Source organism: Salinisphaera sp. RV14 (assembly GCF_052044135.1).
Taxonomy (GTDB): Bacteria; Pseudomonadota; Gammaproteobacteria; order Nevskiales; family Salinisphaeraceae; genus Salinisphaera.
This window is the reverse complement of record NZ_JBQDYF010000004.1, coordinates 114268-171938: the sequence shown is the minus strand read 5'-3', so window position 1 is coordinate 171938 and position 57671 is coordinate 114268. Positions and strand designations below refer to the sequence as shown.

Annotated in this window: 50 protein-coding genes (2 of these 50 only partly in view); 39 read left to right on the top strand and 11 right to left on the bottom strand. The window is 65.2% G+C overall.

All coding sequences use genetic code 11. The annotated features are described in order from the left end of the window. The 8 genes from ACS8Y6_RS06525 to ACS8Y6_RS06490 form a co-directional block, all read left to right on the top strand. Positions 1-132 carry the end of a type II secretion system protein gene (locus tag ACS8Y6_RS06525; protein WP_440851417.1) on the top strand. The gene continues 372 nt to the left of window position 1, outside the view, so the window shows 132 of its 504 coding nt (coding positions 373-504); the start codon falls outside the window, past its left edge; the stop codon is at positions 130-132. Between the two features lie 23 nt (positions 133-155). Then, positions 156-731 carry a prepilin-type N-terminal cleavage/methylation domain-containing protein gene (locus ACS8Y6_RS06520; RefSeq protein WP_440851418.1) on the top strand — a complete coding sequence of 192 codons (576 nt, stop codon included), beginning with the start codon at positions 156-158 and terminating at the stop codon, positions 729-731. A 38-nt stretch (positions 732-769) separates the two neighbouring features. Then, entirely contained in the window at positions 770-1729 is a 960-nt protein-coding gene (locus ACS8Y6_RS06515) for a general secretion pathway protein GspK (protein WP_440851424.1), read from the top strand. Positions 1730-1775: 46 nt separating this feature from the next. Then, positions 1776-2702: a hypothetical protein gene (locus ACS8Y6_RS06510; RefSeq protein ID WP_440855221.1), complete on the top strand. Its 927-nt coding sequence runs from the start codon at positions 1776-1778 to the stop codon at positions 2700-2702. Then, positions 2699-3355 carry a type II secretion system protein GspM gene (gene gspM, locus ACS8Y6_RS06505; RefSeq protein ID WP_440851420.1) on the top strand — a complete coding sequence of 219 codons (657 nt, stop codon included), beginning with the start codon at positions 2699-2701 and terminating at the stop codon, positions 3353-3355. The genes ACS8Y6_RS06510 and gspM overlap by 4 nt, the downstream gene beginning before the upstream one ends. Beyond that, positions 3348-3989, top strand: a complete 642-nt coding sequence (locus tag ACS8Y6_RS06500; RefSeq protein ID WP_440851421.1) for a hypothetical protein — start codon at positions 3348-3350, stop codon at positions 3987-3989. Before gspM ends, ACS8Y6_RS06500 begins: the two co-directional genes overlap by 8 nt. Before the next feature lie 232 nt (positions 3990-4221). After that, the gene (gene gspD / locus ACS8Y6_RS06495) at positions 4222-6597 is read left to right on the top strand and encodes a type II secretion system secretin GspD (protein WP_440855220.1); all 2376 of its coding nucleotides are present in this window, start codon (positions 4222-4224) and stop codon (positions 6595-6597) included. A gap of 180 nt (positions 6598-6777) precedes the next feature. Continuing rightward, entirely contained in the window at positions 6778-8346 is a 1569-nt protein-coding gene (locus ACS8Y6_RS06490) for a hypothetical protein (RefSeq protein WP_440855219.1), read from the top strand. A gap of 393 nt (positions 8347-8739) precedes the next feature. On the opposite strand, the gene ACS8Y6_RS06485 is transcribed toward ACS8Y6_RS06490, so the two are convergent. Then, positions 8740-9051, bottom strand: coding sequence for a hypothetical protein (locus ACS8Y6_RS06485; protein ID WP_440855218.1), 312 nt, complete (start codon positions 9049-9051; stop codon positions 8740-8742). A 1689-nt stretch (positions 9052-10740) separates the two neighbouring features. Between ACS8Y6_RS06485 and trpE the strand changes: the two genes are divergently transcribed. From trpE to coaD, 19 genes are all read left to right on the top strand, one after another. Beyond that, positions 10741-12300, top strand: a complete 1560-nt coding sequence (trpE, locus tag ACS8Y6_RS06480) for an anthranilate synthase component I (RefSeq protein ID WP_440855217.1) — start codon at positions 10741-10743, stop codon at positions 12298-12300. Continuing rightward, a complete protein-coding gene (locus ACS8Y6_RS06475) occupies positions 12297-12902 on the top strand; it encodes an anthranilate synthase component II (protein ID WP_440851268.1) in 606 nt (201 codons plus the stop codon). The genes trpE and ACS8Y6_RS06475 overlap by 4 nt, the downstream gene beginning before the upstream one ends. Further along, on the top strand, positions 12899-13936 hold the full coding sequence (gene trpD / locus ACS8Y6_RS06470; protein WP_440855216.1) for an anthranilate phosphoribosyltransferase: 1038 nt from the start codon (positions 12899-12901) through the stop codon (positions 13934-13936). The genes ACS8Y6_RS06475 and trpD overlap by 4 nt, the downstream gene beginning before the upstream one ends. 83 nt (positions 13937-14019) lie before the next feature. Continuing rightward, on the top strand, positions 14020-14817 hold the full coding sequence (gene trpC, locus ACS8Y6_RS06465) for an indole-3-glycerol phosphate synthase TrpC (RefSeq protein ID WP_440855215.1): 798 nt from the start codon (positions 14020-14022) through the stop codon (positions 14815-14817). A 129-nt stretch (positions 14818-14946) separates the two neighbouring features. After that, positions 14947-15366, top strand: coding sequence for an OsmC family protein (locus tag ACS8Y6_RS06460; protein ID WP_440851265.1), 420 nt, complete (start codon positions 14947-14949; stop codon positions 15364-15366). A gap of 75 nt (positions 15367-15441) precedes the next feature. Beyond that, positions 15442-16203, top strand: a complete 762-nt coding sequence (gene speD, locus ACS8Y6_RS06455) for an adenosylmethionine decarboxylase (protein WP_440855214.1) — start codon at positions 15442-15444, stop codon at positions 16201-16203. Further along, positions 16203-17258: a DNA polymerase III subunit delta gene (holA, locus tag ACS8Y6_RS06450; protein WP_440855213.1), complete on the top strand. Its 1056-nt coding sequence runs from the start codon at positions 16203-16205 to the stop codon at positions 17256-17258. The genes speD and holA overlap by 1 nt, the downstream gene beginning before the upstream one ends. Continuing rightward, positions 17255-18550, top strand: a complete 1296-nt coding sequence (locus ACS8Y6_RS06445; protein WP_440855212.1) for a glutamate-5-semialdehyde dehydrogenase — start codon at positions 17255-17257, stop codon at positions 18548-18550. Before holA ends, ACS8Y6_RS06445 begins: the two co-directional genes overlap by 4 nt. Beyond that, positions 18540-19229: a nicotinate-nucleotide adenylyltransferase gene (gene nadD / locus ACS8Y6_RS06440; protein ID WP_440851262.1), complete on the top strand. Its 690-nt coding sequence runs from the start codon at positions 18540-18542 to the stop codon at positions 19227-19229. The genes ACS8Y6_RS06445 and nadD overlap by 11 nt, the downstream gene beginning before the upstream one ends. Continuing rightward, on the top strand, positions 19229-19630 hold the full coding sequence (rsfS, locus tag ACS8Y6_RS06435) for a ribosome silencing factor (protein ID WP_440851261.1): 402 nt from the start codon (positions 19229-19231) through the stop codon (positions 19628-19630). Before nadD ends, rsfS begins: the two co-directional genes overlap by 1 nt. A 105-nt stretch (positions 19631-19735) precedes the next feature. Beyond that, positions 19736-20206, top strand: coding sequence for a 23S rRNA (pseudouridine(1915)-N(3))-methyltransferase RlmH (rlmH, locus tag ACS8Y6_RS06430; protein WP_440851260.1), 471 nt, complete (start codon positions 19736-19738; stop codon positions 20204-20206). A 183-nt stretch (positions 20207-20389) separates the two neighbouring features. Further along, the gene (locus ACS8Y6_RS06425; protein ID WP_440851273.1) at positions 20390-21856 is read left to right on the top strand and encodes an Rne/Rng family ribonuclease; all 1467 of its coding nucleotides are present in this window, start codon (positions 20390-20392) and stop codon (positions 21854-21856) included. A 137-nt stretch (positions 21857-21993) separates the two neighbouring features. Then, positions 21994-25932 carry a YhdP family phospholipid transporter gene (locus ACS8Y6_RS06420; RefSeq protein WP_440855211.1) on the top strand — a complete coding sequence of 1313 codons (3939 nt, stop codon included), beginning with the start codon at positions 21994-21996 and terminating at the stop codon, positions 25930-25932. Between the two features lie 63 nt (positions 25933-25995). Then, positions 25996-26841, top strand: coding sequence for a carbon-nitrogen hydrolase family protein (locus ACS8Y6_RS06415; protein ID WP_440851258.1), 846 nt, complete (start codon positions 25996-25998; stop codon positions 26839-26841). A gap of 85 nt (positions 26842-26926) precedes the next feature. Further along, entirely contained in the window at positions 26927-27901 is a 975-nt protein-coding gene (locus tag ACS8Y6_RS06410; RefSeq protein WP_440855210.1) for a quinone oxidoreductase family protein, read from the top strand. A 25-nt stretch (positions 27902-27926) separates the two neighbouring features. Next, a complete protein-coding gene (locus tag ACS8Y6_RS06405) occupies positions 27927-28382 on the top strand; it encodes a GNAT family N-acetyltransferase (protein WP_440855209.1) in 456 nt (151 codons plus the stop codon). 29 nt (positions 28383-28411) lie between these two features. Further along, the gene (gene tldD / locus ACS8Y6_RS06400; protein WP_440855208.1) at positions 28412-29869 is read left to right on the top strand and encodes a metalloprotease TldD; all 1458 of its coding nucleotides are present in this window, start codon (positions 28412-28414) and stop codon (positions 29867-29869) included. A 16-nt stretch (positions 29870-29885) separates the two neighbouring features. Beyond that, the gene (gene rsmD / locus ACS8Y6_RS06395; protein ID WP_440855207.1) at positions 29886-30521 is read left to right on the top strand and encodes a 16S rRNA (guanine(966)-N(2))-methyltransferase RsmD; all 636 of its coding nucleotides are present in this window, start codon (positions 29886-29888) and stop codon (positions 30519-30521) included. Then, positions 30518-31021, top strand: a complete 504-nt coding sequence (gene coaD, locus ACS8Y6_RS06390) for a pantetheine-phosphate adenylyltransferase (RefSeq protein WP_440855206.1) — start codon at positions 30518-30520, stop codon at positions 31019-31021. Before rsmD ends, coaD begins: the two co-directional genes overlap by 4 nt. 56 nt (positions 31022-31077) lie before the next feature. Here coaD and ACS8Y6_RS06385 read toward each other — a convergent pair whose 3' ends face one another. Next, positions 31078-31677, bottom strand: coding sequence for a hypothetical protein (locus ACS8Y6_RS06385; protein ID WP_440855205.1), 600 nt, complete (start codon positions 31675-31677; stop codon positions 31078-31080). Positions 31678-32078: 401 nt separating this feature from the next. Between ACS8Y6_RS06385 and ACS8Y6_RS06380 the strand changes: the two genes are divergently transcribed. Then, positions 32079-32324, top strand: a complete 246-nt coding sequence (locus tag ACS8Y6_RS06380; RefSeq protein ID WP_440851021.1) for a type II toxin-antitoxin system CcdA family antitoxin — start codon at positions 32079-32081, stop codon at positions 32322-32324. Beyond that, positions 32324-32623 (top strand): CcdB family protein, encoded by a 300-nt coding sequence (locus tag ACS8Y6_RS06375; RefSeq protein WP_440851022.1) that lies wholly within the window; start codon positions 32324-32326, stop codon positions 32621-32623. The genes ACS8Y6_RS06380 and ACS8Y6_RS06375 overlap by 1 nt, the downstream gene beginning before the upstream one ends. A gap of 647 nt (positions 32624-33270) precedes the next feature. Here the strand turns inward: ACS8Y6_RS06375 and htpG are convergent. Beyond that, a complete protein-coding gene (gene htpG, locus ACS8Y6_RS06370) occupies positions 33271-35220 on the bottom strand; it encodes a molecular chaperone HtpG (protein ID WP_440851023.1) in 1950 nt (649 codons plus the stop codon). Between the two features lie 176 nt (positions 35221-35396). Here htpG and ddlA point away from each other — a divergent pair, with 176 nt between their 5' ends. From ddlA to ACS8Y6_RS06345, 5 genes are all read left to right on the top strand, one after another. Further along, positions 35397-36488 carry a D-alanine--D-alanine ligase gene (gene ddlA / locus ACS8Y6_RS06365; RefSeq protein ID WP_440851024.1) on the top strand — a complete coding sequence of 364 codons (1092 nt, stop codon included), beginning with the start codon at positions 35397-35399 and terminating at the stop codon, positions 36486-36488. Positions 36489-36552: 64 nt separating this feature from the next. Next, a complete protein-coding gene (locus ACS8Y6_RS06360) occupies positions 36553-36969 on the top strand; it encodes a hypothetical protein (RefSeq protein WP_440851025.1) in 417 nt (138 codons plus the stop codon). A 123-nt stretch (positions 36970-37092) separates the two neighbouring features. Further along, complete coding sequence (locus ACS8Y6_RS06355; RefSeq protein ID WP_440855204.1) at positions 37093-38505, top strand: TolC family protein; 1413 nt, start codon at positions 37093-37095, stop codon at positions 38503-38505. Positions 38506-38508: 3 nt separating this feature from the next. Beyond that, positions 38509-39537, top strand: coding sequence for an efflux RND transporter periplasmic adaptor subunit (locus ACS8Y6_RS06350; RefSeq protein ID WP_440851027.1), 1029 nt, complete (start codon positions 38509-38511; stop codon positions 39535-39537). After that, positions 39534-42587, top strand: coding sequence for an efflux RND transporter permease subunit (locus ACS8Y6_RS06345; RefSeq protein ID WP_440855203.1), 3054 nt, complete (start codon positions 39534-39536; stop codon positions 42585-42587). Before ACS8Y6_RS06350 ends, ACS8Y6_RS06345 begins: the two co-directional genes overlap by 4 nt. A 185-nt stretch (positions 42588-42772) precedes the next feature. Here the strand turns inward: ACS8Y6_RS06345 and ACS8Y6_RS06340 are convergent, their stop codons facing one another. Beyond that, positions 42773-43789, bottom strand: a complete 1017-nt coding sequence (locus tag ACS8Y6_RS06340) for an alcohol dehydrogenase (protein ID WP_440851029.1) — start codon at positions 43787-43789, stop codon at positions 42773-42775. 514 nt (positions 43790-44303) lie between these two features. Here ACS8Y6_RS06340 and ACS8Y6_RS06335 point away from each other — a divergent pair. From ACS8Y6_RS06335 to ACS8Y6_RS06315, 5 genes are all read left to right on the top strand, one after another. After that, positions 44304-45098, top strand: coding sequence for a COG4705 family protein (locus ACS8Y6_RS06335; RefSeq protein ID WP_440851030.1), 795 nt, complete (start codon positions 44304-44306; stop codon positions 45096-45098). A gap of 262 nt (positions 45099-45360) precedes the next feature. Continuing rightward, on the top strand, positions 45361-46818 hold the full coding sequence (locus ACS8Y6_RS06330; RefSeq protein WP_440851031.1) for an NAD-dependent succinate-semialdehyde dehydrogenase: 1458 nt from the start codon (positions 45361-45363) through the stop codon (positions 46816-46818). 23 nt (positions 46819-46841) lie between these two features. Further along, positions 46842-48095, top strand: a complete 1254-nt coding sequence (gene ectB, locus ACS8Y6_RS06325) for a diaminobutyrate--2-oxoglutarate transaminase (RefSeq protein ID WP_440855253.1) — start codon at positions 46842-46844, stop codon at positions 48093-48095. Between the two features lie 61 nt (positions 48096-48156). Next, complete coding sequence (locus ACS8Y6_RS06320) at positions 48157-48900, top strand: DUF429 domain-containing protein (RefSeq protein ID WP_440851032.1); 744 nt, start codon at positions 48157-48159, stop codon at positions 48898-48900. A 200-nt stretch (positions 48901-49100) separates the two neighbouring features. Then, the gene (locus ACS8Y6_RS06315) at positions 49101-50006 is read left to right on the top strand and encodes a ribokinase (RefSeq protein WP_440855202.1); all 906 of its coding nucleotides are present in this window, start codon (positions 49101-49103) and stop codon (positions 50004-50006) included. 413 nt (positions 50007-50419) lie between these two features. Here the strand turns inward: ACS8Y6_RS06315 and ACS8Y6_RS06310 are convergent, their stop codons facing one another. The 7 genes from ACS8Y6_RS06310 to ACS8Y6_RS06280 form a co-directional block, all read right to left on the bottom strand. Continuing rightward, on the bottom strand, positions 50420-51169 hold the full coding sequence (locus tag ACS8Y6_RS06310) for a triose-phosphate isomerase family protein (RefSeq protein WP_440855201.1): 750 nt from the start codon (positions 51167-51169) through the stop codon (positions 50420-50422). A 39-nt stretch (positions 51170-51208) separates the two neighbouring features. Beyond that, positions 51209-51691 (bottom strand): ribose-5-phosphate isomerase, encoded by a 483-nt coding sequence (locus ACS8Y6_RS06305; RefSeq protein WP_440851035.1) that lies wholly within the window; start codon positions 51689-51691, stop codon positions 51209-51211. Then, the gene (locus ACS8Y6_RS06300) at positions 51688-53421 is read right to left on the bottom strand and encodes a dihydroxyacetone kinase family protein (RefSeq protein ID WP_440855200.1); all 1734 of its coding nucleotides are present in this window, start codon (positions 53419-53421) and stop codon (positions 51688-51690) included. Before ACS8Y6_RS06300 ends, ACS8Y6_RS06305 begins: the two co-directional genes overlap by 4 nt. 75 nt (positions 53422-53496) lie before the next feature. Beyond that, the gene (locus ACS8Y6_RS06295) at positions 53497-54465 is read right to left on the bottom strand and encodes a D-ribose ABC transporter substrate-binding protein (RefSeq protein ID WP_440851056.1); all 969 of its coding nucleotides are present in this window, start codon (positions 54463-54465) and stop codon (positions 53497-53499) included. A gap of 76 nt (positions 54466-54541) precedes the next feature. Continuing rightward, positions 54542-55690: an ABC transporter permease gene (locus ACS8Y6_RS06290; protein ID WP_440851037.1), complete on the bottom strand. Its 1149-nt coding sequence runs from the start codon at positions 55688-55690 to the stop codon at positions 54542-54544. A 26-nt stretch (positions 55691-55716) separates the two neighbouring features. Next, positions 55717-57255 (bottom strand): sugar ABC transporter ATP-binding protein, encoded by a 1539-nt coding sequence (locus ACS8Y6_RS06285; protein WP_440851038.1) that lies wholly within the window; start codon positions 57253-57255, stop codon positions 55717-55719. Next, positions 57252-57671, bottom strand: partial view of a DUF2291 family protein gene (locus ACS8Y6_RS06280; protein WP_440851039.1) — the 3' portion only. The gene runs 234 nt beyond the window's last position; the window shows 420 of its 654 coding nt (coding positions 235-654); its start codon lies off the right edge, out of view — the gene reads right to left on this strand; the stop codon is at positions 57252-57254. The genes ACS8Y6_RS06285 and ACS8Y6_RS06280 overlap by 4 nt, the downstream gene beginning before the upstream one ends.

Below are 57671 nucleotides of genomic sequence, written 5' to 3'. Positions count from 1 at the left end.
GGCCTGTACCAGGTCGCGCTCTACCGCGTGAGCGTCGCGGTATCACGCCCCCAGCAGGGCCACTGGTTCAGCATGTCCTGGACCCAGATCGGCTACAAACAGGTCCGCAAGGCACGCGGGCCGCTGTCCTGAAGATGGCAGCCGGAGGCACCGCCATGCGTGGCTTCACCCTGATAGAAATGCTGGTCGCCCTCGTGCTGACGACATTGATCACAACCCTGATCATGCAGGGCATGAGCTATCTCTGGCGCATGCAGTCTCACTACGACCAGGTCATGATCAACGCCTCCCAGCGCGACATGCACGCCGCCTGGTGGCGCCAGAGCGTGCACGACATCATCGCCACTCGCAGCGACAACCCCCACCGCTTTACCGGCAACGCCCACCAGTTCTCCGGCCTGAGCCTTGACGTACCGGGCCAGATCCCCGGCATGCCCGGCGCCGTGCACTGGAAGATCGCGCCTCAGCACGGCCACGACGAACTGCTCGGCAATGGCCTACACATCCTGCAGCTGCCGTCGGGCAGTCGCTTCGTGTATCTGGACAGTGCGCGCAAGGCCCATGCGCAGTGGTCGCCGCAGGCCTCGGCCCCGCCGCTGCCCCACGTCATCGTCATCAAGAAAGACGATGCCGTGGTCTGGGCCGCCTCGGTGCAACAGCCCCAGCGCCGACCGCTGCCGATATCCGCCGGGCCAAACGGCAACAACAACGGCGGCGGGTTCGTGCCATGAACACGGCACGCAGCCAGCAGGAAGGCTATGTGCTGCTGATGACCCTGGTGTTTCTTAGCGTCATCACGCTCACCGTCGGCTATTTCCAGCACAAGGTCGGCGAAGCCCGCCACCTTGTCGCCAACGCCCGCGACAAGACCGAACACCACATGGCGATGCACTCCGAGCTCAATACCATGCTCTATCGGCTCGCCGTGGTCCGCCCCACGCGCGAGGGCATCGGCAAGCCGCCGAATATCATGCGCGTGGACAACCGCGCCTACGTCGACCACAGCACCGGCGTGCAGGTGCGACTCATGGACGCCCGCGGCCTGATCAGCCTGCGCTACCCCAGCCGCGAACGCCTGCAACGGCTGCTCGGCGAATACGGCCTGCCGGTCGATCAGCAGAGCCAGTTCTACGATGCCCTCAAGGACTACACCGACCCCGACAACCTCCGCCGAATCAACGGCGCGGAAAAACCCCAGTACCTGGCCCGCCACATGGCCCCGCCCAGCAACCGGCCGCTGCGCAGCGTGCTCGAACTGCGCCGGGTGTATGGCTGGGCAAGCCAATCGCAACTCGTCGACAACCCCGACTTCATGCAGCTGTTCACCATCATGCCCGTGCCCGGCATCAACCCCAACGCAGCGCCCATCCCCGTGTTGGCCACTTTGCCCCGCGTGGACCGCCAGCTGGCCAAACGGCTGGTCAACTATCGCCAGAACCAGCCGCTCGGCATCGGCATCATGGGTCAGCTCACCGGCCTGAGCGCCATGCAGATGCAATTCACGGTGTTCCCGTTCCCCTCCAAGTTCTTCCGCATCACACTCTCCTGCGGTTCTTGTTTGGTTCCGGCCATGCAATACAATGTCGCGCTTACGCCCTCGAGCAGCCACGCCCCGTGGGACTTCGCGTCGGTGAGACGACTGGATGCCAGAAAGCCCAAAAGCCCTCCGCAACCGCTTCCGAAAGTGGTTCCCTTCAAGCCTGTTTCGGCCGGCGCGCTTTCTCCGTAGCCGCGCGGGCACCGAGCGCCTGCGCCGCGGCCTGCTCGGCCGCGAGATGCTGCTCGCGCGCGAGCTGATCCACTTCGAATACCTGTCGTTTCCGGCCGAGATCACCGCGGCCCAGCGCAACAAGGCGCTCGCGCTCAAGATCCAGGCCGGCAGCCCTTATGCCCGCACCGGCCACGTCGCCCTGTGGGACGGCAACGCCGCGCAAGTCTGGTTCTGGGATCAGGCCCGTGTCAGCGACATCAAGCGCGCCGTGGTGCTGCCCGAAACCCTGGCCCATCCGCCGCGCGCCGATGGCGTGCGCCTGCTCGCCCTGTCCACCGGCTACGAAGCCCAGGTCTGGCAGCGCGGCGCATTGCGCGCCAGCCGGTTCTGGCCCGAGCCGCCGGCGCGCGCGGCCTGGCAGGCCTTCATCCGCCGCGCCGGGCAATCGGCCAGCGCGCCGGCCGAGCCGCCCGCCGCCGAAACGCCAAGCTGGCTGGAGCGCCCCTATGCCCGCGGCGCCGGCAACGAACTCGGCCAGCTGCGCGCCCAGACCGGCAAGCTCTGGATTGCCGGCTTCGCCGTGCTCGCTCTCGCGCTCGCCTGGCAAGGCACGCGCTATTTCAAATACCAGGGCCTGCAGCATCAACTCCAACAGCATATTGAAGCGCTGCGCCAGCAAAGCCAGCCGCTCATCCGGGCCCGCGCCCAGGCCCGCTCTCGCCTGCAAAAGGTCCAGACCCTGCAGCAACATCTCGACCAGCCCTCGCCGCTGGTTATCATCGATGATCTGCTCAAGACCATGCCGCAGAATGTCCATATCGAGCACTTCAACCTCTCCGGCAACACGGTCAAAGTGCTGTTCTCCGGCCAGAAACTGCTCAACACCGCCAAGATCGTCGGCCGCATCCAGACCCTGCCCTACGTGGCCAGCGTGAACACCGGGGACGCCCGCAACGGTCAGCTTCAGCTCACCATCGGGCTCGCCTCATGAATCTCGGCGACCCACTCAGCGACCAGCTCAAGGCCCAGCTCCGCCAGGTCCGCGAACACCCGTGGCTCGGTCAGGCCCTACTGGCCATCGCGGCCATCATGCTGCTCTACAGCGTGCTCACCCTGGCCGACACCAACCAGCAGATCGCCCAGCAATGCAAGCAGCTCGAAGCGCGCGCCGAGCGCATCGCCCAGATCGCCGATCAGAAGCAATGGCGCAAGCGGCGCCAGCAGGTCAGCTCGCGGCTGTCGCAACTGCAGAGTCAACTGTGGCAGGCGCCCACCCCCGCGCTCGCCCAGGCCAACCTGCAGGACAAGCTCAACATGCTCGTCCGCCAGAACAACCTCAAGAACGCCCGCCTGCAGGTGGGTCAGCTCATGGCCGTGCCCAACGCCGACTTCCGGCGCATCAAGGCGCAGCTCGACTTCAAATTCGACCCGAACACCCTGCCCACCGTACTCGCACGGCTCGCCGGCATGCAGCCGCAGGTGATCTTCGACGGGCTCGAATTCCACGATCAGCCCGACTCGCGCGTCACCCTCGGCCTGTTGTTCTATTTCCGCGGCCAGGGCCAGAACCCGAACAATAACCAGAGCAACAACCCGAACGGCAACCCGAGCAACGCCCCGTCGACGGATACCGACAATGGATAGAGCGCGCGCTTCACGCTATCTGCTGATCGGCCTGCTCGCGGTGGCGGTGATCTGGGGCATGTGGCTCGTGCCCGTGCCCCAGCCGAGCGGCGGCGACGCGGCCGGCGGCGCCGGCGATTGGCATCTGGCCCCGATCGCGCCACCCGCCGACCCCAAGAAACTCGCCACCCGACTGGCCCAACGCCAGGGCTGGGGCAGTCCCGCCGGCAGCGCTGGCGGCGGCAACGGCGCACAGGCCGGCAGCGCTAACCACAGCGGCCACAACAGCGCGAAACAGACCGCCACGCACAGCACCATTCTCGGCATCACCAGTGTCGACGGCCAGCCGCGGGTGGTCCTCATGCACAAAGACCAGGTCGATACCTACGGCCCGGGCGACAGCCTGCCCGACGGCCGCCGCATACAAGCCATCCACGGCCTCGAAATTACCCTTGCCCCGGCGCCGGACAACAAGAACAGCAAGGCCAACGCGGGCGCCCAGGGCAAAAGCAAGAGCCACAACCAGGGCCAGAGCCAGGACAAGAACGGCAACGGTGCGGCGCGAACCCAGACCCTGCACCTGTTCCCCTACGACAAGAGCCATCTCGGCATGCCGAAAACCAGCCCGGACCACAACGCCCCCAACGCCGGCTAAAACGCCCCGCGGCCATTGGCCGCGCTGTGCGGGGTTGCCTTCCTTCAGTGACCTTTCTTGCGCAAACAAGAAAGGCGACGCACGCATCATCGCGCAACCCGCGCCCGATCAAGGATTTTCACAAGCGACAGAATAATCGAGACCGCTCACCGCAACCGCGTACAACAACGGGAATGATAAAGTGTGTCGCTTCGCGACCCCTCTGCCCATCCTCAGCCCGAGCATCCGCTCCATGACGACACAGCTTGCGCGCCCCTTCCTGACGCATGTTCTCGCCCTGCTTTGCCCGCTGGCCCTGCTGCTCGGCGGCTGCTCCATTACCACCCCCATGCACATCCCCAAGCCGGTTCAGCCGAAGCAGAGCCAGGCCAAAACGGGGAGCGAGCAGTTGCGTGCGGGGAATCAGGAAAAACCGCAGACCAAGGTCCAGGCCACCCCGCAGGTGCCCTCGGCGGCCTACGCGGGCAGCGGCGCCTCGCCCCGGGCCCAGCTGCGGAACATGCTGCAACACGGCCCCGGCCAGTCCGGCGCGCAGACCCCGCAGCAGCCCAGCCAGGGCCAGGGCCAGAGCCAGGGCAAAAACCAGAATCAGAACAACAACGCCGGCTCACAGACCCACCAGGTCACCAAGATTCCGGCCCAGGGCGGCCAGCCGGCGCGCTACAAGATCAGCTTCGATCAAATGCCGCTGCCGGGCTTCATTCAGTACGTGCTGGGCGACCTGCTCAACTTCAACCTGTATGTCGCGCCCCGGGTCGCGCAGGACAAGAACAAGGTGGTCACCCTGCGCGCCGACCACCCCGTCACCAGGGCCCAGCTCATCGCCACCACCCGCACCGTGCTCAACAGCTTCGGCCTGGCCCTGGTCCAGGACGGCCAGCTCTACCGCGTCATGCCCAGCAAGGACGTCAAGAACGTGGCGCCCAAGTATCTGCGCAACCAGAACGAAGCCAGCACCCCGACGGACCTGCGCCCGGTATTCCATTACATCAAACTGCAGAACGCTGATTTCCAGAACGTCTATCAGACCCTCAACAGCCTGCTCAAGGGCCAGCAGGTTCAGATCTATCCGCAGCGCAGCCAGAATTCGCTCATTCTCTATGGCCAGCGCGCGGATGTGCAGAATGCGCTCGACGCCGTGCACCTGCTCGATCAACCGCGCATGCAGGGCACGCAGGGGCGCATGATCAGCCTGGCCTATCTGCAACCCAAGACCTTGGCCGACAAACTCGGCAAGGTTCTCAGCTCCGAAGGCTATGCCGTCGGCGGCGAGTCCAGCCAGGGTAACGGGCCCGGCGCCATCTCGCTCATCCCGGTGCCGTCCTCCGGCAGCATCATCCTGCTCTCGCCCAACCACAAGCTGCTCCAGCACGCCGTGGCCTGGGTCCACAAGCTCGACTCGCCCGGCCAGCGCAGCGGCAACAAGGGCCTGTATGTCTACCGCGTGAAAAACGCCAACGCCACCGCGCTCGCCCGCACCGTCAGCCAGTTTTTCGGCGGCAGCGGCGGCAGCGGCAGCGGCAACCAGGGCTCGCCCGGCGGGCTCACCCTCAGCGGCACCGCCGGCACCGAAACCACCAGCGGCGGCACGGGCGGCATGTCGAACGGCCCCGGGGGCAACAACAGCAATGGCGGCTTCAATAACGGCAACAACAACAACGGTAATGGCAACAACGGCAACGGCAATCGCAACAACAACGGCGGCAGCCAGCCCCGCGTTTTCGGCAAGGACATCGTGGTCAACGTGCCGACCAACAGCATCATCTTTCGCGGCAGCGCCCAGGACTTCCAGCAACTGCGCAGCCTGCTGCAGGAGCTCGACCAGCCCGAACGCCAGGTCCTGATCGAAGTCACCATCGCCGAGGTGGACCTCAACAACACCCAGCAGACCGGCATCTCCTGGGCCCTCGGTGCCGCCGACATCGGCAATGCCGTGCTCAAGGGCGGCACCCTCGGCGGCCTCAGCGTGCCCGCCAACAGCGGCATCAACTTCTCCGTGCTCAACAACAGCGGCGCCACCCGCGCGCTGATCGAGGCGCTCGCCACCAACAGCCATGCCCGTATCCTGTCCACCCCGCGCATCATGGCCCTCAACGGCCATCAGGCCTTCATCAACGTCGGCAACTCGGTGCCCGTGCTCACCTCGCAGCAGACCTCCAACACCCAGATCAACGGCAGCAGCAGCATCCTGCAGAGCATCCAGTACGTCGATACCGGCGTCATCCTGAGTGTCACCCCGGTCATCCACGGCCAGGGTGATGTCGACATGCAGGTCAAACAGGAAGTCAGCAACGCCAACTCCACCAACACCGGCGTCAGCAACAGCCCCACCATCCAGAAGCGCACGGTGCAGACGGACCTGTCCGCCCCCAACGGCGACACCGTGGTGCTCGGCGGGCTGATCAAGCGCAACCAGAGCACCTCCAACAGCGGCGTGCCCCTGCTCAAGGACCTGCCCGGGATCGGCGCCCTGTTCCGCACCCGCAACCAGAGCGACGACCGCACCGAGCTGCTCGTGTTGCTGACGCCGCACATCCTGAGCCATGCCAGTGGCCTGCAGTCGGTCACCCAGGCCTTGCGCAATCGCTTCCCGGGCCTGTCGCAATAAGCCCCGGCGGGCATGGTCCGTCGGGCCGGTCCGCCGCCGGCCGGTGGCCGGCCGTATTGCCGGCGCCCCCTGTGGTTTGCCGCGGCTCGACCGTCCATCGCAAAAACAGGGCCCTGGGGCGCATTTTTGTTGACACCCTTTCCCGCAGGTCCCTACACTTGGTCCGCATCGTCCCGGACCATGGCGCTCTCGTCATCGCGGTTTTGGGGGGATGTTGTCGACAAGGACGAGAGACGTCTCATATCCGTTTCAATGGAGAGAAACCAGATGTATTTTCCTAAAAAGAGTGCCGTGGCGCTTGCGGTTGCTGCTACGTTTGTGGGCGGTGCGTTCACGACCGCGTTCGCGGGCACCGCTAGTTCGACTTACAATACTTATGCGACCGAGGCGGCAACCGCTGGCAACTTGGGGAAAGTAGCCAGCCCGAGCTTGGGGTATCAGCCGAATCAGGTGATCGCAAGCGGCTCAACGTTCACGATCTACATCAAGCTGACCGGCGGGGCGACCTGGGACAGCACGGCCGCAGGCACTATTTCGGGTAGTGGCAACGCGACCTACGGAGGCAACGCGGACTTATCAGGTGAGGCCGTTAGTTCAGACGGATCGGTGTTGGCTCTTACGTTCACTGCATCCGCAGGCTATGGCCAACAGTCGGTTTTCAGCTTGAGTTCAGTAACCAACCTGGTCGACTTGTCGAACGCGACGGCGCTGCAGACAGCGGGCGGCAAGATCACCGCAGATTTCGCGTTTGCCAACGGGGCAGCGACGAGTCCGGTGAGCTACCCGTCCAGCCCGATTGACTCGGCATCCGGCACCGTTGCGGATTCGCAGCAGGCGATTCAGATTAATGTCGTGAGCAGTGGCGATGCTGCGTTCACGAGTTCGACCGGCTCCGTCAAGGCAGCTAACCAAGAGTCGGCCCAGATCGACGTGAGTGCCAAACCGCCTCTTAGCGACGTAACAGGCGGCCTCAGCGCTTCTAATGTTGATTTCGGTGCCTTCTATCTCACGAACACCCCAGGCATCCAGTTGAACGGCAGTGGCGCTGACTACACCGTTGCAAACGGACTGGGTAAGGCCAACATCACGCTGTCCGGTAACTTCTTGACCAATAAGCAGGAGACGCTGTCGCTCAACACCGGTGCGGGCTGCGCCAGTGGTACTGCTGTTGGCACTGCTGTTACCCCGAGCAAGGCTTCGAGCGTAGACCTGACCCTCCCGTCCGGTACCGTGGCCGCGGAAAAGATCCCGGTCTTTTTCTGTATGGCGGTTGACAACTCGGTTAGCAATCCCGTGCAGCTTCCGACCACCCAGCCGAATGTGACGACGCTGCAAATCCTCGACCAGACTGCCACCACGAAGGTTGTGGACTCGCTGTCCTCGCCGGCGTCGCTGTATAACCTGCAGGAGAACGGTGCGTCGATTAACCTGCTGAATTACGTCCCGGCTGCCGCCGCGCCGTACATGACCTATACACGTCTGGCGAACAATGGCAGCGTCAGCGCGCCGATCACGGTCACGCTGAAGGGCCAGGACGGCAGCACGCTGGGTAGCGGAACCCTGGGTACGCTGGCCGCGGGCGCGTCGCAGACCTACTCGGCTACGCAAGTCGAGAATGCTGCTGGTGTGTCGCTCACTGCAAGCCAGCGGCCCCAGGTTCAGCTGACCGCTCCGACCACGAAGCTGAATGCACAAAGCTACTTGGGTGACGGCAACGGCGGCTTCACCAACATGACGTCGGACAAGTAGAACGATGCTGTTGAAGCATTGATGCGGTTTCCGCATTCGGTGGCTTGAAAAGGCCACTTCTTAAAGGCGCTCTTCGGAGCGCCTTTTTTTATTCCAACTCGCCACGCCCTTGCCTCGGGGGCCAATAGGGACCAGACCACGTTTTCTCGCTCCGTCCCGAGCCGCCGTTCTATTTCCACGGTAGGCGCTGCAGGGACAATAGGGGACAGACCACGTTTTCTGACCCGAAGAAAACGTGGTCTGTCCCCGTTTTCTGGGCTATCGAGATCGCGTTGCGGATGAACTTCTTCATACAAGGTCAACGCGCGCCCCTGGCGGGGAATCGACGCCCGCAATAACTGCCATTGGCCATCCCGTGCCAGCTCGCTCCAATCAACGATAATGACCGGTCGATCACGCGACAACGGGCTCTGCGCCGTGCTGCGATAGATCGCCCGACGATGCGCTTGCATCGAACGATTGCTGAGCCATCGATCCAGTCGTTCGAGCGGTGGCGCAATCTGGCGAGAATCGGGCCCCGTGGCGCGCCAAGGCCATCAGCGTCAGGCGTCGAGCGTTTAGACCGGCACAGACCGCTTCGGATGCGGCCTGAACGTTACGCTGATCCAAACGGGAAAAGACAGACGCGAGCCACGTCTGCAACACTGCACTGGCGTGCATGGCGACCTTCGCATTTTGGTCGATACGAAGGGCATCATCCGTCATGCACGCGCTTCCGGCCTACCCCAAAGAAGCGATAACTTGCTGTCGATAAAGTGATGGTTGCGGGGGAACCTCGGGGACACAGCTCAGCGCTCCTTATCCTGGTCGTATTTTAGCGAGTGAGTGGATTTGCCCCTATCGCCGGATCAGAGGTTGTGCGTATTCGCCCTGCTACGGCGCAGGAAGAGGCAGAGGACCAACAAGCCAACGCCGAATCCGAACAATGGCAATATCGGAGGCTCCGGTACGGCGGCGACATTCGAAGCGGCATTGAACACAACTGAGCCCGGGAGAGTGCTGCTGGCCGAGCTGAGATCGCCGGGGCACGTTGGATCAATCGGATATGTCTCACAGTAGCTCTGTGCAGAACCACCCCCGAAGTTCACCTTGAACGTTCCCAAACCCGAGAATACGAATGTGAGAGGCGTCGAATTGGTCAGACTTGCGTAAGTTCGGAACAACGTCGGGTTACTCGGCCCACCTCCGTCGACTCCCCGCCTGGTGTAGGACAGCGCGCCTGACTGAGACAAGGCCTGAGGGCTTGCGGACACCGATCCAGAACTCAGAGTTACTGACCGGGTCGCCATGAAATTCCAGGCGGATCCCTCGCTCCTGGCGCCAGACTGGCTGGTTGGAGCGCTCAGAGTGAATGGCGTGCTGAATTTCCAAGTCCCGCCGTCACTCAGGTTGGCACTGGCGGTGAACGTAGGAATATTGAACGTGAAGCCATTCCAACCGACGGTAAATGCGCTGACATCAAGTTTCAACGGGGTCGCCTGGGCACCGCTGCCGAAGCCTAGCGCCAAAACGATGGCGACAGACAGCGCAGTGAGATACTTGTTTGGACATTTCATCGAATGCTTCTCCCGTTCCAGTTCGTAATATATCGAGGTGCGCGTGCATCGGCCGAATAGGGGCGGAAGAGCGTCGGGTCCGCCCCGTGACGGAGGTCGCGTGCATTAGTGCGGTTTGAGCAGATTCCGTGCCAGATAATCATTTCACGCAATTTCAATTATTTAGATAGCTTTATACGGGCATGAACATAAAACTGTAATGCCGTTCGACAGTTTTTCCTAGAAAACTCCCATATCAGCCACGTCGCTGCCTTCAATTAATTTTTTTAACAAAAAAATCCAAAACTTATGGCAGTGAATTCGATTGTAAAATTTTTCGACAATGGGCGCGTGAGAATCACGTCTAGCGAAACAGATAATAAATAGGGGACATATGCCGGCCCGCCGCTCTATTTCCACGGCAGGGCTGCAGCACTCGGCCGCGTACGCACCTACGCGTCCCGGGCGGAGCCCGCCGCGCACGGCCTTCGATTTTCCCGGGGTCGAGGCGCGCCGCGGCAGCCCTGTTTGGCCTGTGCTTGCCTGCGCCGTGCAACCGGGCCCAGACGCCGGGCTCTGCGAGCCTGACCATTACATAAATGCGCGCAATCTGACTCTGTGGCTAAACGCCCCCTGTCACCCGCCCCGGGCCGCCCGATGGCGGCCCAGGCTTGGCAAAACGAACCAGATACGGCACGATTTCGCACATGACGTCGAATCGATCGAAACAAGCCGTCAACCGCGCTTTCGACGCGGCCTGGCGATGGCGGGTGCAGCTCTGGCGGGGTTGATGCCCACACCCGTTGCGGCGCGCGTTGTCGCGCCGCCTGTTTGTCAATATCCGATCGATTGATGCGCCATGTCCGATTCCGTCTCCTACGAGGCTTCGCTACTCGCCCGGCGTGAACCGCTGGTGGTCGAGGCGCTGGCCGATCTCGACACGCCGCTGTCGACTTATCTGAAAGTCGCCGATGCGCCCTATTCCTTCCTGCTGGAATCCGTGCAGGGCGGCGAGCGCTGGGGCCGTTATTCCATCATCGGCCTGCCGGCCACCGAGCGTATTCGCGTGCGCGGCAGAACGCTCGTGCACGAAACCGATGACGGCATCATCGAGACACTCGAGACCGCCGATCCGCTGGCCTGGATCCAGGCGTTCAACGATGCCCGCCCGCTGCCGCGGTTGCCCGAACTGCCGCGCCTGACCGGCGGTCTGGTCGGCTATTTCGGCTACGACACGATTCGCTATATCGAGCCGCGTCTGGCCGGCGGCGGGCAGGACAAGGACGATCCGCTGGATCTGCCCGATATTCTGTTGCTGGTGGCCGAGGAGCTGGTCATCTTCGACAATCTCTCGGGCAAGCTCTATGTCGTGGCTCACTATCTGGAAGGCGATGCCGGGGACCGGGCCCGGGTGGAGACCCGGATCGAGGCCATTCTGGATGCGCTGGATGCCCCCCTGCCGCAGGCGGCGGCACGTACCGGCACCGAGGGCGCGGCAATCGATCCCGGGGTCGACCGGGCAATCGACCCCGCCATCGACAATGGCCGTTTCGTCTCCGGGCTGACCCAGGCCGGCTACGAGGACGCGGTGCGCCGGATTCGCGACTACACCCAGGCCGGCGACGTGATGCAGGTGGTGCCCAGCCAGCGCCTGTCGGCGCCCTTCAACGCGGAACCGATGTCGCTTTATCGGGCGCTGCGTAGCCTGAATCCGTCGCCGTACATGTTCTATTTCAACTTCGACGATCACCACGTGGTGGGCGCGTCGCCGGAGATTCTGGTGCGCGCGATGGACGGCGAGGTCACGGTGCGCCCGATCGCCGGCACCCGCAAGCGCGGCCTGACCCCGGCCGAGGACGAAGCCCTGGCCGAGGAATTGCTGCAAGACCCGAAAGAGATCGCCGAGCACCTGATGCTGATCGATCTGGGCCGCAACGATGTCGGCCGGGTGGCGACGCCGGGCACGGTCAAGCTGACCGAGCGCATGGCGATCGAGCGTTATTCGCACGTCATGCATATCGTGTCGAACGTCACCGGCAAGCTCAGAGACGATCTGACGCCCATGGATGCGCTGCGGGCGGCGTTCCCGGCCGGCACGCTCTCGGGCGCCCCCAAGATCCGGGCGATGGAGATCATCGACGAGATCGAGCCGGTCAAGCGCGGCGTCTACGGCGGCGCGGTGGGCTATCTGGCCGGCAACGGCAGCATGGATCTGGCGATCGCGATCCGCACCGCGGTGATCAAGAACGGCGAGATCCATGTCCAGGCCGGCGGCGGCATCGTCGCCGACTCGCAGCCCACCACGGAGTGGGAAGAGACGATGAACAAGGCCCGCGCGGTGATGAAGGCCGCGGCCCTGGCCGAGCAGGGGCTGGGGACGCGGCGCCGTGTTGGCCACAAGGGGGAGCGCTCGTCATGATCCTGATGCTCGATAACTACGATTCGTTCACCTACAACCTCGTGCAGTATCTGGGCGAGCTCGACGCCGAAGTGCATGTGGTGCGCAACGACGAAATCACGGTCGCGGAGATCGAGCGCATGGCGCCGGCCGGCGTGGTGGTCTCGCCCGGGCCCTGCGGGCCGGAAGAGGCGGGCGTGTCGATCGAGCTGATCCAGCGCATGGCCCATCGCCTGCCGATCTTCGGCGTGTGTCTCGGTCATCAGGCGCTGGGGCGGGCGTTCGGCGCGACGGTCACGCGTGCCCGCCAGGTCATGCACGGCAAGACCTCCACCATCCGCCATACCGGGCGTGGCGTGTTCGAGAATCTGGCGGATCGGCTGACCGCGACCCGCTATCACTCGTTGATCGTGGCCCGCGACGGCCTGCCGGCCGATTTCGAGATCACCGCCTGGACCGAAACCGCCGACGGCGAGATGGACGAAATCATGGGGCTCATCCATACCCCCACCGGCGCCGAGGGCGTGCAGTTCCATCCCGAATCCATCCTTTCGGATCACGGCCACGCGATGCTGCACACCTTCCTCAAGCGCTGCGGCGAGTTGAAGGCCGACCCGGCATGATCGACGCGCCCCTGCTGGACGATATCGCGCGCGGCCGGGATCTGGCGCCCGAGCGCATGGCCGCGGCCATGCGCTCGATCATGACCGGCGGCGCCACCCCGGCCCAGATCGGCGCGTTCCTCATGGGCCTGCGCATGAAGGGCGAATCGATCGACGAAATCGCCGCCGCCGCGGCCGTCATGCGCGAACTGGCCACCGATGTGCCGGTGGCGCCCGACATCGCCGAAACACTGGTCGACACCTGCGGCACCGGCGGCGACGGCTCGGGGTTGTTCAATGTCTCCACCGCGGCGGCGTTCGTGGCCGCCGCTGCCGGCGGGCATGTCGCCAAGCACGGCAACCGCTCGGTTTCGAGCAAGTCCGGCAGCGCCGACCTGCTGGAAGCCGCCGGCCTGAACCTGGAGACCACGGCCGACGAAGTCGCCGCCTGCATTCGTCAACTCGGCGTCGGCTTCATGTTCGCCCCGGCCCATCACGGCGCGATGAAACACGCGGTCGGCGTACGCCGCGAACTCGGTATCCGCACGCTGTTCAATCTGCTCGGGCCGCTGACCAACCCCGCCGGCGCGCGCAACCAGATCATGGGCGTGTTCAACGGCCATCTGTGCGAGCCGCTGGCCCAGGTGCTCGGCAAGCTCGGCAGCCGGCATGTGATGATTGTGCATGGCGAGGACGGCCTCGACGAACTGTCGATCAACGCGCCGACCCGGGTCGCCGAGCTGCGCGACGGCGACGTCGTCAGCTACAAGATCGCACCGGAGGATGTCGGCCTGGAACGCGGCTCGCTCGATACGCTGCGCGTGACCAGTGCGGCCGAATCCCTGGCGGTGATCGAAAAAGCGTTCGCCGGCCAGTTCGACCTGGCGGCCGATATCATTGCCTTCAATGCCGGCGCGGCGCTTTACGTCGGCGGCCAATCGCCGAATCTGGCGGCCGGCGTGGCATTGGCGCGCGAGACCATCGCCAGCGGGGCCGCAGCACGACGTATGGCGGAAGTCGCCGCGTTTACCCGGGCACGCGCGGCGAGCGCCTGATCGCGGCCCGATCGCGTTAGGCTATGCCCGGGCCGGCGCCGAGCCGCCGCCCCCTCGTTTTATTACCAACCCGCGGCGCGGCCATGAGCATTCAGACCACCGACACCATCCTCGACCGTATCCTGGCGCGAAAGCGCGAAGAAATCGCCGCGTTCGTCGCCGCCACGGACCCGGGCGCCCTGGCCGACGCCGTGGCCGCCGCCGAGGCGCCGCGCGGCTTCGCGGCGGCACTGGAGGGCAAGCGCCCGCGTTCGGTGATCGCCGAGATCAAGAAAGCCTCGCCCAGCAAGGGGCTGATTCGCGAGGATTTCGATGTCGCCTGGCTGGCACGGCGATACGCGGCGGGCGGCGCGGCCTGTCTTTCCGTGCTCACCGACCGCGATTATTTCCAGGGCGACGACGCCTTCCTCGGCATCGCGCGCGACGCCTGCGATCTGCCGGTGCTGCGCAAGGACTTCATGATCGATCCGGTCCAGATCGACCAGTCGCGCGCGCTCGGCGCCGACTGCATCCTGCTGATCGCGGCCGCGTTGTCCACCGACTTGATGGCCGAGCTGGCCGCGCGGGCCTTCGAACTGGGCATGGATGTGCTCGCCGAAGTCCACGATGCCGAGGAACTCGACCGGGTGCTGACCCTGCCCGGGCACACCATCCTCGGCATCAACAATCGCGACCTGCATACCTTCGACACCAGCCTTGACGTCAGCCTGGCGCTGCGCGAGCGTATCGTCGGCGACCGTCTCCTCGTCAGCGAAAGCGGCATTTTCACGCCCGAAGACCGCATGCGGCTGGCCGATGCCGGCTTCGATGCACTGCTGGTCGGCGAGTCCTTCATGCGCCAGCCCGATCCAGGGCAAGCGCTGGCCCGGCTTATCGACTGAACCACCATCCTCGGCCTTGCCGGCCGCCCCACATGGCACCGGCCAGCGCGGCCCGAAACCACCGCGCCTCTTTTATTTCCCTGCGGATGCCTTACATCATGATGAGAAGACAACCGTAAGCGCGATTCGATGAAAGCGACCCTGAACTGGAAAGACGGCCTGGAATTCGACGGCCGGGCCGATAGCGACCACCACGTCACGATCGACGGCCCGCCCGATCTCGGCGGCAAGAACGCCGGTTTCCGGCCGATGGAGATGATGCTGCTGTCGGTGGGCGGCTGCAGCGCGATGGACGTGATGCATATCCTGAAGAAATCGCGCCAGGACGTGACCGACTGCCGGATCGAGGTCGACGGCACGCGGGCCGAAACCGAGCCCAGGGTGTTCACCGACATCCACGTCCAGTTCATCGTCAGCGGCCGCAACCTGAGCGAAAAACACGTGGCCCGGGCGGTCGAGCTGTCCGCCGAGAAATATTGCTCGGCCTCGATCATGCTGGCCCAGGCCGTGAACATGACTCACGGCTACACCATCCACGAAGCTGAGTGACCGCGTCCGCCGCACGCTTGACGCGGCCTGCATACGCCGGATACTGCGCCTCCGACCATCGCTTTTGCGAACGCCATGGATAAACTTCGCCTGCACGGCTTCAACAATCTGACGAAGTCGCTTTCGTTCAATATCTACGATATCTGCTATGCCCGCACACGCGAGCAGAAGCAGGCCTATATCGCTTATATCGACGAGGTGTTCAACGCCGATCGGCTGACCCAGATCCTCACCGAGGTGTCGAACATCATCGGCGCGCAGATCCTGAATGTCGCCCGCCAGGACTACGAGCCCGAAGGCGCGAGCGTGACCATCCTGATCGCCGAGGAGTATGCCTACGAGGGCCCGATGTCGGAGGCCGTGGTGGGCCATCTCGACAAGAGCCACATCACGGTGCATACCTATCCGGAGTTCCATCCGGACGACGGCATCTCCACCTTTCGCGCCGACATCGATGTATCCACCTGCGGGCTGATCTCGCCGCTCAAGGCGCTGGATCATCTGATTCGCAGCTTCGAGTCGGACGTGGTCACGCTCGATTACCGGGTCCGCGGCTTCACGCGCGACGTCGACGGCGCCAAGCATTTCATCGATCACACGATTCACTCGATCCAGGACTACATCGCGCCCGACATCCGCGAGCGTTACCAGATGGTCGACGTCAACGTCCTGTCCGAGCGCATCTTTCATACCAAGATGCGGCTGACCGAGTTCGATCTCGACAACTACCTGTTCGCCGAGAACGCCGCCGATCTGCCCGCCGAGGAAGCCGAGAATCTCGGCCAGCGCATCGCCGGCGAGATCACCGATATCTTCTATGGCCGCAACCTCGGCTGATGGATATTCGCGCCGAGGATTTCGAGACCGAATTCGCCCGCCACCCGCTCGCCCGTGCCTATGTACTGGCCGGCAGCGAGCCGTTGCAGGTGGTCGAGGCAGCCGACGCGGTGCGCCGGCGTGCCCGCGACGAAGGTTTCGACGAGCGCGATGTCCTGCACGCCGAGCCCGGCTTCGATTGGGCGCAGCTGGCCACGGCCGGGGCCAATCAATCGCTGTTCGCCGCCCGGCGCATCGTGGAACTGCACCTGCCCGACAAGGGCCCCGGCAAACCCGGCTCGGCCGCGATCGCGGATTTCCTCAAGCAGGATGCGCCCGATACGCTGCTGCTGATCGTCGCCCCCGGCCTGGCGGCGTCGGCCCGCAAGAGCGCCTGGTACAAGGCGGTGGCCAGGGCCGGCGTGGTCAGCTATGCATGGCCGTTGCCGGCATCTCGCATGGTCGCCTGGATCGAGCGCCGGGCGGGTACGCACGATCTCGCGCTCACGCGCGAAGCCGCCCAGCTCCTGGCCACCCAGAATGAAGGCAACCTGCTGGCCGCGGCGCAGGAAATCGATCGGCTGGCGCTGTTGTACCCCGACACCACGGTCGATCACGCCGAAGTCGCCGCGGCGGCCAGCGATCACGCCCGCTTCGATATCTTCGACCTGCCGGCCAAGGCGCTCGACGGCGATACGGCCGGCGCGGTCAAGAGCCTGTACCGGCTGCGCGCCGAGGGCGTGGACGCCGTGCCGATCACCTGGGCACTGGTCAACGATCTGCGCACCCTCTACCAGGCGGCACTGGCGGCCCGGGCCAACCGGCTCGACGCCTTCATGAACAAGATATTCATGCCGGTGCCCCGCAAGCGCCAGATTTCCAGGGCTGCGCGGGCCGCCGATCCGGCCCGTCTGGCGTGTCTGCTGCGCCAGGCGGCCCGGGCCGATGCCATCAACAAGGGGGCGGCGCCGGGCCGGGCCTGGGATGAACTGATAACATTGACCATTGCCCTCTCGGGTCGAACCCCGGGCGCGCAGACTTCACAACCTTCATTTGCCACGACACGATCGTCATGAGCGCGAACCTACGCGAACCCGGCGGCGAGGCCTCCTCCTCCCGCGTGACCCGTCAGATCCGCGGCCTGGGCGAATCCGCCCGGCGCGCCGCCCGGCGCATGGCCGCGGCCGAGCCGGGCGAGAAAAACGCCGCCCTGTTCGCCATTGCCGAAGCCCTGACGGCACAGCAGGACGCGATTCTCGCGGCCAACGCCCGGGATATCCGCGATGCCCGCGGCAAGCTCGACGACGCAGCGATCGAACGCCTGCAGCTCAGCTCCGCGCGCATCGAGCGCATGGCCGAGGGCGTGCATCAGGTGGCGGCGCTGGCGGATCCGATCGGCAGCCTGACCGACCTCAACTTCCGGCCGTCCGGCATCCAGGTCGGGCGCATGCGCGTGCCGCTGGGCGTGATCGGCATCATCTACGAATCGCGCCCGAACGTGACCGCGGATGCGGCCGCCCTGTGCCTGAAATCGGGTAACGCGGCCATCCTGCGGGGCGGCTCGGAGTCGGCGCATTCCAATCAGGCCATCGCCGCGGCGGTGGCGCGCGGGCTGAGCGACGCCGGCCTGCCGCGCGAGGCCGTGCAGGTGGTCGAGACCACCGATCGCGAGGCGGTCGCCGCCATGCTTGCCATGCCGGAGTTCATCGATGTCATCGTGCCGCGGGGCGGCAAGGGCCTGATCGAGTTCGTGGCCAACCACGCGAAGATGCCGGTGATCAAGCATCTGGATGGCGTCTGCCACGTCTATATCGACGAATCGGCGGAGCGCGACAAGGCGATCGCCATCGCGGTCAACGCCAAGACCCAGCGCTACGGCACCTGCAACACAATGGAAACCCTGCTGGTGGCCGAGTCCGTGGCGCAATCGATCCTGGAACCGCTGGCCCACGACCTGCGTCAGGCCGGCGTGACGCTGCGCGGCTGCGAGGCCACGCGCAAGCTCCTCGGCCCCGACGTCCAGCCCGCCACCGACGACGACTGGGCCGCCGAGTATCTGGCGCCCACGCTGGCGGTACGCATCGTGCCCGACATGGACGCCGCGATCGATCACATCGAGCGCTGGGGCTCGCACCACACCGACGCCATCGTGACCGAGAACCTCACCCGCGCGCGGGCGTTCATTCGCACGGTGGATTCGGCATCGGTCATGGTCAACGCCTCGACCCGCTTCGCCGACGGCTTCGAATACGGTCTGGGCGCGGAAATCGGCATATCCACCGACAAGCTGCATGCGCGCGGCCCGGTCGGACTGGAGGGCCTGACGTCCCAGAAATATGTGGTCTTCGGCGACGGCCATGTCCGCTAGACAGGTTGCGATGGACAACATCCAGGGCCCGATCGGTATTCTCGGCGGCACCTTCGATCCCGTACACAACGGCCATCTGCGCCTGGCCATGGAACTGGCCACGGATCTCAAGCTGGCCCAGGTGCGCCTGATCCCGAACGGCCGGCCGCCGCACCGCGAGCAGCCCGGGGCCACGCCGGGCCAGCGCGCCAAGTGGATCCGCGTGGCCACCGCCAACGAGCCGCGGCTGGCGCTGGACGACCGCGAACTGATGCGCAAGGGCGCGTCCTATACGGTCGATACCCTGGCCTCGCTGCGCGCGGATTTTCCACACAACCCGCTGTGCCTGATCATGGGCCGCGACGTGTTCGCCAAACTGCCGAGCTGGCATGAATGGCGCAAGCTGTTCGACTACGCCCATATCGTGCTGATCGAGCGCCCCGGGCTGTCGGCCGAATACGCGCCGGAGGCCACGGCGGAACTCGATGCCCGCTCGAGCGACGACGTCGACGACCTGCACCACAGCCGGGCCGGCGTGATCTACAACTACGCGCCGCCGCCGTTGGCGATCTCCGCCAGCCGCATACGCGCGCTGATCGCCTCGGGCGCCAGCCCGCGCTACCTCTTGCCGGCGGCGATTCTCGACGACATTATGGATTCTCGTATCTATCACTCGTCCACGGGCGAGGCCAAGGAATAATGGCAGCAAACAACACGCCGACCGAAGCACTCCACGCCGCCACCGCGGCGCCTACTGAAAATACCCTGCGCCTGGCGCTCGATGCCGTCGAGGAGCTCAAGGGCGAATCGGTCAAGGTACTGGACATCGCCGCGCTGACCACGATGGCGGAGCATATGGTGATCTGCACCGGCCGCTCCGGCCGCCACGTCAAGCGCATCGGCGAGACCGTGATCGCCCACGCCAAAAAGGCCGGGCTTACGCCGCGCGTGGAAGGACTCGAACAGTCCGAATGGGTGCTGATCGATCTCAACGGCGTGCTGGTGCACATCATGCAGCCCGTGACCCGTGCCTACTATCAGCTCGAAAAACTCTGGGACGTGGATATCGCCGACCCGGACGCGACCCGCGCCACGCACTGAACGCCGGTGTGCCCGGGTTGCGTGCGCGCACCGTCTGTTGGCCCGGCGCCGGCCGGACCGGGCACGCGCCGTGTGCCGACGCTGGCGTGTCGAGCTGAGGCCGTCGTGCGGATTCGACTGATCGCCGTGGGCCGGCGCATGCCCAAATGGGTGGCCATGGCCTACGAGGATTACGCCCGGCGGCTGCCGCGCGAATGCCGCCTGGAACTGGTCGAGATCCCGCTGGCCAAGCGCCACGAGGGCGGCGACACCGCGCGCGCCATCGCCGCCGAGGACCAGCGCATGGCGAAGGCGATCGGCCGCGATACCGACGTCGTCGCGCTCACCGTCGACGGCAAGCCGTGGTCGACCGAGGGCCTGGCCACCGACCTCAAGACCTGGATGGGCGACGGCCGCGACCGCGCGCTACTGGTCGGCGGCCCCGATGGCCTGGGCCCCGCCTCGCTGGCCGCGGCCGACAGCCGGCGCTCGTTATCCGCCCTGACCCTGCCGCACCCGCTGGTTCGCGTGATCGTGGCGGAACAGTTGTTCCGTGCCCACAGCATCCTGATCGGCCACCCGTACCACCGCGCCTGATTGCAGGCCGGTTGCCGGCGCATCCGGCGCTGCGGCTACGATCATTGTTGAGTTGCGGGTTTACGGGCATCGTGACGACAATCGAGTGATGAAACATTCGATATCCATCACGCAATACATCGGCGGCGGTCGCCGCGGTCGGGCCTCGTGAGCAGCCCCGAGCCCCTGGTCGAAGCCGATACCCTGCGCGTCGAGATCCTGGTCAACGTCGGCCCGGGCGAGACGCGCGCCGCGCAGATCGAGCGCGGCGTATTGCAGGACATCCACATCCAGCGCGATGCCACCGCGAGCGCGGTCAGCAATATCTATCTCGGCGTGGTCCAGCGCGTACTGGCCGGGATGCAGGCGGCGTTCGTCGATATCGGCCTGGAGCGCGCCGCCTTTCTGCAGATCTCGGACATGGTGCGCCCTGACGCCGACCATGGCGACGACGCACCGCGCATCGAGCAGCGTCTTCACGCCGGTGATCGCATCCTGGTCCAGGTCAGCCGCGATGCCATGGGCACCAAGGGCGCACGCCTGACCACCGACCTCGCGATTCCGTCGCGGTTCCTGGTGTACATGCCGCACACGCCGCGCGTCGGCGTCTCGGCCCGGATCGAGAGCGAAACCGAACGCACACGCCTGTTCGATGCGGTGACCGATCTCAGGCGCGAACTCGAGCTGCCCGGCGGCTTCATCGTGCGCACCGTGGCCGATGGCGCGCCGATCGCCGCGCTCGCTGCGGATATGCGATTCCTGGCCACGGTATGGGCCGACATTCAACAGCAGGCGCGGCATGTGCCCGGCGAGACCCTGGTCTACGGCGACCTGCCGCTGGCGATCCGCATGCTGCGCGACCTGCTCACGCCCGATGTCTCGGCCGTGATCATCGACGATGCCCGGGCCTGGCAGGAGATGATCGCGTTCACCCGGCGCTTCGCGCCCGAATTCACCGACCGCGTGCTGCTGTACGAGGACGACACCCCGCTGTTCGCGCAGTACGGCATCGAAGAGGCCATCCAGCGCGCGCTGCAGCCCAGGGTGCCGCTCAAGTCGGGCGGTTTCCTGATCATCGAGCAGACCGAGGCCATGGTCACGGTGGATGTGAACACCGGCGGCTTCGTGGGCACCCGCAGTCTCGAGCAGACCGTGCTGCGCACGAACCTGGAAGCCGCCCAGACCATCGCGCGTCAGCTGCGCCTGCGCAATCTCGGCGGCATCATCGTGATCGACTTCATCGACATGGTGGATGCGGATCACAAGCAGCAGGTACTCGCCCAGCTGGCCGATGCGCTGGCAGCCGACCCGGCCAAGACCTCCGTCGGCCAGATTTCCAATCTCGGGCTGGTGGAAGTCACCCGCAAACGCACCCGCGAATCGCTCGAGCATCTGTTGTGCGCGCCCTGCGAGGCCTGCGGCGGCCGCGGTTACGTCAAGACGGCCGAGACCATCACCTTCGAGCTGTTCCGCGAGATCGCGCGCCGGGCGCGGCGACGGCCGCATGCGGATGCCGAGTTGCTGGTTCTGGCGCCGCCGGACACGATCGATCAACTGCTCGACAGCCAGGCGGCGGCCTTCCGCCAGGTCTGCGCCGATGGGGGCGTGAGCGTGCGCCTGCAGGCCGAGTCGCTCTATGGGCCGGAACAATTCGATGTGGTCGTGATGTAAGCTGAGTCGATGACCGCCTGCGACGCGCCGCAAACCGTTCGGCGTGCCGGCATGACACGGCTCGCCGAGCTGTCCATGACCGGCCCTGACCACGACCCATCCGTACATGACGTCGGCCCGGACAAATCGCCGGTGCCATGGCGTCGATGAGCCCCGCGCCACGCCCGAAACGCCGCCGCGGCTGGATCAAGCGCAGCCTGATCATCCTTCTGGCGAGCACCGTCGTCCTGGCGGGCCTTCTGGTCGGCGGCGTGCGGCTGCTCGATCATTTCGCACCGCAGTATCGCCAGGCGCTCGCCGAGCGCATCGGGCAGCGCATCCATGCCGACATCTCGGTCTCCGGCCTGGAAATCGGCTGGGGCTGGCATGGCCCGATCCTCTACCTCGACGATCCACGCATCACCCGGCCCGGCGCGGAGCAACCCGCGCTCACGGCCGATCGACTCGGGCTGGAATTCTCGCTGGCCGACCTGATCGGGGGGTCGCGCCTGCCGGATGGCCTGATCGTCGATGCACCGCACGCCGCGCTGGTGCGCACCGGCACGGGGCTTGCGCTGGCCCATTGGGGCCCCTCCGGCGGCGCCGGTATCGACTGGTCGAAGCTGGCCGCGGTCCGCCGCCAGATTGCGCATGTGCGCATCCGGGGCGGCCGGCTGACGATTGTTTCGGACCGCCTGCCCGGCGGGCGCATGCAATGGTCGAATGTCCGCATTGCGCTCGACGATGATGCCGATCACAGGCTCAAGGCCACGGCCTCGGCCGACGGGCCGGCCTGGTGGCCGTCAATCAATGCCAGCGCCACACTCACGGGGCCGCTGCAGCACCCCGACCACGCCGGGTTTTCGCTCCACAGCGACAATATCCGCCCCCTGGCCCTCGCCCGTGCCGGGCGGACGAACATCGTCTCCCACCTGCGCGGCGGCCGCTTGTCGTTCGACGTGGACGGCCATTGGCGAAATAATCGCCTGACCGATACCCGGATCACGCTGGCCAGTGAAGCGCTGGCGCGCGCCGGCGACGATCGGCCATTGGTCCCCGCCTTTAATGCCGTATTTCAGGCCACGAGCGATCCGGAGGCGCATCGCATCGACCTCAAGCTGGCGCAGCTGACCGGCGGGCCGAAGCAATCCGGCGATCTCGACGCCAACGCCCGTTTCGATACCCGCAGTCATGCCGTGCGCGTTACCGCGCGCCATCTGCCCGAAGCACTGGCGTTGCGCATGGCCCGTCTGGCCGAACCGCGCCTGCGGGATGCCGCCATCGACGGCTCGATCGATACGCTCGCGCTGCATTGGCAACCCGGACAGCCGCTGGCGGCGCAGGTCGGTTTTCACGGCCTGACGGTCGACGATCCGAAAATCGCCTTCGGGCCGATCGCCGGCCGCTACCGTCAGCAGGGGGGGCAGCACACGCTGACCTTCGAAGGCGCCAGCGGGACGCTGTCGGCCGCGCGCTACATCAAGGGCGACGTCGACATCACCGGGCTCGGTGGCCGGCTGCAATGGCAGCCATCCGACCGGGGCGGCTGGTCGATCGATCTCGACAAGCTGCGTCTGGCCAGCCGCCAGGCCCATGTGGTGACCTCGGGGCACGTCCGTCTGCCGAAGCAGGGCGCGCCGGTGGCGGATATCACCGCCGACCTGGTCGCGCCCCACATCGCCCGCCTGCTGGCGCATATACCGCAGGGCAAGAATCTGCCCAACCCGCGTCTGCGCGACTGGCTGCCCAAAGCCATTCTCGCCGGCTCGCTCGATCACGGTCATGTCGCGGTCAAGGGGCCCATGGATCGTTTTCCCTTCGCCCAGGGGAAAAACGGCAACGGCTTCCACATGACCCTGGTCGGTCATGGCGCGACGGTGCGCTACAAGCCGGAATGGCCGAAGGTCACGGACGCCGGCGGCAAGCTCTCCCTGGACGGCGACCAGCTCACGCTCGATCTCTCGAGCGCGAAGATGCTGGGCATGTCCATCGACGCGGCCCGGGCCCACGTCGGCAACGTGCGCGAGCCGGTGATGCAGCTGACCGGCAAGGCCAGCGGCGCGCCCGCCGCGAAACTGATGTCGTTTATATCGGCCTCGCCGCTGCATCGGAAGTTCGGCAAGCTGGTGCAAGCCATCGAAGTCAGCGGACCGGCGGATGTCGGCGTCAAGCTGCGCATCCCGCTCAAACCGGGCCTGGGCCATATCAAGGTGGACGGCACCATCGACGCCAGGGGCGATGCGCTGCGACAGCGTACGCTGCCGGGCCCGATCACCGGCATTCACGGCCGGCTGGCCTTCAGCGGCCACGGTGTGAAAGCGTCCGGCTTGACCGGGCAGATGATGGGCGTACCGATCTCGGCGGACATCGCCAGCGGGACCGACGGCGGCGAGCGGATCACCGCCCGCGCGCGGCCGAGCCTGCCGGCGGACCGCAAGGCATTGGCGCATTATCTGCCGGAAGCCTGGTTGATCTACGGCAAAGGCCAGACGCCCATGACGGTGGCCTTCACGGTCCAGCACGATGGCCGGATCAGCCCGATCCGGGTCAACAGCGATCTCACCGGCATGGCGATCCGGCTGCCCGCGCCATTGACCAAGCCGGCCGCGACCGCGGCACCGCTGGCGGTCACGATCGATCCCCGCAACGGCCACATCGATGCCCACTACGACCATCGCCTGCGCCTGGCCGTCGACCTGAACGCCCATGGCCGGCCGGAGCGCATCCAGGCCCTGATAGGCCACACCGATATCAAGCCGCCGGATACCAACGGCCTGTGGATCGGCGGCCATGCGGCGCGGGTCGACGGTCTGGGCTGGTTCTATGTCGTACGCCACGTGCTCTACGGTGCGCCGGCCGATATTCCGGGCGCGCCGGCCGCCCGTGCCGCCGCACACCACCCCAAACCGAAGACCGCCCCCCCGGCATCGCCCCTGGCGTTCCTCGGCGGCGACCTGACCATCGGCCGGCTGAGTTTCGGCGACCGCTACATCGCCAGGCCCCATGTCCGTGCCCAGCCGATGACGGACACGACCGGCTGGCGCGTGGATTTCGAAGGCGGTGACAGCCAGGGCCAGATCACCTGGGTCTCGCCGTCCGGCCAGGCCGCGCGTATCGCCGGCAATCTCAAGCGCGTGGCGCTGCATACCCAAAAGGCCCGGCCGCACTCGTCGGGTAATGCCGGCAACAGCGATTCGCCCGTGCTCTGGCCCGGCCTGGCGCCCACCGATCTACCGGCCATGAAGCTGTTCGTACAGAACTTCGTGGTCGACGGCACATCCTTCGGCCAAGCCCATGTGGATGCCACCGGCACCGCCGACGGCTGGCGCCTGGATCGTTTCCAGCTCGCGAACGGCGCGCTCACCGGCCAGGCCAACGCGCACTGGCAGCAGGACAGCGGCGTCAGCCAGGCCAGCGCGCACGCGGATTTCGACGGCCACGGCCTGTCACGGCTGCTGCGCACCTTCGGCTATGTCTCACCCATTCGGGCCAAGCGCGCGCGTATCAAAAGCGATCTGGCAATCAAGCCCAATCCGAACGGGCTCGATCTACGGTATCTGGAAGGCAGCGTCCACCTGGCGCTGGATCACGGCACACTGCTGACCGTGGACCCCGGACCGGGGCGTCTGCTCGGCCTGTTGAATCTCTATGTGCTGCCCCGACGCCTGCGGCTGGATTTCCGCGACGTGGTCGACAAGGGCATGGCCTTCGACAAGGTGCGTGCCGATTTCGATATCCACCGGGGCCAGGCCTACAGCCAGAACGCGCGCATCCTGACGCCGTCGGTCAAGATCGGCATCACCGGCCGCATTGGTCTGGCCACACGGGATTACAACGAGTACGTCACCATCACCCCGAAGGTGGGCAGCGGGGTGGCAATCGCGAGTGCGGTGCTGGGCGGCCCGATCGTCGGCGCGGCCGTGTTCGCGGTGCAGCAACTGCTCAAGAAGCCGATCCAGCACTTCTCGTCGGTGGGCTACCACCTCAAGGGCAGCTGGGAGGATCCCCAGATCGTCAATCCGCGGGCCGACGACAACAGTGCCAATACGCCATCCGGCGCGGCCAGGCCCGGCACATCCCCGACGCCGGGGCAGTAGTGATCCCATCGTGGCTTCGGCGTATCCTCGGCCCACGGACATGGAATCAAGGACAACCCCGGCATGAGCGACACCCGAGCTGCGCTCGATACCGTGCGCGTCGCCGCCATCCAGATGAACTCGCGCGGCGAGGTCGACCCCAATCTCGCGCGCGCGGGCGACCTGCTGCGCGATGCGGCGCGGCGCGGCGCCCGGCTGGCCGTGCTGCCCGAAAACTTCGCCCTGATGGGCGCGCACGAAACCGACAAGCTGCGCGAGGCCGAGCCCGATGGCGACGGCCCGATCCAGGATTTTCTGGCCCGGACCGCGGCCGAGACCGGCCTCTGGATCGCCGCCGGCACCCTGCCGATCGCCAGCCCCGAGCCCGACCGCGTCTATCCGGCGCTGTGTGTCTACGACGATACCGGCACGCGCGTGGCGCGCTACGACAAGATCCATCTGTTCGATGTCGGCATGCCCGATTCGGCCGAGGCGTATCGCGAATCGGCGACCTTCATGGCGGGCAAGAATGCGCCGATGGTGATCGACTCGCCGTTCGGCCGCATCGGGCTGTCGATCTGCTACGACCTGCGCTTTCCCGAACTCTACCGGGCGCTGGCCGCCGACGGCGCCGAAATCATCGTCGCCCCGTCGGCATTCACGCACACCACCGGCACCGCCCACTGGCACCTGCTCACCCGCGCGCGGGCGGTGGAAAATCTCGCCACCATGATCGCGCCCAACCAGGCCGGGCATCACGCCAGCGGCCGGCGCACCTACGGCCACAGCCTGATCTGCGACCCGTGGGGGCAGGTCCAGGCCGAAGCGCGATCCGAGGCCAATGAGGTGGTCATCGCCGATATCGATCGCAACCGCGCCGCGCGCCTGCGCGAGGGCTTTCCCTGCCTGTCGCATCGCCGGCTGGCGTAGGCTCGGTTGCGGTTTTGCACACGCGGGCGAGACGGGGCCCCGGCCTCGACTCGCCTGTACGACGCTTTTAATGCAAGGAGTTCTCATGGCTCGACAGATTCAATTCAAGCAAACCGGCGGCCCCGAGGTACTCGAGCTGGTGGAAACCGAGATTCGCGCGCCCGGCCCCGGCGAGGTCCGGGTGAAAAACCATGCCATCGGCGTGAATTTCATCGATATCTATTTCCGCACCGGGCTGTACCCGGGCGAACTGCCGAGCGCGATGGGCTCCGAGGGCGCCGGCGTGATCGACGCGGTCGGCGACGGTGTCGAGGATTTCGCCGTGGGGGACCGCGTCGCCTATGTACTCGGGCCCAAGGGCGCCTACGCGGATGCGATCACGCTGTCGACCGATCACGTCGTCGCCCTGCCCGATGCCATCGATTTCGACACCGCGGCCGCCTCGCTGCTCAAGGGCCTGACCGTGCAGTACCTGCTGCGCCAGACCTACGCCGTGGCCGAAGGCGACACCCTCCTGTTCCACGCCGCGGCCGGCGGTGTCGGCCTGATCGCCTGCCAGTGGGCGAAAGCGCTCGGCGCGCACGTGATCGGGACCGTCTCCTCCGACGAGAAAGCCGATATCGCCCGCGACCACGGCGCCTGGATGACCATCGACTACACCCGCGAATCGGTGCCCGAACGCGTACTGGCGCTCACCGACGGCGCCGGTGTGCCCGTGGTCTACGACTCGGTCGGCCGCGACACCTGGCACGATTCGCTCAAATGCCTGAAAAAACGCGGCCTGATGGTCTCGTTCGGCAACGCCTCGGGCGCGGTCGAGGGGGTGGATCTGGTCGAACTCAACCGCGGCGGCTCGCTGTTCGTCACCCGGCCCAGCCTGGGCGGTTATGCCGACACGCCGGAACGCTTCGAGATGATGTGCGCCGACCTGTTCGCGGTACTCGAGTCGGGCGACGTGACGGTGCATATCGGCCAGCGCTACAGCCTGGAAGAAGCCGGCGCCGCCCAGCAGGCGATCGCCGAGCGCAAGACCACCGGCTCGACGATTCTCATTCCCTGAGGATCGCGACAACCGGGCGCCGGCAATGCGCGATGAGATCGTCATACGGGGTGCCGAGGCCGGCGACCCCGTGGCCATCCGCGACATCGCCTGGGCGGCTTATGCCCGCTACGTCGAGCGCATGCCCATCCCGCCGCAGCCGCTGTCGGTCGATTACGCACGCGTGGTCGCGGCGGGCGATACCTGGGTTTTTCGCCGATCCGGCCGGCTGGCGGGCTTCGTGGTGCTGGATGCCCGCGATACGTTCTGGATCGAGAACATCGCAGTCGATCCCGCCGCTCAATCGCGGGGCCTGGGCGGCCGGCTCCTGGCCCATGCCGAACAACAGGCCACAGCGCGCGGGTTCGACCGTGTGCGGCTCTATACGCCGGCGATCGCCCACGAGAACCGGGCCTGGTATGCCCATCACGGCTACGTGGAAACCGATCGCCGCATGGACGACGGCCGCGACCGAGTGTTTTTGCAAAAACGACTCGGCTGATCCCGAGTCTCAGGTGTTAATCTGAGGCCATGCAAAACACTCTCGATATCGCCAGCGACGCCCTGCTCGGCCACGCCAATATCAACGCGCAACAACTCGAAACCACCTTGTCCGGCCTGATGGTACCGGGTGTGGACTATGCCGACCTGTATTTCCAGATCCTGAAAAGCGAGAACTGGATGCTGGAGGACAGCGTGGTCCGCAGCGCCGGCGCCTCCACCGCCCAGGGTGTGGGCGTACGGGCACTGGCCGGTGAACAGACCGGTTTCGCCTATGCCGACGAACTGGCCTTTCCGGCACTCGCCCAGGCATCGCAGGCCGCGGCCGCGATTGCCCGCGATGGCAAGACGGCGCGCATGAATGCGCTCACGCGGCGCGACACCGGTCCGGCCGTGCGCTACCGGCCGATCGACCCGGCGGCCACGCTGGATGCCGAGGCCAAGGTCGCGCTGCTGCATCATGCCGACAAGGTCGCGCGCGATGCCGATGCCCGCGTGGTCCGCGTGACGGTGTCGCTGGCCGGCTCGTCGGACACCATGCTGGTGGCCGCCTCCGACGGCACGCTGGCCGGCGATGTGCGGCCGATGGTGCGGCTGAACATCTCGGTGCAGGTCGAGGAGAACGGCGTGCGCGAATCGGCCACCGCCGGCGGCGGCGGGCGGCTGGGATACCACATCTACACCGGCCCCGACGATCTCGTGGCCGAATACGCCCGCGAGGCGGTACGCCGTGCCCTGGTCCGGCTCAAGGCCGAAGCCGCACCCGCCGGCGCCATGCCGGTGGTGATGAGCGCGGGCTGGTCCGGCGTGCTGTTGCACGAAGCGGTCGGCCACGGACTGGAAGGCGATTTCAATCGCCGCGGGGCCTCCAACTATTCGGGCAAGATCGGGCAGAAGGTCGCCTCCGAACTGTGCACGGTGGTCGACGACGGCACGCTCGACGGCCGGCGCGGCAGCCTGACAATCGACGACGAAGGCACGCCGGCGGCCGCCAACACGCTGATCGAGAACGGCGTGCTGGTCGGCTACATGCAGGACAAGCACAACGCGCGCCTGATGGACACGCCCGCCACGGGCAACGCCCGGCGTGAGTCGTATGCCCATACCGTCATGCCGCGCATGACCAATACCTACCTGCGCGGCGGCGACACCGATCCGGCCGACATCATCGCCTCGGTCGAGTCCGGCATCTATGCGGCGCATTTCTCCGGCGGCTCGGTCGATATCACTTCGGGCAACTTCGTGTTCTCCTGCGACGAGGCCTACCGGATCGACAACGGCAAGCTCGGCGCGCCGCTCAAGGGCGCCACGCTGATCGGCAACGGCCCGGAGGTTCTGGGCCGCATCTCAATGCTGGGCAACGACTGGGCGCTGGATACCGGGGTCGGCGTATGCGGCAAGAACGGCCAGAGCGTACCGGTCGGCGTCGGCCAGCCCACGCTCAAGGTCGACTCGATCACCGTCGGCGGCACCGAAGGCGCCGCCTGATTACGGCAGAACGCCCATGAGCGGCAGACGCCCCCACCGGCGGCGCGACCGCCCGGCCCGCGCGGAACGCGATGCCCACCTTCGCGTGATCGGCGGCGCCTGGCGCAGCCGTGTGCTGCCGGTCGCGGACCGGCCCGGCCTGCGCCCCACGCCAAACCGGGTCCGCGAGACCCTGTTCAACTGGCTGGCGCCGATGCTCGCCGGGGCGCGCTGCATTGATCTGTTCGCCGGCACCGGCGCGCTCGGCATCGAGGCCCTGTCGCGCGGCGCCGCGCGCGCGGTGTTCGTCGACAACGACCGACAGGCCGCCACGGCGATCGAGGCCGCACTGGAAATGCTGGGCGCAACCGATCGCGGGCGCGTGCTCGTCGCCGATGGTACGCACGCCGCCGATCGTCTGGCCGGCGAGCGCGCGGATGTCGTGTTCATCGATCCACCGTTCGAGGCCGAACTGCACGCCGCGGCACTGGCCGGCCTGTCCGGCCTGATCGACCACCGCACGCGGGTTTATGTCGAATATCCGGCCCGCGACGAGGCGGTCATCGGCGAACGGCTGGCGGCGGACTACGAGATCCTGCGCCAGTCGCGTTCGGCCGGCGTGGGCTATTGTCTTGCGCGCCTTCGCCCGGCGGGCGAACATGGCTCGCCATGAGCCAGGCCAAACATGTGCGTGCCGCCTATACCGGCACATTCGATCCCATCACCAACGGCCATGCCGACGTGATCCGGCGCGCCGCCGGCATGTTCAGCGAACTGATCGTGGCGGTGGCGAGCAATTCATCCAAGAAATCGATCTTCGACCACGCCGAACGGGTCGAACTCGCGCAGCTGGTTCTGGCCGACGTGGACAACGTGACCGTGTTGTCGGCCAGCGGCCTGATCGTCGATTTCGCCCGCAAGCACGGCGTCGATGTACTGGTGCGCGGGGTCCGTGGCGTGGGCGACTACGAATACGAGAAACAGATGGCGGTGATGAACCGGCATCTGGCGCCCGAAATCGATACCGTGCTGCTCGCGCCCTCGCCCGAATACGCCCACATCTCGTCGACGCTGGTGCGCGAGATCGCCTTCCTTGACGGGCGTATCACCGGACTGGTGCCGGGTGTCGTGGCCGATCGCCTGCACGCCAAGACCAACGGCGGGCCGACATGAAAAAACCGCCCACCCCGCGCCGGGGTCGACGGCCGTCGCTACGCTGAACGATAGCGCTACGGCGACATCGCCTGGTCATCCGGCGGCGGGTTGCCCGACAGAGCGTACTGCTCGGTGATGTCCACCGTCGCCAGTTCGGAGGTATCGGCCGGCTGGAACACGAGCACCTGGATCACGCGATCCGGATAGCTGAAGTAGACCCGCGTCGTACTGGCATCGCCCGACATGCTGGAATCGGTATGCACCGCCGGATGCCGGCCCTGGTTGGGCGCGTCGGAGAAGGCCTGGATCATGTGCTGGACCGCAGCCTGGCCATCGGCACTCCGAAACGAGCCGAGGTTGCGCGTTACACGCACCAGCCGCCCGTGCGCGAAAGTGATCGAGCCCACCGCCTTGGGCTGTTGCGCTTGGCCATTCTTGCCCAGTGGCACCGCCTTGGGATACAGGAAGTAATGCCCGTTCTGGCTGGCCGGCGAGACGTTGAACTGCGAGCGCGCCTCGCCCATGGCCCGGGTCTTGTCGACACCAAGCTGGAGCGTCGTGCCGCCGATGTCCACGCTCTCCTGGTGCGACGCGGCGAACGCGGGCGGCGTCGCGATCGCAATCATCAAGGCCAGCGCCCAGGGGGCGGTCCGTTTCAGTCGATCCGGATTCATCTTGGGTTCTCCCTGTTCCTGAAAACCAACAATAAAGACCGTCTTGATTATGTACGACACTCAGTTGGCTGACTAAGCAAGCGCATTTTGTCCGCAAATGCACGCGAATGAGCGCAAATAAGAAGGAAGATCAAGGCGCTGTCGCTTCAGGTTCGCGAGCAATCGCACTGTCAAGACTTTGGCTGAACTTTGCACGAAATCAAGAAGACTGTCGCAATGTCGTCTCCAACGATATGACTTTAAAAGGGGGCGAAAATGTCGACAAATTCATGCCGGTCCGTTGCGAAAATTTTTGTGTACGGACCCTGCAGTTCGCCCAGGGGCTGTTGCCGTTACTGCATATTGATGCGCAATTTATATGCGCATATAGTGTAAGCATCCCCCGCGAGAGGTCCGATGCCGTGCGAGCTGCTGAAACTGCCAAATCCACCCGAAGGCCTACGAATCTATCGCTTGACAGTGCACTCCTGAAGGAAGCGAAAGCCTTGGGAATCAACGTTTCACGATCCGCAGAGGCCGGGATCTCGGAAGCGGTGAAGCGACATAAGCAACAGCAGTGGCTGAAAGAAAATACCGGTGCACTGGCAAGCTCCAACGCTTATGTCGAAGCCAATGGCTTACCTCTAATCCGGCACCGTCAGTTCTGATGGCCCTTTTCGACATCTTCCAGAACCCAGGCGGTTCTGGCTATTTGCTGGATGTACAGTCGGATCTTCTCAGTAGCTTGAACACCCGCATTGTTGTGCCCCTGTTGCCCAGGCCTGCGGCGCCATTTCCTGCCGAACGACTGAACCCCATATTTAAGGTTGAGGGCCAGGAGGTGCTCATGGCAACTCAGTTCATGGCGGCCGTGCCAGAAAACGAGTTGCGTGTCGGCATTGGCAGCCTTGCTGAACAGCAGCATGATATCTCAGCGGCGCTGGACATGCTGTTCCTGGGTTTTTGATGCAACGCGCCATGCTTTTCAGCGGTATAACGCAGTCGCCCAACGAAAAAGGATAGGTCGCGCCGCCGGTAATCATGTGGCGCGACGGTGTGTAGCGATCGCGGATATGGCACGGCACCGGAAAGGTTGCAGCTCTTAACGCGTATAGCTGTACCGACACGAAGGCTCGCAACCAACTTATCCTACTATAGATAAATCTGGACAGACTTTGTCTGGAATGGTGCTATTTCTGATATCTTAAAAAAAACAAGGTCTCAGCAGCTGCGGGCCTGTTGCCGTTTCGTGCGAGCGTCGCGTTGGAGACCGCAAATCGTGTTCGGCAAGGCGCGAGTCGCCGATCGTGGCGTGCCACGATCAAGACTTGCAACGCCGCCGAGCGCCGCTAGTTGATTTTTATGGGCGGCCCAACCCTTCGGGACAAGCGCCCAAAGATTAACGACACGACGGCAACCCAGCGTTGTAGCACGCTTGTGCAGAGTGACTGTACGGCGCGCACTACGCCTCGTCTTGCCGCAAAACAGCGCTTGGCGCGGACTCGCACGAAACGGCAACAGGCCCACATATCGACAGACTTTATTCTTGGTTTTCATCCCGGTGGCACCCGGCGTCGGGCAGTCATGGGCCGGTGCCGGCCCATGACATCGACGTTATGCCGCACCCTTCGACACGGCCAGCAGCATCTGGTTCATCCGGCGCACGAAGGAGGCCGGATCGTCCAGCTCGCCGCCCTCGGCCAGCACGGCCTGCTCGAACAGCATCTGGGAGAAGGAGTTGAATTCGTCCTCGCCCTGCTCCTCGGCCAGCTTCTCGACCAGCGGATGGGTCGGGTTGATCTCCAGATGCGGTGCCGAGCTGGGCATGCTCTGGCCGGCTTCCTTGAGAATGCGCTCGAGATGCGCCGACATGCCGTGCTCGTCGGCCACCAGACAGGCCGGTGAATCGGTCAGCCGATGGGTGACGCGGACTTCGTTGACCCGATCACCCAGCGCTTCCTTGATGCGCTCGACCAGATCCCTGGACTCTTCTTCGAGCTTCTTCTGCTGCTCTTTTTCTTCCTCGGATTCGGCTTCGCCGAGATCCAGCGCGCCCTTGGCGACCGACGAGAACTCCTTGCCCTCGTATTCGGTCAGGTGGGCCATCACCCACTCGTCGACGCGGTCGGTCAGCAGCAGCACCTCGATGCCCTTCTTCTTGAAGATCTCGAGATGCGGGCTGTGCTTGGCCTCGGCCAGCGTATCCGCGGTGATGTAGTAGATCTTCTCCTGGCCGGGCTGCATGCGCGCGATGTATTCATCCAGCGACACGCCCGGATCGCCCGACTCGTCGGTCGTGGTCTTGAAGCGCAGGAGCTTGGCAATCCGGGCCTGATTCTCGTAGTCCTCGACGATGCCTTCCTTGAACACCGTGCCGAACTCGTTGGAGAAGGTCTTGAACTTTTCCGGATCGTCTTCGTCCTTGGCCATGGACTCGATCAGGCCCAGCACCTTCTTCACCGAACCGGCGCGAATCTTGTCCAGCAGCCGGTTGGACTGCAGGATCTCGCGCGAGACGTTCAGCGGCAGATCGTTGGAATCGATCACGCCCTTCACGAAGCGCAGGTAGCGCGGCATGAGCTTGTCGGCGTCGTCCATGATGAACACGCGCTGCACGTAGAGCTTCACGCCGTGCGCCTTGCCGTTCGGGTCGAACAGATCGAACGGGGCGCGCTTCGGGATGAACAGCAGGTTGGTGTATTCCTGGCTGCCCTCGACCTTGTTGTGGGTCCAGGTCAGCGGCTCTTCGAAGTCGTTGCTGGTGTGCTTGTAGAACTCGACGTAATCCTCGTCGGACAGGTTCGCCTTGGGCTCGGCCCACAACGGCGCACCGCGGTTGACCTGTTCCCAGCCGGCTTCCTTGCCTTCCTTTTCGTCTTCTTCCGAGAGCTGCTCGCGCATCCGGATCGGGAAGGCGATATGGTCGGAATAGGTCTTGACCAGATGGCGCATGCGGTACGGCTCGAGGAATTCCTCCTCGTCCTCGCGCAGATGCAGCGTGACGGTGGTGCCGCGCTGGGACTTTTCGATCTCTTCCAGCGTGTACTCGCCGCCGCCATCGGAAATCCAGCGCACGCCGGTGGACTCGCCGCCGCGACGGGTGTCGACCACGACCTGATCGGCCACGATGAAGGCCGAGTAGAAACCCACGCCGAACTGGCCGATGAGCTTGGCGTCTTTCTTCTCGTCGCCGGAGAGCGAATCGAGGAAAGCGCGGGTGCCGGATTTGGCAATGGTGCCGATGCGCTCCATGACCTGGTCGCGCGTCATGCCGATGCCGTTGTCCGAGATCGAAACCGTGCGGGCGTCCTTGTCCTGTTCGATCCAGATCTGCAGGTCGGAATCGCCCTCGAACAGCGAATCGTCCTTCAAGCCCTCGAAGCGCAGCGTATCCAGCGCATCCGAGGCATTGGAGATCAGTTCGCGGGCGAAGACCTCCTTGTTCGAATACATCGAATGGATCATCAGCTTGAGCAGCTGCTTCACCTCGGCCTGAAAGCCGTGCTTCTCGGCGTGGGTCCCGGCCTGCGCGGCCCCCTGCGTGTTCGTGTTGTCGTCGCTCATGGCGTGTTCAATCAGTAGTGGTTGATGCCAAATGGGTGCGGCAGCGCCGCCTGCATGCCTTGAATGCGGCCCGCGAGGCGGGTTTTCAAGCGCGGCCCGCGCCCGCTGTGGCGAATGGGGCTTTCATGGCATCCTTGGCGGCTCGCACGCCAATGACGGATGGAAGGGAGAGGCCCATGGGCCGAACGCGAGTAGCCGTGATCTGCGGGGGCGCCTCGGCCGAGCACGAGGTGTCGCTGCAATCGGCGCGTAATATCGTCGCGGCACTCGATCGCGAGCGCTTCGAGGTGTTCGTCATCGGCATCGACAAGGCCGGCGTCTGGCATGCCGCCGACCCGGCCGATTTCGTGTATCACCCGGACGATCCGAAGCGTATCGCGCTCAAGGCCGACACCGCGGCACTCGCCATCGTGCCGGGCCGCGAATCCGGCCAGATCGTGAGCGCCGACACCGGCAAGGTCGCACTGGAAATCGATGTGGCCTTTCCCATCGTGCACGGGCCGACCGGCGAGGACGGCACCCTGCAGGGCCTGCTGCGGGCCGCCAACATCGCCTGCGTCGGCGCCGGCGTGCTCGGCTCGGCCGCGGCCATGGACAAGGACGTCACCAAGCGGCTGCTGCGCGACGCCGGGCTGGCGATCGCGCCGTTCGAGGTCGTGACCGCGGCGGACCGGCCGCTGGATCATGCCGCGCTGACCGCGCGTCTGGGCAGCCCGCTGTTCGTGAAACCAGCCAATCTGGGCTCGTCGGTCGGCGTGAGCCGGGCGGCCACGGCCGAGGAGCTGGCCGCAGCGATCGATCTCGCGCTGCGCTTCGATCACAAGGTGCTGATCGAAGCGGCGGTGACCGGGCGCGAGATCGAATGCGCCGTACTCGGCAACAGCGACCCCCAGGCGAGCACGGTCGGCGAGGTGGTGGTCGCCGACGGCGGTTTCTATGCCTACGACACCAAGTACGTGAACGACACCGCACAGGTCGTGATCCCGGCCGCGCTCGATGCCGACAGCATCGAGGCCGTGCGCCGCGTGGCCCTGGCCGCCTACCGCGCGCTGGACTGCCGCGGACTGGCGCGGGTGGATGTCTTCGTCACCCCCGACGACCATGTCGTGATCAACGAAATCAATACATTGCCGGGTTTTACCCGAATTTCGATGTATCCCAAGCTGTGGGCCGAATCCGGCATGGACTATCCCGATCTGGTGGCGCGGCTGGTCGATCTGGCGCGGGAACAGCACGCCGCCGACCGGGCGCTCGCCACCTCGATGTAGCGAGGCTTGCACCGTGCGCATCAGCTCCGGATGATGCGCGATCCATTCACCAGCCGATGCGCCCATGGCCTATACCGACGACACGCCGATGAACACGCTGCTGGCCGGCATGGCGTCGGTCGATGCCGAGGCCTGCCATGAATTCGCCCGGCGCCAGCATGTGGCCGGTCACGGCGCCGACCTGGCCGCCGCGGCCGCGCTCGTGCACGAACTGGCCTTCGCCGCCCAGCTCGACCGGCCGGCCGAACTGATGGCCTGGAAATACCCGGAAACCTTCGCCCCGGTGGACGAGATCATGCTGGCCGATCTGCTGCAGGCGGCTTCCGAAGACGACCGCAACACCGCCCGACAGCTGATCGCGGACCAGTCGTTCGCCGATATCACCGCGTTATCGAGCATCGCGAGCTATCTCGGCCAATCTGTCGAACAGCTGCGGCGCTTCGGCACAACGCGTGCGAACCCGCAACAGTCGCTGTTCTGAGCATGCGGCCTGATTCGGCGCCCAGCCCGCGCCGGCCAGGGTTAACATGGCTATTACAGCCAACTGTTTAGACTCGCGTTCCAACACGTGGTTCCCGTGCCGGTAACGGCGCGCCTTGCTCTGATGATCCAGCCTTGCGTCAACGGCCCGGGCCGCCCCGGGGCTCGTCCAATCCGCCTTGCCCTGGCGATCGTGCCGGTGATGCTGGTGTCGGCCTGCGCGACCTATCACGCCAAGCCATTACCCGATAGCCCGGATCTGGCGGACACGCCGCCCGCGCTGCAGGTCCCGGCCCGGCAACTCGCGGTCCCCGGACTGCAGCCGCATGCGGTCAACCCGGCCAAGGGCCTGGACATGACCGACGTGGTCCTGCTGGCGGTGCTCGACAATCCCGATCTCAAGGCCAAGCGGGCGCAAGCCGGGGTGGCGCAGGCACAGCTGTTACAGGCCGGGCTGCTGCCCAATCCGCAGTTGAGCGCGAACTTCATCCATCCGACGGGCGGGCCGCCGCCGCTTTACAACGGCTACAGCCTCGGGCTGATGGCGGACCTGACCAGCCTGGTCACCTGGCACGCGTCGCGCGATGCCGCGCGCTCGAATCGGGCCAAGGTCAACCTGAATATCCTCTGGCAGGAATGGCAGGTCGCGCAGAAAGCACGCCAGCTGTTCATCCAGGCACGCGCGCAGGCGCGGCTCGCCGATCTGCTGAAAACCCAGCACCGGCTCAACAAGCAGCACTATCAACGCGACCGCAAGGCCCTGAAACAGGGCAATGCCACGCTGTCGACCACGTCCGCCGACCTGGTCACCCTGGTCAACGCCAACAGCCAGTTGCGCCAGCTCCAGCGCCAGCGCAACCAGACCTGGCACGCGCTGGATGCCCTGCTCGGCGTGAAGCCGGGCGTCGAGCCGCGGTTGACCGGCGCCATCGATATCCAGCCGTTATCCAAGGCCGAGTTCCAGTCCGCCTTGGCGAAGCTGCCCAAGCGCCGGCCGGATCTGCTCGCGCTGCGCGCCGGCTATCACAGCCAGGAAGCCAAGGTGCGCAAGGCGATTCTCAAGCAGTTTCCGGCACTGTCGATCGGGCCGACCAACGGTAGCGATACCAGCCAGGTCAAGACCGTGGGCGCGGGCATCAACCTCACCCTGCCGTTGTTCAACCACAACCAGGGCCAGATCGCGATCGCCCGCGCAACACGCGCGTCACTGCGCCAGAGCTACCAGGCGCGCCTGGATCAGGCCGCCAACCAGGCCCACAAGCTATGGCGCGAGGTGCGGATTCGCAGCCGGCAACTGCATCAGTTGCAAGCCCATCTGCCGCTGCTCAAGCAAACCACCACCGCTGCCCAACGCAGCTTCGCCGAGGGCAACATGAGCGCGGGGACCTATATCAATCTACGCACGAGCCTGCTGTCGAAGCAGATCGAGGCAATCCGGCTCAAGAGTTCCCTGCAGCAGGCCCAGGCCAACCTGGAAACGCTGCTCGGCATGCCGCTGGACACGCCCGCCGCCAATCAAGCTGCCGGAAAAAGTTAAACGATGCGACTAACGATCGGAATTGCGCTTTTGTGCGTGTCGACGGCGCTGTTCGCCGCCACGCAGCCCAGCGTCAAAGTGCAGACAACCCCGCTCAAGACCCATGCCATGGACCACACCATCACCGCGTTCGGCGTGGTGCGGCCCGACCCCGAAGCGCAGACCACGCGCGATGCCACCTATACCGCGTTCGTACGCAAGCTCGATGTCAACCTCGGCCAACCGGTTAAAAAAGGCGATCCGCTGCTGACGCTGCGCACGGCCCCCTCGGCGCGCTCGAATTACCTGACGGCCAAAGCCAATGTCCGCTTTGCGCGCCAGGCCCTGGCCCGCCAGAAAAAACTGCTCAAGCAACATCTGGCGACCCACGCCAACGTCGATTCCGCCGGGCAGAAACTGGCCCAGGCGAAGGCCGCTTTCGCCGCACAGAAAGCGCTGGGCACGGGGCAGCAGACGCGTGTCGTGACCGCGCCCTTCAGCGGCATCGTCAGCAAGCTGCCCATCAACCCGGGCAATCAGGTCAAGTCCGGCACCCTGTTGTTCCAGCTCGCGCGCCGCGATCGGCTGCGGGTGGCCCTGGGTATCGAGCCGGACGAAATCAAGCAAATCAAACCGGGGATGTCGGTCCAGGTGATTCCCCTGTTCGGCAATGGCAAGGGCGTCGCCAGCCAGATCAGCGTGGTCAATGCCGTGGTCGACCCCAACACGCGCCTGGTCAACGCCATCGCGCCGTTGCGCGGCGCACAGGCGCAACCGTTTCTGCCCGGGATGCGGGTCAAGGGCCGGCTCAAGTTATCCACGCATCATCCGCTTGCCGTGCCGCGCTCGGCGGTATTGCACGACAAGCAGGGCGATTATGTGTTCGTCGTGCGCCATGGCAAGGCGCAGCGGATCAATGTCCACAAGGGGCTCGAGCAGGATGGGCTGGTCGCGATCAAGCCCACGAACACCCAATTGAAGGTCGGCATGCCCATAGTGGTTCAGGGTAACTACGAGCTATCGGACGGCATGGCGGTCCGTCAGGGCTCATGAGTTTCGCGAGCTGGGTACAGAATCACACCCGCTCGATTCTGTTCTTGCTGGTACTGCTCGCCCTGGGCGGGGCCTTTAGCTACGGCAAGCTCGCCGTCGGCCTGTTCCCCCAGGTCTCGTTCCCGCGGGTACGCGTATCCCTGAACGCTGGCGTGCGCCCGGCACACGAAATGATGCTGCAGGTCACGCGGCCGGTTGAGCAGGCCGTGCGCTCGGTACCCGGCGTACGCTCGGTTCGCTCGACGACCAGCCGCGGCTCGACCGATATCGAGATCAATTTCGACTGGGGCCACGACATGAAGAATGCCGTGCTCCAGGTGGATTCGGTCATCGGCCAGATGATGTCCAGCCTGCCACAGGGCACAACCTATACCGCCCAGCGGCGCTACCCGGCGAACTACGGGCCGGTGGTGGCCTACAGCCTGACCTCCAAGAAACTCAGCCAGGTGCAACTGCGCGACCTGGCCAGGTACAAGCTCGTGCCCTACCTGTCCAGCGTGACAGGGGTCGCCAAGGTCACGGTGCAGGGCGGGGACAGAGCCGAATACCGGGTGAGCGTCAACCCCGCACGGCTCAAGGCCGTGGGATTGTCGATGGCCGCCGTGACCAAGGCGGTCTCGGCCTCCAATGTGCTGACCGCCGTCGGCCGAATCCAGGATCATTACAAGCTGTATCTGGAAGTCTCCGACACGCGCTTTAAAAGCCTCCAGGAGATTCGCCACACCATTCTCAAAAGCGGCGACAACGGACAGGTCCAGCTCGAGGACGTGGCCAAGGTCAAGCTGGCCACCGCGCCCAAGTACACACGGGTCACGGCCAACGGCCAGCAGGCGGTGCTGCTCAACGTCTATCAGCAGCCGTCCGCCAGCGTCATCAATCTATCCAACAACCTGAAAAGCCGGCTGGCTGAATTCAAGCCACAGATGCCCAAGGGCGTGCAGCTGAATCAGTGGTATAACCAATCGGTTCTGGTGCAGCTGTCCAAGTCGAGCGTGGTGAGCGCCATTTTCATCGGCGTCGGGCTGGCCGCGCTGGTATTGCTGGTGTTCCTGCGCAGCTTGAAGATCACGCTGGTCGCGGTCGTCGCGGTCCCCGCCGTCCTGGCGGTGAGCATGCTGTTGCTCTATGTCTTTGGCATGACGCTGAACATGATGACGCTCGGCGGCATGGCGGCGGCCGTCGGCCTCATCATCGACGATATCATCGTGATGGTCGAGCAGATCGTGCGCCGGGTCCAGGACACCGGCGAACACGGCATCGACCGAGTGCTGGCGGCCGCACGCGAGTTCACGCCCCCGCAAGTGGGCTCGTCGGCCTCGACCATCATCATCTTCCTGCCGCTGACCTTTCTCAGCGGAGTCACGGGGGCCTTTTTCAAGGCGCTGTCGCTGACCATGGCGAGCGCACTGTTCATCTCGTTTCTCGTGGCCTGGCTGGTGGTCCCGCTACTGGCCAACTTCATGCTGGGGCCCAAGGATACCGAACGCGAGAAAGTCGGCCGCATTACCCGCTACGTCAATCGTGGCTACACCAGGCTGATGGTCCGGGTGCTGCGGCGCCCGGCCTGGCTACTGGTGGGTCTCGTGCCATTGCTGACCGTGGCCTATCTGGCGTTCGGCAGCGTGGGGTCGGGCTTTATCCCGCAAATGGACCAGGGCGGCTTTGTCCTCGACTATCGTTCGCCACCGGGTACCTCGTTACAGGAAACCAATCGGTTGCTGAAACAGGTGGCCGGGATCCTGAAAAACAACCCCTATGTCAGCAACTGGTCGCGGCGCACGGGCTACCAGCTGGGCGGCGGCATCACCGCGCCCGACACCGGCGACTTCTTCGTGCGTTTGAAACCGTTGCCGCGCCCGTCGACATCGGCGGTCATGAACCATATCCGTCAGCAGGTTCAGAACAAGGTGCCCAGCCTGGACATCGATGTCTCGCAGCTCATCGAGGATGAAATCGGCGATCTGACCTCGGTGCCACAGCCCATTGCCATCCGCCTGTTCGGCGACAACGTCCAGGACCTGCGGCAGGTGGCCAAAAAGGTCGCCCATGCGATCAGCGGCGTGAACGGTATCGTCAGTGTGAAGAACGGCGTGGTGATCGCCGGCGACAGCCTTGATATTCACGTCAAGCGCGTCAAGGCGGCGATTCAGGGCCTGTCGCCGCAGGCCATCACGCAGCAGTTACAGGCCTATCTGGGGGGCGTGGTCACCACGCAAGTGCGCAAGGGTGTGAAATTCATCGGCGTACGCGTCTGGGTACCGAAAAAATTGCGCAACAATATCGATGCCGTGCGCAATATGCGGCTACAGGCGCCCGATGGGCATCTGGTGCCGCTGTCGCGGGTGGCGGATGTCAAGATCGTATCCGGCCAGCCCGAGTTGACGCGATATAACCTGCAGTCGGATGTCATGGTGACCGCCCGCATCAGCGGCCGCTCGCTGGGCGCGGCGGCGGCCAGCGTCAAGCAAGTCCTGCAGAAACCGGGGCTGATTCCCAAAAACGATTATTACCAGCTCAGCGGTCTGTACAAGCAGCAGCAGCAATCATTCGCCGGCCTGATCCGCGTGTTCATTGCCGCGGTCGCGCTGGTGTTTTTCCTGCTGCTGTTTCTCTACGAACGGTTCCGGGCAGCGCTGGCCATTCTCGTACAGCCATTGCTCGCGGCCAGCGCGGTGTTCATCGGGCTGTGGATGACGGGCGTGCAGCTCAATATCACCGCCATGATGGGCATGACGATGATCATCGGCATCGTCACCGAGATCGCGATCTTCTATTTCTCCGAACTGCGGCTGATCGAGGTCGTGGGTGGCTCTAAACAGCCGCTGGCGCAAAATCTGATTCGCGCCGGGCGCAACCGGATACGGCCCATCGTGATGAGCGCACTGGCGTTTGCGCTCGCGCTCCTGCCCCTGGCGCTCGGCATTGGCCGCGGCTCGGCCATGCTGCAACCGTTGGCAATTGCCATCATCACCGGGTTGCTGGTCCAGATGCCGCTGGTGCTGGTCTTGATGCCCGTGATCTACAAACTGATGAGACCCCGCGCGCGATGACGCCTGCACCCGCCGGGGCGTGACCTGGGGCGCCGCCATGCCGCACCGTTGTGGCGGTGTCGCGGCGAAATCGCAACGGCCCGTCTCCCGCTCGGCGCAGAAGACGGGCCGTTGCGTCCGCATCGCGGCCGCGGGGCATCGGCTCGTCGGGCGCGGTCAGGTCACCCGGCCCGCGACGGCCCGCGTCATTCCATCGTCAGTACGACCCGAAAACGCGCCTCGTTGTTGATCATGCGCTGGTAGGCCGCATTCACGTCGGACAAGGGATAGGTCTCGATGCGCGTCTTGATGTCGCGCAGGGCCGAGAAGTTCAGCGTGTCTTCGGAGTCGTGCGGGGTGCCACTCGGGTGGCCGGCCACGCTGCGGCGCGCCATCAACAACTGGAACGGCGAGACTTCGATCGGCTCGGGGGAGGCGCCGAGCACCAGCAGCTGACCGTCGACGCCCAGGCCGTCGATCACCGAACTCATCAGTTTCGGGTTGGGCGCGGTGGCCACGATCACACGGGCGCCGCCGAGATTCTGCAGCGCCTCGACCGCGTCCTCGGCTTCGGTGTCGACATAGGTGTCGGCGCCGAGCGCCAGCGCCATATCCTTCTTGTCGGTGCCGCGCGACAGCGCCACGGTATGAAAGCCCATGGCGTGGGCGTACTGCAGCGCCAGGTGGCCGAGCCCGCCGATGCCCTGGATGGCCACCACGTCGCCCGGCTTCGCGCCGGTGTGGCGCATGCCGTTGTAGGTGGTCACGCCGGCGCACAACAATGGCGCCGCCTCTACAGATGACAAGGCCTCGGGAATGGCGACCAGCGCCTCCACCGGCGCGATCATGTATTCGGCATAGCCGCCGTCGTAGGAAATGCCGCAGACCTGCTGGTTCTTGCAGGTCACGAAATCGCCGGACCGACAGGAATCGCAGGCGAAACAATGGCCGCCGTGCCAGCCCACACCCACGCGCTGGCCGGCCTGCCAATGGTCGATATCCTCGCCCAGCGCATCGATGGTGCCGATGACTTCATGGCCGGGCACGCGCGGGTATTGCAGCCCGGGAAATCCGCCATCGACGACGAAGGCATCCGAGTGGCAGATGCCACAGGCGGCAATCTTGATGCGCACCTGCGACGGGCCGGGTTCGGCGACCGAACGGGTCACCAGTTCGAACGCGCCGCCCGCGCGGCTGATCTGGGCAACTTGCATTTGGGACATGGGAATTGGCCGGGTCAACGAAAAACAGACCCCGAATCTAACACCTCCCCGGCGCCGGTTGCCGCATTACCGGACGCCGGATCATGGTCCGAGATGGTGCCGGCCCACACGCCGGGCGCTATTAATCCGGCACCAAGACAGCTGACTTCATCAGCTGTCTTCAACGCCTGCAAAAATAAAAGCCGGCGCCTGTCCGTCTTTTATCTTCTAAGGCTTCACGGCCAATGGCCGCGGCGAGCATGCGGTCGCATGCGCGCGCTATCAACCCGAAAAATCATCTATTTCTGTGCCGGGTTAATAACACGATCCGCCGCGAACCGGTCCCCTAAGCTCGAGCTAAGTCTCGCCCGCCACAATCGGGGCCACGCGATACAGCGGCGCTCCTCTCCATGGCAATGCGTGGTGTGTCCGGTCCGCGTGCCGGGCGGCATGGCAATAGCCGGGCCGCAGACGAGCGACACCGCCGAAAACAGCGAACGCAACGATTGAACCCCAACCTCAAGTGAGCCACACCATGACTTACGCCGCGCAGAAATCCACGACTTACTGGAACAAGGTACCGCAGGTCACCCTGATCTTCTGGCTGATCAAGATGATGTCGACCACCGTAGGCGAAACGGCCGCGGATTTCGTCAACGTCCGGCTGCACCTCGGGCTGTCCGGCACATCGGTGGTTACCGGCCTGGTGCTGGCAGGACTGCTGGCGCTGCAGATGCGCAGTCGGCGCTATGTTCCGGCCCGCTACTGGTCGACCGTGGTCGTGATCAGCGTGTTCGGCACCCTGGTCACCGACAATCTGACCGACCGCCTGGGGGTGCCGCTGTATGCCTCCTCGCTGCTGTTCGCGCTCGCGCTCGCCGCGACCTTTGCGCTGTGGTATGCCTGCGAGCGGACATTGTCCATACACTGCATCAATACCCGGCGCCGGGAAAGCTTCTATTGGACGGCCATCCTCATGACGTTTGCCCTGGGCACGGCCGTGGGCGACTGGATCGCCGAGGGGCTGGGCCTGGGTTTCGCCGGCACCGGCCTGCTCTTCGGTGGCCTGATCGGGGTGTCCGCCCTGGCCTACTACGGCGCCGCCGCCAATGGCATCGTCTGCTTCTGGGTCGCCTACATCCTCACCCGGCCGTTCGGCGCCGCCTGCGGCGACGGCCTGTCGCAGCCGCTGGCAAACGGTGGACTGGGGCTGGGTACGACCCTGACGAGCGCCGTCTTCCTGGCCATGATATGCGCACTGGTGACCTATCTTTCGGTGACCGGACACGACCGGATCGATTCGGCCGGACAAGCGCCAGAGCGCGCCTGAAACCCGCCCGGGGTCGGCTGACACCGGCCCCGGGACACGACGGGCCAAAGGATCGGCGCGGGCCTGTCAACCCTGACCGCGCGGGGCACAAACCGGCGATCAGGACCGGCTCCGCGAGCCATCGCCGAGCACTCGAACGGACAGCCCGGCCGGATACCGGCCGGGCAACGCGCAAGCAGGCTCCGCACGACTACTGATGTAGTGGCATCGTGCAAATTGGTAGCGTGCGAGGTCTGGATCCTCAGATCACGAGCGCGATTTCATGTCCGACTATCAGGCACTCATGCACGAAGCCGCCTACATCGGTGGTGAATGGCGTCAGGCCGGGCCCGACGAGAAGCGTCCCGTACGCGACCCGGCCAACGGCGAACTGCTCGGCCACGTGCCGGCGCTGGACGAACGCCAGATGGACTCGGCGATCGATGCCGCGGCGAGCGCCTTCGAGGCGTGGCGGCATACCGCCCCGCTGACCCGCGCCGATCGTCTTCATGCCTGGTACCAGGGCATGCAGGACAACCGAGAGGCGCTGGCGCGGTTGATGACCGTCGAACAGGGCAAGCCGATCAGCGAGGCCCGCGGCGAAGTCGATTATGCCGCCAGTTTCTTTCGCTGGTTCGCCGAGGAAGCGCGCCGCATCCGCGGCAAGACCATCCCCGCCGAGGACCCGACCAAGGCGATCGGCACGGTCGAGGAGCCGGTCGGCGTGGCGGCCGTCATCACGCCGTGGAACTTCCCGCTGGCGATGATCACGCGCAAGGTCGGCGCCGCGCTCGCCGCGGGCTGCACCACGCTGGTCAACCCCGCCACCGAGACCGCATTCTGCGCCCTGGCGCTCGCCGATCTGGCCGAAAAGGCCGGGCTCACGAACGGCGAATTCAATGTCGTGCCCGGCTCGGGCAAGCAGTTCGGCGAGCGCGTCTGCGCGGATGATCGCGTGCGCGCACTGTCGTTCACCGGTTCGACCGAGGTCGGCCGCAAGCTGATCGAGCAAAGCGCCGCCACGGTCAAGAAGAACGCCATGGAGCTCGGCGGCAACGCGCCCTTCATCGTCTGCGAGGACGCGGATCTGGAAACCGCCGTCGAGGGCGCCATCGCCGCCAAGTTCCAGACCACGGGCCAGGATTGCGTGGCCGCCAACCGCATCTTTGTGCATCGCTCGATGTATGACGACTTCGTCGATCGCTTCGTCGAAAAGATGAACGCCATGCCCGTAGGCCACGGTCTCGACGAGAACACCGAGATCGGCCCGCTGATCCACGCCGATGCCGTCGAAAAAGCCCAATCGCTGGTCGACGACGCCCGCGAGCGCGGCGCCCGCATCATCGGGCGCGATCAGTCCGATGCCCCCGGCGAGAATTTCTTCATGCCCACCGTGGTCGCCGATTTCACCTCGGCCATGCGCGTGGCCGCCGAGGAGCAGTTCGCTCCCGTTGCACCGATCGCGCCGTTCGATACCGACGACGAGGCCCTGGCCGCGGCCAACGACACCATCTATGGCCTGGCCTCGTACGTGTTCACGCCCAGCGACGCCCGCATCCGCAAGTACCTGCGCGGGCTGGAATACGGCATGGTCGGCGTCAACACCATGGACATCACCGGGCCGCACGTGCCGTTCGGCGGCGTCAAGCAATCCGGCCTCGGCCGCGAAGGCGGCCATGTCGGTCTCAGTGAGTACCTGGAGACGAAATACTACTGCCTGGGCAACCTGCCCAAAGTCTGAAAGAGGCAACGATCGCCATGAGCATGGACATCATCAATCGCCTGGAATCGGAAGTCCGCGGCTACGTGCGCTCGTTTCCGACCGAGTTCAAGACCGCCCGCGGCAACCGCATGACCGACGTCGACGGCCGCGAATATCTGGATTTCTTCTCCGGCGCCGGCGCACTGAACTACGGCCACAACGACCCCGACATGGAAGCCGCCCTGCTCGACTACATCAAGTCCGGCGGCATCAACCACGGCCTGGACATGGCCACCGCGGCCAAGACCCGGTTCATGGAGACTTTCGAAGAGATCATCCTCAAGCCGCGCAAGCTGGACTACAAACTGCAATTCCCCGGCCCGACCGGGACCAACGCGGTGGAAGCCGCGCTCAAGCTGGCGCGTAAATACACCGGCCGCTCCGGAATGATCCATTTCACCCACAGCTTCCACGGCATGACACTGGGCTCGACCTCGGTCACCAGCAACGCCGCCATCCGCAACAGCGCCGGCGTCGGCCTGTCGGATACCACCACCGCGGCCTTCGACGGTTATTATCGCGACGGTCGCGACACGATCGCCGATCTGGACGCCCTGCTGTCGGATTCGTTCTCCGGCGTCGACAAGCCGGCGGCGGTCATCGTGGAAACCGTGCAGGGCGAAGGCGGCATCTATGCGGCCGGCTTCGACTGGCTGCGCGAAGTGGCCCACGTCTGCCGCGAGCACGACCTGTTGTTCATCGTCGACGACATCCAGGCCGGCTACGGCCGCACCGGGCCGTTCTTCTCGTTCGAGCCGGCCGAGATCCAGCCCGATATCGTCACCCTCGCGAAATCGATTTCGGGCATGGGCTCGCCGATGTCGCTGGTACTCATGCGCCCGGAAATCGATGTCTGGGACGCGGGCGAACACACCGGCACCTTCCGCGGCAACAACCATGCATTCGTCACCGGCGCGGCCGCGCTCGACAAGTTCTGGCGCGACGACCAACTCACCCGGCACGTCACCGAGCAGGGCGAACGCATCCGTGCTCGGCTGCAGGAAATCATCGACAAGCACGACGGTTTCGACGGTGAAGTCCGCGGCCGCGGTTTCTTCATTGGCCTGGACTGCGCGGTGCCGGACCATGGCAATGCCGTCATCGGCGAGTGCTTCAAGCGCGGCCTGATCATGGAAACCACCGGGCCTGGCGATCGCGTGATCAAGGTCATGCCGCCGCTGATCAGCACGGCCGAGGATATCGACGAAGGCCTGGCCATCATCGACGATGCCATCGGGGCGGCCCTGGCGGCCTGAGGGCCACAGGCGCACGGCCGTACGCCGTCGGGCCCGTCATCGCATCCGCTAAACTGACGCGATGACGGGTCCGAACTGTATCGGCATCGACGGCTGCCCTGCCGGATGGGTCGCCGCCACCCCGGGCGGCGTGTTTCTCCGGCCGCGGCTATCCGATCTGCTGCAAACGCTGGGCGTCGTCGCCGAGCGCGATATCGTGGCCGTCGACATGCCGATCGGCCTGGCCGCCGCCGGCAAGCGAGCATGCGACCTCGAAGCCCGCCGTCTTCTCGGCGCTGCTCGCGGCAACAGCGTGTTTCCGACCGCCACCCGGGGCGCGATCTACGCAACGACCGTCGGGCTGGCTTTGCGCGACGCCCATGCCAGGGCCAGCCGTATCAACATCGACAACGACGCGGGCGGCGTATCGGCCCAGGCGTTCAACCTGTTCGGCAAGATTCGCGAAGTGGACGCGTTGCTTGCCGATCAGCCGGCGTTGCGCACGAGCGTCCACGAAGTGCATCCCGAACTCGCCTTTGCCTGCTGGAATGCCGATACGGGCGGCCCGTTGCGGCCCATGCCATACCCGAAGAAATCCGGCCTCGGCGCCCACGATCGTCTGCAACGCGTGTTCACACGCTACGGCCGTGCGCACTTCGAACACTTCAGACAGAAACATCGTGTCGGCCACGCCGCCGATGACGACATCGCCGACGCCTATGCCGCGCTGTTCTCGGCCGAACGCATCGCCGCCGGCATCCACCGGAGCGTGCCCGAACATCCGCCCACGGACGAACACGGCCTGCCGATGCGGATTTGCTATTAGGGACGATTGCCGCTTGCGACGAAACCGAGTGCAGCGCACTTACCGGCGCCGACGGCGGCGATCATCACGCGATGACTGCCGATACGCTCGCAAGTATGGTCGAATAGGTCCGCTCAACCTCGCCAACTGAATTTCATGACAGCATTCGAAATCCGCCGCTCCGCGATCCGCTTGTCGTGCCCAGCCGCCGGAGGCCGCTCATGATCGTGGTCGCCGGCAGTGCCAACATCGATCTGGTCGCCCGGGTCGCGCATCATCCCGAGCCGGGCGAGACGCTGCTCGCCTCCGGCTATGCCATGCACCAGGGCGGCAAGGGCGCGAATCAAGCGGTGGCCGCCGCGCGGCTGGGTGCGCCGGTGCGTTTTCTCGGCGCGGCCGGCGATGACGATTTCGGCGACCGGATCGTGGCCGATCTGGCCGCCGAGGGCATCGATGCCGACGGCGTGCAGCGCTTTCCCGGCAGCAGCGGTATAGCCCTGATCACCGTCGACGAAGCCGGCGAGAACCGGATCGTGGTGGTGCCCGGCGCGAATGGCGAGCTCGACGGCTCGCGCGACATGGCCGGCGCCATGGGCGGCGCGAACGTGCTCCTTGTGCAACTCGAAACGCCGACCGCGTTCGTTAATGCGGCGCTGAGCGCCGGTCGGGCAGCCGGCGCCGAGGTGATCCTAAATGCCGCGCCCGCCGCTCCGCTCAAGGCTTTCGAGATGACCGCCGTGGACTGGCTGATGGTCAACGCCGGGGAGGCGGCTTTTCTGCTTGGCGAGCGCGAAGGCGCGAGCCGCGACCAGACCGTCGATCAGGCCGCGCGCCTTGCCCGGCAGTACAATATCGGCGTAATCGCCACCCTCGGCGCGGACGGCGCACTCTGGATCGGCCGCGATGGCAGCCGTGGCCATGTCCCCGGCCGGCCGTGCACGGTGGTCGATACCACCGGCGCCGGCGATACCTTCGCCGGGGCGTTCGCCGCCGCGCGGCTGGAAAGCCAGTCGGTCGAGGATGCAATCCGCATGGCCGGCGTGGCGGCCTCGCTATCAGTGGGCGCGGCCGGTGCACGGGCCGGCATGCCGGATCGCGCCGCCGTGCGCGCTACTATGGGCGACTAAAAGCGCTCTACAAAGACATTTTGTCCGCAGATCGACGCAGATTCACGCAGATGAAAGGCAAGCCTGTTCATCGTGATTGGGCGCGAGACTCGGGCAAATCAGCCTGACAGTGCTCTATTGCGTTTGTATCCAAGCCTCGTCTTGATTATTTATAGCGTCCAGTAAGGGCTTGACGACACGATTGCTCGCGAATCTGAAACAGAAGCGCCTTGATTTTACTTCTTGTTTGCGATCATTCGAGTTCATCCGCGGACAAAATGTCCTGGCTTTTTAAGCAACTTCTTGTCGCACATAATCAAATGACGATTAACAAAAATCCAACCACCAATGGATACGAATCGAGGCACCGAATAAGACTCTTCTTACATCTGCGTAAATCTGCGTCGATCTGCGGATAACTGTCTTAAAAGAACTTAGCTGACCAGCTCGGCAGCCTCGTCGAGAATAGCCTCGAAGGCCGCTGTATCGTGGGCGAAGCGGCCGAGGAACAGGCCGTCGACGGCGGTGCCGAGTTCGGTCAGCGTGCCCGGCGCCGCACTGCCGCCATAGACCACCGGCACGTCGGTCTGGCCGGCGCGTTCGACCAGGCCGGCCTTGATGCCACGGGCGACCTCGGCCACATGGCTGGCACTTGCAGCGTCCGACTGGCCGATCGCCCAGACCGGTTCGTAGGCGATCACCATCGACGTCGGCCGATCCAGCTCGGCCAGCGCGGCGGCCAGCTGGTTGCTACAGAAGTCGATCGCCTCATCGACCGGTCCGGATTCGGACTCACCGATACACAGCCACGGCGTGAGGCCATTGCGTACGGCCGCGACCACCTTCTTCGCCACGATGGCGTCGCTCTCGCCGAAGATGCGCCGGCGCTCGGCATGCCCGATCTCGGCGTAAACGCAACCCATATCGGCCAGATCGGCACCACTGACCGCGCCGGTGTAGGCACCGCGATCGGCCCAGAACAGATCCTGGGCGCCGAAGGCCACCGGGGCATCGGCACAGGCCGCCATGGCGGCTTCCATGGCCGGCAACGTGGGAAAGACGATCAGCTCGACCGCGCCCGACCGGACCGCCGGATGCCGGTTGGCGGTCGCGGCGGCGGCCGCGCACCACTCACGGGTACGCGGCCGGTCGAGATACATCTTGAAGCTGACGCCGATATGCATTGCAGTTCAATGGTTGTGCAAACCGGCGTTCATTGTCGCCTACTCGACGGGGCTGGCGTCGCCGGTTTCCTCGTATTGCTTGATCACGGCCACCTTCTTCGCCGACGAGGAGTTCTCGTCGAAACGATAGGTCAGCCATTCACGGGCCAGCTTGCGGGCCAGCTCCAGCCCGATCACGCGCTCGCCGAAGCACAGCACCTGGGCGTTGTTGGACAGTACGCCGCGCTCGACCGAGTAGCCGTCGTGCGCGGTGACCGCGCGAATGCCCGGCACCTTGTTGGCCGAAATGGCCACACCGAGGCCGGTGCCGCAGATCAGCAGCGCCCGGTCGGCCTCGCCCGCGGCGATCTTCTGCGCCGCGGCGATGGCGATGGTGGGATACGGCGTCCTGGCCGCCTCGTCGACGCCCATGTCCTCCACCGAGGACACGGTGTCGCTGGCCTGCATATCGGCCTTGATCGCTTCCTTGTAGCGATAGCCGGCCTCGTCGGAGCCGATGATGATTCGGAGTTTGTCGCTCATGCTGCGTCCTCATGCAGGGATTCGAGAGTGTCGGCGACGGCGGCGACGATCATCGCGAACGAAATCGCCCCCGGATCGGGGTGGCCCACGCTTTTATCACTATGGTTTTTGGCCCGGCCCTTCTTCGGCGCCAGATCGGCGGTCGCTTCGGCGGCGTGCTGCGAGGCTTCGGCAGCACGGCGCCAGGCTGCACGCAGGTGCGTGCCCGACTGCACTTCATCGGCCAGGGTGTCGGCAAACGGCTTCATCGAGTCGAGCATGGTCTTGTCGCCCATCTCGGCGCCGCCGAGCCGCATGATCGCGTCGGTGGCGTCGGCCACGCCGGCGGCCACCGCGGGCGCGGCCACACTGTCGTCATCGCCGATGCGCGCGCCCATACTGCGCAGGCCGAGGCCCCACAGCGCGCCGGAGGTGCCACCGGCCTCGTTGGCCCAGGCATCGCCGGCCCGCATCAAGACGGTGCCGGCGCCGCAGCCTTTTTCAACCGCGCGCCGCGCGGCGGCCAGCGCGGCCCGGGCACCGGTGTCCATGCCAATGCCGTGGTCGCCATCACCGGAGATGGCATCGAGCTGGCCCAGGCCCTCGGCCTCGGCCTCGATCCGGGCCTGGATGGCCTCGATCACGGCCAGCATGCCGGCCGCATCGGACCTGGAATCGGCGCTGGCGGGCGGGGTTTCCTCTTCATGGGCGGCGGCCAGGTCGGCGTCGTCGCGCGGCTCGCCTTCCAGCGCCACACCGCCGCGACAATACGCCGGCGTGGTGGCCGGCGCGGTCCAGGCTTTTTCCAGCGCCTCGTCGAGCCAGAACAGGGTCAGCGATACACCGGCCATCTCAAAACTGGTGACCAGCTCGCCCACCTCGGGCTGTACCAGCGTCAGGCCCGCGGCTTCCAGTCGCTCGGACACGCGCTTGTAGAGCACGAACAGTTCTTCGTACTTCACCGAGCCCAGACCATTGAGCATCACGCCCACACGCGGCGAAGCCGCGCCGTCCGGGCGTTCGTCGAGCAGGCGATCGACCAGCATGTCGGCCAGATCCGACGCGCTCGGCATGTCGACTTCCTCGATGCCCTGCTCGCCGTGGATGCCCATGCCCACGCCCATGCGCCCTTCGGGCACTGTGAACAGGGGCTGTTTGGCACCGGGCAGCGTGCACCCGGAAAACGCCACCCCGAACGACCGGGTGCGATCGTTGGCATGGCTTGCGAATTGGTATACCTCGTCCAGCGACTTGCCCTCGGCGGCAGCCAGTGCGGCAGCGCGGAACACGGTCAGGTCGCCGGCAATGCCGCGACGCTCGCTGGCCTTGTCGGCGGGGCCGCTGCAGATATCGTCGGTGACGGCAAAGCAACGACAGGCAATGCCTTCCGCCTTCAGGCGTTCCTCGGCGATGCCGAAGTTGAGCACGTCGCCGGCATAATTGCCGAACGACAGCAGCACGCCCGAATCGGAGGCCGCGGCCTTGGCCACGGCATAAATCTGTTGCGCCGACGGCGAGGCAAAGACGTTGCCCATGGCCGCGCCGTGCGCCAGGCCCTGGCCCACCAGCCCGGCGAATGCCGGATAGTGACCGGAGCCGCCGCCGATGACCACGGCAACCTGCCCCGGCGGGGTTCGCGTGGCACGCACCACGCCGCCCGGCACGCGGCGCACCAGGGCTCGGTTGGCGGCCACGAAACCGTCGATGCTTTCGTCGACGAAATCGGCGGGCTGATTCACCAGATAAGTCATCAGTGTCTCCTTATCGAAAACGCGCGAGCCATTGCGGCCCGCGCGTTCATTGCAGCCGTTACCCCGAGGGGCTTGTTACTGCATGCTCTTCAGGGTAAACGGCGCCACATAGTTGCCGATGTTCTTCTTGGTGATCAGGATGCAGTCGAACAACTGCTTCTCGTGATCCACGCCAGTGCTGCCGGTCTTGATGTAGTGATTGGCTTCGTCGACCGCCTTTTTCGAAAACACGGCCACCGGCTGTAGCACGGTGTAAGCCATTTCACCCTTCTTGATGGCGTCTATGGCCGCGGGCGAACCATCGAAGCCGCCGACCGTGACCTGGCTGAGCTTGCCGGCCTGCTTGAGCGCCGCGATCGCGCCCAGTGCCATTTCGTCGTTACCGCTGATCAGGCCGGTGATGTTGGGATGCGACTGCAGCATGCCCTGCATCTTGTCGTGGCCCTGGGTGCGGTCCCAGTTGGCAACCTGCGAGGCCACTTCCTTCAGGCCCGGATACTGGGAGAGCACGGTGCGATAGCCATTGGACCGCGTCGCCGCGTTGTTGTCCGACGGCGCGCCCTTGAGTTCGACGTACTTGGCGTGCGTACCGACGGCCTTGACCCATTGCTGGGCACCCAGGGCAGCACCCTGTGCGTTGTTCGATACCAGCTGTGCCTTGGCCAGACCCTTCTGGTCGATCTCGGCATTCACAAGGAACACCGGGATATGCGCTTGAACCGCTTTCTTGACGGAACCGATCGAGCCCTTGGCGTTGGCCGGATCGAGGATGATGGCCGCCGAGTGGTTGGTGATCGCGGTGTCCACCTCATTGCGTTCGGTATTGGTGTCGCCGTGATGGGCCACCACATTCGCCTTGTAGCCGAGCTTGCGGGCTTCCTTCGCCGCCACCTGGCCTTCCGTCTGCCAGTAGGGATTCGAGGGATCGTTGACGATGATCGTCATCAGCTTGCCGTTGCCGGAGTCTGCGGCCGAAGCCGTGGATATTCCGGCGCAGGCGGCGAATGCGAATAGAACACTCGCCGCCACGATTGTGATTTTCATGCGTTGCATGCTTATCTCCTTGTGTAGTGATTATTTCCGCCGTTCAACCAGCGGTTTTGTCAGGGACGTTCTGTGCCTACGATTCGCCCGTCGACGTCCCCAACGACGAGGCCGGATCAACCGGATTTTGTTGACTTGCGGCCGCCGGCGGCGTGCCGCCATCGGCGGATGCGGAGGTGCGGGGTTTGCGCCGGGCCTTGTATTCGATCGAATTCAGGAGCACCGCAAACACGATCACCACCCCGGTAAAGACCATCTGCCAGTAATTGGACACGCCCACGATGACCAGGCCGTCCGACAGGAAGCCGATCACGAAAGCGCCCAGGAGCGTGCCGCGGATATTGCCGACACCACCGGCCAGCGCGGCACCGCCGATCACCACGGTGGCGATGGCGGTCAGTTCATAGGTGGTGCCCGCGGTCGGGCCGGCCGAGGTCAGCTCCGAGGTCAGTACGAGACCGGCGATGGCCGCACAGATGCCCGACATGACGAACACCAGCACCGTGACGCGGTTGGTGGGCACGCCCGACAGGCGCGCAGCGCGCGCATTGCCGCCGGTCGCATACAGCCAGCGACCGAAGGCCGTTCGATTGAGCACCACGATGAGTACAATCGCCACCGCGATCATGATCAATATGCCGACCGGCACCTGCAGTATGGTGTTGAAACCGAGCCAGTCGAGGCCGGTATTGCCCAGCGACGCCTTGCCGCCGAGATTGTTGTAGGTCAGGCCGCCGGTCATCAGGAGCGCCACCCCGCGTACCGCATAGAGCGATCCCAGCGTGGCCACGAATGACGGTACCCTGAAATAGGCCACCAGGATGCCGTTGATCAGGCCGACCAGTGCACCGACCGCACACACCAGGACCACCACGACCCAGATCGCGGGATAAAGCGTGACCCCGCCGATATCGACGCCGTGAATGAAAAAACCGGCCATCACGCCGCACAGGCCCAGCGTCGAGCCGACCGACAGGTCGATGCCGCCGGTGAGAATCACCAGCAACATGCCCATGCCCAGCAGGCCGAAGATGGCCACATGGGAGGTCATGGTCAGCAGGTTGTTGAAGGTGAAGTAGTTCGGCGAAAGATAGGAAAAGACCGCGATGATCGCGATCAGACCGAAAAAAGCACGTCCTTCAAGGAGCAAGCCGATAGGATCGAAGCCGCCCGCAAACAGCCCGCCCTTGTCCTTGGTCATGGTTTGACCGCGTTTATCGCTCATGATTCTGAATTCCTGATCCGTGGTGCTCAAGCGGCGACGGATTCGCCGGAGGCCGCCATGATTTGTTCCTTGGAGACGTCTGGACCGAACTCAGCCACGATACGGCCGCGCGCCATGACGAGAATGCGATGGGCGATGGACAGGCATTCGTTGACTTCGGACGTCGAAAACACGATCGCCGCGCCCTGTCGTGCCCGCTCGGCCAGCAGCCGAAAGACCTCGGCCTTGGCGCCGACGTCGATGCCGCGACTCGGCTCATCCAGCAGGATGACGCTGGGTTGGGTGATCAGCATCTTGCCGATCACCACTTTCTGCTGGTTGCCGCCAGACAAGGAGCCGATCATGGCCTCCGGCCCGTCGGTCTTGACCGTGACATCATGAATCGCCGCATCGACCAGGCGTTTTTCGGTGCGCGGCGACAGCAGCATATTGCGCACGAAGGCACCAATACTGGCCAGCGACAGATTCCGCCCGACCGTCATGGTCTGCACCAGACCGTCGCGCTGACGGTCTTCGGGCACCAGACAGAGCCCGGCACCAATACGCTGCGCGATCGACAAACCAGAAACATCACGGCCACCGAGCAAGACGCGACCGCCACTGATCGGGCTGCCACCGGCGAGGGCTTCCAGCAATTCAGTGCGTCCGGCGCCCATCAAGCCATAAATGCAAACGATCTCGCCGGCGCGCACGTCCAGGGAAAGATGATCGACCGCCAGACGGCCACTCGCCGTGGCATCCAGGACCGAAACGTCGTCGATCGACAGGGCGACATCGCCGAAATCATGGCCGGCCGGCGGAGACCCCAGGTTGAAGTTTTCGCCGACCATCTTGCGCACGATCCACGGCAGATCGATGTCCGCGCGTTGGGCGTGGGCCGTCATCGAGCCGTCGCGCAGCACCACCGCGTAGTCGGTGATCTCCAGCGCCTCCTCAAGGTGGTGCGAGATGTAGACCAGCGCCACCCCCTTGGCCGTCAAATCCCGAATGACCTTGAACAGCACCTCGACCTCGGTGGCCGACAGCGCCGAGGTCGGTTCGTCCATGATCAGGATGCGCGAATTCACGGACAACGCGCGTGCAATCTCGACGATCTGCTGCTGGCCGACACGCAACTCACCGACCAACGTCAGCGGATCGATGTCCTCCTCGAGCTCCGCCATCAGCGCGGCCGCCTGGCGCGCCTCTTCGGCGTAGTCGACGCCGCGGTGACCGCGCAGCTCGCGGCCCATGAAGATGTTGTCGCGCACCGACATATTGGGCGCGAGCGACAGCTCCTGGTGGATGATGGAAATACCGCGGTCGCGCGCATCCACGGTCGAAGCAAATGTGACCGGCTCGCCGTCGAGAATGATGCGGCCTTCGCTCGGCTGCTCGACGCCCGACAGGATCTTCATCAGCGTCGACTTGCCGGCGCCGTTCTCACCGAACAGCGTCGTTACCGTACCGGGATAGATGTCGAAGTCGACGCCCTTGAGGGCACGCACGCCGCCGTAGCGCTTGTGCACGTCGCGGGCCGACAGGATGGCCCTGCCGTGCTTCTGCGAGATCGCTTGATCGCTCATGATCCGACCTTGAGTTCCACTGGCGTGACCAGCCAGTTGTGCGGATTGATCAACTGAAACGCGCCGACCACGTGGACCGTCTTGCCCGTCAGATGATCGCGATCAAGCCCGGACAACACCTGCTTCTTCATGGCGTTATTGATGCCAGCCGCCGCGTTCTGATACTGAATCTGGTTTTCGAAGTCGCCGAATCTGATCCCGCCGGCGCCATCACGCAGGGTCGTTCCAATGATGGCCGGCCCGGTCTGCAGGCGAATGGTCAGATCCTGCGGCAACCCCGGGACCTTGATATTGAACACACCCTCGTCGCCCTTGCCGACCACGCCGGAGAACTTCACCGACATAATGGGCCCGATATCGTTGGGCACGCCGTACTTCTTGACGGCAGCGCTCTTGTCTTTGGCCAGCGCCGCCGC

What these genes read in the sequence shown, in the direction of transcription:
- trpC (WP_440855215.1), top strand. Translation starts at nt 14,020, where the DNA reads ATGAGCATTCAGACCACCGACACCATCCTCGACCGTATCCTGGCGCGA.
- holA (WP_440855213.1), top strand. Translation starts at nt 16,203, where the DNA reads ATGGATATTCGCGCCGAGGATTTCGAGACCGAATTCGCCCGCCACCCG.
- ACS8Y6_RS06410 (WP_440855210.1), top strand. Translation starts at nt 26,927, where the DNA reads ATGGCTCGACAGATTCAATTCAAGCAAACCGGCGGCCCCGAGGTACTC.
- ddlA (WP_440851024.1), top strand. Translation starts at nt 35,397, where the DNA reads ATGGGCCGAACGCGAGTAGCCGTGATCTGCGGGGGCGCCTCGGCCGAG.
- ACS8Y6_RS06305 (WP_440851035.1), bottom strand. Translation starts at nt 51,691, where the DNA reads ATGAGCGACAAACTCCGAATCATCATCGGCTCCGACGAGGCCGGCTAT.
- ACS8Y6_RS06375 (WP_440851022.1), top strand. Translation starts at nt 32,324, where the DNA reads ATGGCCCTTTTCGACATCTTCCAGAACCCAGGCGGTTCTGGCTATTTG.
- ACS8Y6_RS06405 (WP_440855209.1), top strand. Translation starts at nt 27,927, where the DNA reads ATGCGCGATGAGATCGTCATACGGGGTGCCGAGGCCGGCGACCCCGTG.
- ACS8Y6_RS06330 (WP_440851031.1), top strand. Translation starts at nt 45,361, where the DNA reads ATGTCCGACTATCAGGCACTCATGCACGAAGCCGCCTACATCGGTGGT.
- ACS8Y6_RS06315 (WP_440855202.1), top strand. Translation starts at nt 49,101, where the DNA reads ATGATCGTGGTCGCCGGCAGTGCCAACATCGATCTGGTCGCCCGGGTC.
- ACS8Y6_RS06510 (WP_440855221.1), top strand. Translation starts at nt 1,776, where the DNA reads ATGCTGCTCGCGCGCGAGCTGATCCACTTCGAATACCTGTCGTTTCCG.
- ACS8Y6_RS06355 (WP_440855204.1), top strand. Translation starts at nt 37,093, where the DNA reads ATGATCCAGCCTTGCGTCAACGGCCCGGGCCGCCCCGGGGCTCGTCCA.
- ACS8Y6_RS06445 (WP_440855212.1), top strand. Translation starts at nt 17,255, where the DNA reads ATGAGCGCGAACCTACGCGAACCCGGCGGCGAGGCCTCCTCCTCCCGC.
- ACS8Y6_RS06340 (WP_440851029.1), bottom strand. Translation starts at nt 43,789, where the DNA reads ATGTCCCAAATGCAAGTTGCCCAGATCAGCCGCGCGGGCGGCGCGTTC.
- ACS8Y6_RS06520 (WP_440851418.1), top strand. Translation starts at nt 156, where the DNA reads ATGCGTGGCTTCACCCTGATAGAAATGCTGGTCGCCCTCGTGCTGACG.
- ACS8Y6_RS06295 (WP_440851056.1), bottom strand. Translation starts at nt 54,465, where the DNA reads ATGAAAATCACAATCGTGGCGGCGAGTGTTCTATTCGCATTCGCCGCC.
- speD (WP_440855214.1), top strand. Translation starts at nt 15,442, where the DNA reads ATGGATAAACTTCGCCTGCACGGCTTCAACAATCTGACGAAGTCGCTT.
- ACS8Y6_RS06350 (WP_440851027.1), top strand. Translation starts at nt 38,509, where the DNA reads ATGCGACTAACGATCGGAATTGCGCTTTTGTGCGTGTCGACGGCGCTG.
- ACS8Y6_RS06475 (WP_440851268.1), top strand. Translation starts at nt 12,297, where the DNA reads ATGATCCTGATGCTCGATAACTACGATTCGTTCACCTACAACCTCGTG.
- ACS8Y6_RS06360 (WP_440851025.1), top strand. Translation starts at nt 36,553, where the DNA reads ATGGCCTATACCGACGACACGCCGATGAACACGCTGCTGGCCGGCATG.
- htpG (WP_440851023.1), bottom strand. Translation starts at nt 35,220, where the DNA reads ATGAGCGACGACAACACGAACACGCAGGGGGCCGCGCAGGCCGGGACC.
- ACS8Y6_RS06290 (WP_440851037.1), bottom strand. Translation starts at nt 55,690, where the DNA reads ATGAGCGATAAACGCGGTCAAACCATGACCAAGGACAAGGGCGGGCTG.
- ACS8Y6_RS06460 (WP_440851265.1), top strand. Translation starts at nt 14,947, where the DNA reads ATGAAAGCGACCCTGAACTGGAAAGACGGCCTGGAATTCGACGGCCGG.
- tldD (WP_440855208.1), top strand. Translation starts at nt 28,412, where the DNA reads ATGCAAAACACTCTCGATATCGCCAGCGACGCCCTGCTCGGCCACGCC.
- gspD (WP_440855220.1), top strand. Translation starts at nt 4,222, where the DNA reads ATGACGACACAGCTTGCGCGCCCCTTCCTGACGCATGTTCTCGCCCTG.
- rsfS (WP_440851261.1), top strand. Translation starts at nt 19,229, where the DNA reads ATGGCAGCAAACAACACGCCGACCGAAGCACTCCACGCCGCCACCGCG.
- rsmD (WP_440855207.1), top strand. Translation starts at nt 29,886, where the DNA reads ATGAGCGGCAGACGCCCCCACCGGCGGCGCGACCGCCCGGCCCGCGCG.
- ACS8Y6_RS06285 (WP_440851038.1), bottom strand. Translation starts at nt 57,255, where the DNA reads ATGAGCGATCAAGCGATCTCGCAGAAGCACGGCAGGGCCATCCTGTCG.
- ACS8Y6_RS06485 (WP_440855218.1), bottom strand. Translation starts at nt 9,051, where the DNA reads ATGACGGATGATGCCCTTCGTATCGACCAAAATGCGAAGGTCGCCATG.
- ACS8Y6_RS06490 (WP_440855219.1), top strand. Translation starts at nt 6,778, where the DNA reads ATGGCGCTCTCGTCATCGCGGTTTTGGGGGGATGTTGTCGACAAGGAC.
- ectB (WP_440855253.1), top strand. Translation starts at nt 46,842, where the DNA reads ATGGACATCATCAATCGCCTGGAATCGGAAGTCCGCGGCTACGTGCGC.
- ACS8Y6_RS06500 (WP_440851421.1), top strand. Translation starts at nt 3,348, where the DNA reads ATGGATAGAGCGCGCGCTTCACGCTATCTGCTGATCGGCCTGCTCGCG.
- ACS8Y6_RS06310 (WP_440855201.1), bottom strand. Translation starts at nt 51,169, where the DNA reads ATGCATATCGGCGTCAGCTTCAAGATGTATCTCGACCGGCCGCGTACC.
- ACS8Y6_RS06300 (WP_440855200.1), bottom strand. Translation starts at nt 53,421, where the DNA reads ATGACTTATCTGGTGAATCAGCCCGCCGATTTCGTCGACGAAAGCATC.
- ACS8Y6_RS06420 (WP_440855211.1), top strand. Translation starts at nt 21,994, where the DNA reads ATGGCGTCGATGAGCCCCGCGCCACGCCCGAAACGCCGCCGCGGCTGG.
- coaD (WP_440855206.1), top strand. Translation starts at nt 30,518, where the DNA reads ATGAGCCAGGCCAAACATGTGCGTGCCGCCTATACCGGCACATTCGAT.
- ACS8Y6_RS06335 (WP_440851030.1), top strand. Translation starts at nt 44,304, where the DNA reads ATGACTTACGCCGCGCAGAAATCCACGACTTACTGGAACAAGGTACCG.
- ACS8Y6_RS06385 (WP_440855205.1), bottom strand. Translation starts at nt 31,677, where the DNA reads ATGAATCCGGATCGACTGAAACGGACCGCCCCCTGGGCGCTGGCCTTG.
- ACS8Y6_RS06345 (WP_440855203.1), top strand. Translation starts at nt 39,534, where the DNA reads ATGAGTTTCGCGAGCTGGGTACAGAATCACACCCGCTCGATTCTGTTC.
- trpE (WP_440855217.1), top strand. Translation starts at nt 10,741, where the DNA reads ATGTCCGATTCCGTCTCCTACGAGGCTTCGCTACTCGCCCGGCGTGAA.
- ACS8Y6_RS06415 (WP_440851258.1), top strand. Translation starts at nt 25,996, where the DNA reads ATGAGCGACACCCGAGCTGCGCTCGATACCGTGCGCGTCGCCGCCATC.
- trpD (WP_440855216.1), top strand. Translation starts at nt 12,899, where the DNA reads ATGATCGACGCGCCCCTGCTGGACGATATCGCGCGCGGCCGGGATCTG.
- gspM (WP_440851420.1), top strand. Translation starts at nt 2,699, where the DNA reads ATGAATCTCGGCGACCCACTCAGCGACCAGCTCAAGGCCCAGCTCCGC.
- ACS8Y6_RS06320 (WP_440851032.1), top strand. Translation starts at nt 48,157, where the DNA reads ATGACGGGTCCGAACTGTATCGGCATCGACGGCTGCCCTGCCGGATGG.
- nadD (WP_440851262.1), top strand. Translation starts at nt 18,540, where the DNA reads ATGTCCGCTAGACAGGTTGCGATGGACAACATCCAGGGCCCGATCGGT.
- ACS8Y6_RS06515 (WP_440851424.1), top strand. Translation starts at nt 770, where the DNA reads ATGACCCTGGTGTTTCTTAGCGTCATCACGCTCACCGTCGGCTATTTC.